Raw genomic sequence first — 47099 nt, 5'->3', positions numbered from 1 at the left:
TCTATAAGGGGTCACCTCCGTATGCATTAAACTTTGGTCGGTAAAATGTTTTGGGAGGCTTCTTATAGATGTATTTTATTACAATAAAAAGAATGTTGGAAGTATGTTTTTCAACACACCCCAACATTCAGTATAGAACCGATAAAAAAAGGAACGAAAGATGCGTCCAGCACACATCTTTCGCTCCTTCCAAGCTAGAGGGTTTGTTGCAGGCTTTTTTCATCGCCTTCATCATGTTCTTATTATAGGCACTTTTTCTCGATAACTGACACTCCAATGGCTAAAGCTCGTTGGGTTCTCATATACATGAACTTCCAAATATGCTCGAAAGTATATAAGACTAATTCGTTTCTATGAGACTTTCATTATCAATCACTCTGATGAATGAATTAACGATAACATACGGCTCGTGTCAAAACCGTTTTTTAATCTTTAATTTTCCATACATATATTATACTGCTATGTATATAAAAAATCAATCATTGCATACACATTTCTTGATTGTTTTGCGCTATCCATCCCACACCTAAAGGCGTGGGCTTTTCGCGCATTCATTGTAAAATATATGATTCCAATAGACCTATCAGTTTTTCTTAGAGTGTGATTGTATCATACAGAATTTTTATGATATACTTAGTTATATTTTCTTGTCAGAAGGAGTCGATTTCTTGGATACCAAACAGATTGAATATATTTTGAAAATTGCAGAAGAAAATAACATCACACGGGCGGCAGAAAAACTCTTCATCTCCCAGTCTGCCTTAAACCAGCAGCTCTTAAAGCTGGAGCAGGAGCTCGGAACCCCGCTTTTCCACCGTTCCCGCACAAACTGGGGACTGACAGAGGCCGGAAAAATCTACGTGGAAGGTGCAAAAGCCATGCTGAGCATCAAGAAAGAGACGTACAACCGGATTTACGATGTCTCAAACATTCAGAAAGGAAAACTCACGATCGGACTGACTCCGGGCCGCGGACTCCGCATGTTCACGAGCATTTACCCGGAACTCCACAAGAACTGCCCTCACCTTCAGGTCGTTCCGATCGAGATGCGCGTCTATCTCCAGCAGCAGGCCGTTGCGCGCGGAGAGATCGACCTCGGCTTCATCACACTGCCGATGAGTGAACGGACCAGCGACAATCACATTCTTCTCGGAACCGAGGAGATGAGTGTCATCATTCCGGCCGGTCATCCGCTCGCTGCCCGCGCAGCTGCCCCCGGCAAGCCGCTCACCATTCTCGACTTAAAAGAGCTCCAGTATGAGCCCTTCGTTCTCATGGACAAGAATTCCACGCTCCGCGCCATCTGCGACCAGATTTTCTCCCGGGCAGGATTCACGCCGAATGTCCTCTTTGAGACAAATAATACCGCAAGCATCGTGCCGATGGTGGAATCGACACTCTGCTGCGGTATTATCCCTCATTACTATGTGCGCAATCCTTCCTCACGCCTTGCCTGCTTCGCCCTCGAGGATCACCCGACCTGGGATATGACGATTCTCCACAAGAAAGGAAGCTATTTAAGCTCCGGCGCAAAGGAGTTCGTGCGCCTCGCCAAGGACTACTGGGCAAATGAGGAGTCCTGGTAAGAATCAGAAATCCTCTTATTTGAAATCCCGGCGCTCAAAATCTTATTCTTTCAGATAACGGTCAAAGAATGCAATCTGTAATTCCTTGACGGAATCCTGGAAGAACTCTCTTGAGCCGTGTCCGGCGCCCGGAAAAATGTAGAATTCTGCTCGATCCTCCATTCCGGCGTCCACGATCTTCTGGTAGAGCACCTCGCTGCTCTTCTCAACCGGGACGAGAGGATCGTTGTCCCCGTGCAGAATCTGGATCGGGCACATTTTCGGATTTACCATATTGACCGGGCTTGCGAGCTCTCCCCGCTCTTTCATCGTAGCCGAATCGCCGCCGATCAATGCGCCGCCGTGTGTATCCTCAAGGCGATGCCAGCGGAAATTCGGATCGGAGAAGCGGGCCTCCTCATCCTCCATCAATGCGCGGATGTCAACCGGACCAAACATATCACAGCTTGCCTGAACATCGGAAGAATATCCAGCCCACTCCTCAGAGTCAAAGCCCTCCTGGTTCATCGCTGCCGCTGCCGCGAGATGACCGCCTGCGGATCTTCCAAACACGCCGATCTTCTCCGGGTTGATCTCATACTTATCCGCATTTGCGCGAAGGAAGCGGACTGCACTCTTCACATCGATCAGCTGATCCGGATAATGTCCCTGTGCGCTGCTGCGGTAGTAGATCGACGCTACCACATACCCCGCATTTGCGTACTCGCTCATCTCCCCGAGCATCAGATTCTTATCGGTTCCTCTCCAGCCGCCTCCCGGAATCCACACAAGTGCCGGCTTCGGGCTGTGATCCTCCCTCGGATCATCTGCGCCTGCGGCTGCACGCATCTCACTGTTTCCATTCTGGAGCATAATCGACATCTTTAATTCCAGAGGATTTCCCTCAAGGTCTTTTACTTTTGAATATACGACATTATCGATCAATGTCAGGGTTTTCTTTTTAGTGCCGGGATCAAATACTTTTTTCACGGTATTGTCTCTCCTTTTTCTCTTCTTTTTTCCATTTTTCTAATCTCATCCATAAATCGGGAAGAAGATGTTGATTCCAATAATCAGTGCAATTAACGTAATCACAAGAAGCGGAAGGGTGAACTTTAACGTCTTGATCGGATTCTGGTTGCCGATACCAAATGCCATCATTGTTCCGGAACAACCGGTCGGCATTACGAATGCAAGCCATGCGGACACGCAGCAGCACAGGACAACTGCCTTTACGTTCATTCCGCCTGCAAGTGCCGTGGATGCTGCGATCGGGCTCATCAGTGCCATCGTTCCCATATTGGACATAAAGTTGGTCATCAGTGCACATGCCACACAGAAGACAATGCTGACGAAGAGTCCGCTCGGATTTCCTCCAAGAATATTCAGAACAGTCTGGCCGATCAGCTCACCAACACCAGTCTTGGAGAGTGCGGTGGAGACAACGCTCATTCCGGCTACCATCCACACCATATCGCAGGTCAGAGTCTTCATGACCTCCGGAATCGGAAGCACCTTAAACACAATCAGAACCAGAAGTCCGGCAGACGGAATCACGTTTGTGATATCACTTCCAAGCTGCTCTGTGAATGCGAATCCAAGCATGATTGCTGCAAACACAGCAAAAATCAAAAACTCGTCTCTCTTGGAGATCGGATCTGCATCCTTGACATCCTTAACCTGGGACTTATCAATCGATCCGTTCGGAATCAGTTTATAGAATAACACACAATAAATCGTTCCTGCAATCAGAGGAAGAATTCCTGCCTTACAGAAATCTGTGATTCCAAGGCAGTCCTCCGGTCCCACAAGTCCCTGATAATAAGAAGTGATTGTACCCGGCATCGTTGCTCCCATACCGATCGGGAACTTGGAAGTTGCCAGACAGTTGATCGTTGCTACAAGAAACAGAAGTCTTGACGGAGAGTACTCGCTGTCATCATCAAAGGTCTGAATAAAGAGCAGCATCACGGAAATGCAGGCAACCTGTCCCATCAGCTGAGACAGAACAATTGTCATTCCACACATTCCGAGAATCAAAAGCAGTCCGCTCTTGCCCTGAAGTTTTCCCATCACACCTCTCAATCGGTGAATCAGACTTGTCTTTCCAAGTGCACTCGCAACTACAATCATCGGCGCAATCATCAGTGTCGTGTTGCTCGACAGACCGGAAAACGCGGTCTTCAGATCCAGAACGCCCGTCAATACAAACAGGACGCAGCAGATCATGGCTGTCACACCATACGGCAGAATATGGGTCAGAAGCATGACCACCATAAACACCAAAATACACAATGCCATTATCATCTGTACATTCATCTCAAACGATCTCCCATTATCATAACATCATTACATTTTTGCATACAACAAGAATAGAGTTTCCCCTCTGCTCATGATTCACGGCCGCGCAGATTTTTCACGAAACCTTTTTCTTCCCACTTGTTATGTTAGTATTTTATCATTCTCTTTGCAAGGGTACAATCCATCTGCCGCTATATATATTATTACAAAATCCTATACTTCTGTCTTGACTTTTTCTCTCCCATTCGCTATTCTTTTCTTATATTCCCATATTGACGCTTCTGTGCTCTCACGCCGTTTTTATGCTGTGCTCAGGCTCTGTCCTATTTTTACACTTGCTGAAGGTCATCTTTATATATAAAAAGAAAGGATTTTCCATCCATGAATCTCAAAACCATGTCCTATCTTGTCGCCATAGCCGAGACCGGAACTCTGTCCGGGGCCGGAAGAAAACTTGGCATTTCTCAGCCGACACTCAGCGCCTTTCTCTCCGGCTTAGAGCTTGAACTCGGAATCGATCTCTTTGTCAGAAACAAGAAACAGCTGATTCCCACCCCCGCCGGACGCATCTACCTCGATGCTGCTAAAAAGATTCTTGCAATTCAGGAACAGACGCTCCAGTCCATCCACCAGCTCAGCGTGACCCCGACAGAGACCATCCAGATCGGTGTGACGCCTCTGCGAGGCTCTGCGATGGCTGCGCAGATTTTCTCAAAATTTTCCCAGAAATTCCCGATGGTCCGTCTGGAAATGCGGGAGGGCTATATGCGCGACCTGCGCGAGATGGTGAGAAACGGCAGTGTCTCCTGCTCTCTCGGAACGTGTTTTGATACCGAATCCACAGACTTCGACTATGTCACCCTTTTTCGCGAGGAGATTGTCCTCGGCGTTCCTGCCTTTCATCCCCTCGCCTCGCGCGCCGAAAATCGCGAACCCGGACAGCGTTTTGCCCAGGTTTCCATCGAGGAACTCGCAGACTCCCCGTTCATTCTGATGTCGCCCGGAAGCTCGGTGCGCTCCGTCTCCGACTATATTTTCAAACAGGCTGGCTTTCATCCGACTGTCGTCTTTGAGAGTGGAAATAATATTGTCATCCGAAATATGGTCGGCGGCGGAGCCGGTGCCGGTTTCCTTCCACTCTCATTTGCAATCGAGCATACCTCTGACATTGTCTACTTTTCGCTTTCCCCGCGAATCGCCCTCGATCTTTGCGTGATTCTCCGAAAAAACTATGTCCTTTCCGAGAGCGAACGATATTTCATCTACCTGATGATCTGCCACGATCTGCAAAATCCGATTTATACCACCGATTTCAATGCAATCGCGCGGTCAATCTGGGAGGAATTCAGTCCCGCCACGCCGATCGAGACATTTGCCCGGGATTCTGGCGAAAAAAGAACCCGTCTAATATAATGATGAGATTCTATCATGGTGAAATTATGCATTGATGGAATTGACAATGTTTTATAAACAAATAAACAATCGTACAGAAAGAGAGATCTCCCGATATGAACACCCAGACACTTGAATATATCATTGCAATCGCGGAAGAGAAATCGATCTCCCGCGCTGCCGACCGCCTCCTCGTCTCACAGCCCGCAATCAGCAGACAGCTCAAGCGGATTGAGGAACGTCTCGGCACAAAACTTTTCCTGCGTGAGCGGGGTGAGATGATTCTCACTGACGCCGGAAAAATCTATGTGAACGGGGCGCGCTCCGTCCAGAGTGTCTACGAGCACGCCCTCGAAGAGATCCGTAAGCTCGAACAGTCCGGAAAACGCCGAATCACCTTCATCTACAACAATGCGCTCCTGCCTGATTTCTCGGTCGACATCCTGCCCGGTTTTCGCAAGCTCCACCCAAACACACAGATCAGTACAATCGACGGAAATGCTTCCGTCGCCAAAGATTATCTCTCAAACGGTCTCGCTGATCTCGCGCTGATTGCAACGCGGGAAGCCAGCCACAGCATGCTCGAGTTCATGCCGCTCCGGGATGAAGAACTCATGCTCGCCCTGCCCTGTTCTCACCCCGCAATCCCCGCCTTTGAAAAAAACGGGGTTGACCTTACCCTGCTTCAGGATGAACCTTTTATCCTCAATCAGCAGAACAGTTACTTCCGAAGCCTTGAGAGCGAAATCCTCTCCCGCTGCCCCTTCACCCCGGATATTCTCTGTGAAATCCGCGATCTGAACGCATCCTCCAACATGGTTGCAAACGAAAAGGGAATTGCTTTTCTTCCGCGCTCTGTTTATGCAGATGCCGACGGATGCCGGCTGTTTTCCCTGCCGGAACCGGTCATCTTCCACGTCGTGATCGCCTACGCAAAGGGAATCGTCCTGACCGGCCCGATCCGGGATCTGATTATGCTCCTCCTCAAAAATGCCCCGCAGTAAAGGAATCACATCGGTGTATCGCCCCATATATTTTATTGGCACAAAAAACCTCCCCTGTGGCTGACCCAAAACCACAGAGGAGGTTCTTTTTGTAAATCTTATTTCCAGATTGCACTCAAAATCAAGAGTTCCACAATACCGACACCAACCATGATCAGGGACACCGCTGTCTTACATTTCACCTGATCTTTCAGCTCCGTCAGACCGAACATTCCGTTGAATACCCAGAATCCACTGTCGTTGAAGTAGCTGAATGCGATTGCGCCGATACAGCTTGCCTGTGCCATCAGAACCGGATTCAGTCCAAGCTGGCCGATAAGCGGAGCCGTAAGGGAAGCTGCGGTTGTGATCGATACGGTTGCAGATCCGAGTGCCAGACGCATCAGGGCACCGATGATAACCGGAATCAGGACTGCCGGGATCGGAAGCGCCATAACGGTTGCACCGAGAGCATCACCGATACCGCTGACCTTTACGATATTTCCAAGAGAACCGCCTGCACCGGTAATCAGCATGATCATACCGGTATCCTTGATGCTCTCGTTCATGATGCCGATTACCTGTTTCTGGTCCATATGCTTTCCAAGACCATACACAGCCATCGTGGTACCAATTCCCAGAGCTACGATCGGGGAACCAAGCAGGCTGATGACCTCATAAACAGCACCGCTGTCAAGAGAAGTCAGACCGGCAACGGTCTTGCAGAGAATCAGAACAATCGGAACCAGAATCGGGGAGAGGGAATCCCACAGACCCGGAAGCTCTTTTGCGTTCATGATCTCATCAAGCTGATCCATGGACTTGATGTACTCTTTCTTGAATTCCTTGCGGTCAAACGTACCGTCTGTATTCGGAACCTGATAGATTTTCGTTCCAATCCACTTGGAATACAGCATTGCTGCGATAAAGATCGGAACAGATAAAAGACTTCCTGCGATAATCATCTGGCCGACATCAACACCCATCATTCCGGCAGCGGTCAGAGGACCCGGAGTCGGCGGAACAAGTACATGTGTACACTGAAGACCACACGCCATTGCCAGTGCCAGACCTACAACGGACTTTCCGCTCACACGGGAAAGTGCCTTACAAAGAGGTGCGAAGATGACAACTGCGGAATCTGCAAATACCGGAATCGAAACCAGCCATCCGGTGACACCGAGTGCCCACTCTTCTTTTCCTTTTCCGATTGCCTTGATAAATGTATAAGCAAGACGCTCGGCAGCTCCGGTTTTCTCCAGAATACCGCCCATCATAACGCCAAGGCCGATGATAATACCTGTACTCTTTAATGTGTTTCCAAATCCGTCCTGAATCGCTGTGATCGCATCAGACGGAGCCATGCCTCCTACAAGACCACAAATCAATGCAGCAAGCAGAAGTGCAATGAACGTATGTGTCTTAGTCTTCATGACCAGAATAATCATGATTGCAATTCCGAGAACCAATCCCAGAAGCATCTGCGTTTCCTGTGACATACCCAACTCCTCTTTCTTTTGCTAAAATCTCTTAATCTGTTGCCTGAAAATCGTACCGGTTACGATCGCTTCATTCACGATTGTCATTTCGTTGACGATGTCATTATAGCGAGTTTTTCTCTCTAAGTAAAACGCGTACTTCTGATAGATCTATAAGTTTTTTGAATAGTATTTCTGCCGTTTTTTGTTCAACTTTGTCATTATATACAAAAAACAGCGTGTTAATCCAATGATTCTCGCGCTGTTTTTGTGCACTTTCCCATGTCTATTTTCTTAATCTTAACATAGCCTTTATGCTATGAGTCCTGACTTTCCATGCTCTCTACCCTCATTTTCCAGAACTTTTTTCTCAACTTTTTTGGGAACGCTTGTCCATCTTTGCCACCAGTTCCTGTTTCAGAACTTTTTATCTGGAAAAATTCATTCAGGAGGCGTTACTCAGCCCGGTCCACACTTCTTGTGAGAATCACATCACTCCCAAGACCAAGCACATTGGCAATCACGACAGCTCCCTCCTCAACCGGAGCAGTCAGATGAACCTTTCGGATCTCTGCCATCACATCAAAAATCCGGTCTTTCGGGATCGGCTTTATCAGCCGGACACTCGCAAGCGGAAGTTCTCCACCCGTCACAAGCACCGAAGTTGCAATGTTTCGCATCGGAGCGATAAGCTCCTGCGTCACATATGCCTTTCCTTTCGGACATTTATTTCCGCTGATGCTCAAAATCTCCGTTTTTCCCTGATTTTCTTCGAGTTCTGCCGTGATGTCACAGCCCTGCGGACACATGATACAAGTAAATGTTCTCAGCATACCACTCTCACCTCCAGATCATCCTTCTCAGTCAGCTGCTCTGCCTTCAGTCTCATCTGAATCATCTCCGCCGGAAGTGCCTTCGCAAACTTCTGCTTTTTTAAGACCTTATCACCCTGACAGATCTCCACGCTGCATCCTTTGAGCGGTTTTCTCACACGGAAGGAGACCGTCACATCGCTTGTTCCGCTGATTCTCGCCGGCACCAGCTGGCCAACAAGCGCATCGCCTTTCACAGCGAGTTTAGACTCTGGAAGATTTCCCTCTCTGACATAGCGCGCAGCACAGTCTGCAAGCGCCTCCGCCTCCATCGACACGAAATCGACGAGATCATGGACATGAAGGACATTTCCCGCGGCAAAGATTCCCGGCACGGTCGTCTGATAATTTTCGTCCACCGACGCTCCTTTTGTCCCGGGATCTTCCTCGGCTCCCGCTCCCCAGGTCAGCTCATTTTCCGGAATCAGACCGACTGAAAGAATCAAGGTGTCGCACGGATATTCCTTTTCTGTACCCGGGATCGGCTGCAAATGTTCATCCATCTCAGAGATCACCACCGATTCGAGACGATCCTTTCCGCGGATATCTGTCACGGAGTGGCTTAGATGCAGCGGAATGTGATAGTCATTCAGGCACTGCTCAATGTTTCTCGGAAGTCCGCTCGCATACGGCTGAAGCTCGAAAACTCCGATGACATGCGCTCCCTCGAGCGTCATTCTGCGTGCCATGATCATCCCGATGTCTCCGGAACCGAGAATCACAACTTCTTTTCCGACCATCTCATTTCTGAGGTTGATGTACGCCTGTGCGACACCCGCCGTGTAGACTCCTGCCGGACGGGTACCCGGAATGCTGATCGCTCCTCTTGTCCGCTCTCTGCATCCCATCGCGAGCACAACCGCCTTTGCCTGAATCTCGATAAATCCTTCTTTTGCGGAGGAGGCATAGACTTTCTTGTCCCTTGTCACTTCGAGAACCGTCGTATCTGTCAGGCACGAAATCCCGAGTTCTTCTGCCTGATGCACGAATCGGGACGCATATTCCGGTCCGCTGAGCGTCTCCCCGAAACGGGTCAATCCGAAACCATCGTGAATGCACTGTCTGAGGATTCCGCCCGGCTTTTTCTCCCTCTCTAAAATCAGGATGTCCGTTATTCCCTTTTTATAAAGTTCAATGGCACTTGCGAGTCCGGCAGGACCGCCGCCGATAATCACTACATCCACATTTCTCATTTCGCGTCCCTCACTCTCCCTGTAAACATGTAGGAATCCTTCTTGGAATACCGCACATCCTCCGGCTTCACTCCGAGCTCCTCCTCGATCAGATCCGTGATTCTCGTCTCACAGTAGCCGCCCTGACAGCGTCCCATCGTCGCGCGTGTCCGGTTCTTGATTCCGGTCACTGTATGAACCCCAAGCGGATTATGAATCGCGGAAAGAATCTCTGCTTTTGTCACCGTCTCACACCGGCAGACAATCTCGCCGTAGAGAGGATTTTTTCTGACTGCCTCCCTCTGCTCCTCGCGCGTCATGTCGTAGAAGCGCTTCGGCACTGGGCGAACCGGATCGAATGCCTCATTCTTCTGTGGATTCTCCTTTGCGACAAGTCTTGCAACCGCGCGCCGTGCAAGCGGAAGTGCACAGGTGATGCCCGGCGACTCAATGCCGACAAGATTGACTGTGTGAGGGTGAGCCTCGTCCGACTCAAGCAGAAAATCGAGAATCTCGCCGGTCTCCGGATTGTAGCGTTTCCACCGGATTCCCGCGAAATTGCGGATAAAGTACTCTCGCTTCATCTGCTTGAACATCCGGCTTCCGTCTGCAAACAGACCATCAAGATGTGGTTTCGTCACCTTGTAGTCCTCGCGATCCTCGGTCACATAGGAATCCGGTCCGACAAGCACGTTTCCGTCGACGGTCGGAGTGGCGTGGGTGGAAAATCCGCCCTTATCGTTCGGAGCCGGGTAAACCGGAATCGAGAGGAATTTTCCAGCTTTCTTATCGAGCACATAGTACTCGCCCTTAAAACCCTTCGTCGGATAATTCGGATAGCCAAGCATCTCGGAAATCTCCGGCGCATACATACCGGCACAGTTGATCACCCATTTTGCCGCATATTCATTCTCCTCGGTATGGATCCGGTAATCACCGTGTTCTGTGTCCGGACGTTCAATCTTCACAACTCTCTCACCGAAACAAAACTTCACGCCGTTCATGCACGCATTCTCCGCGAGCGCAATCGTGTATGCCATCGGATCAAGGATTCCAGAAGAAGGCACATACATCGCAAACTCTCCGCCGGCATTCGGGTCAATCTTCTCGATCTCCTCCTTGTCGATCATCCTAAGTCCCTCAACACCGTTCTTTTCGCCGATTGCCTTGTATTTAAGGATATTCTCGCGGTCGTGCTCCGTAAAGCCGACGACAAGTTTTCCGGTGCGCTTAAACGGCACCCCGAGTTCTTTCGCAACCTGATCAAATTCCTTGTTTCCCTCAACTGCACACTCTGCTTTCAGGGAACCCGGTTTGTAGGTAAATCCCGCATGAAGCATTCCCGTGTTTCTGCTGCTGTTCCCGCAGGCCACATCGAGTTCTTTTTCCAGTACACAGCTGCTCAAACGGTATCTTGCAAGTTCTCTCGCAACCGCTGATCCGACAACCCCCGCACCGATCACGATGACATCAAATCGTTCCATCCTCTCTCACTCCTCCTGTACTCCTGTAACTGTAACTCCGTAAAATCTTCTAAAAACCGTTCTGTTTTCACTCTTTTTGATTATTTTTCTCTTGAGATCTTCTGTGTTTTATTATATATATTGGAATATATGTTAGTCAAATTGATGTTTCTTACTTATATGTCAGTTTTACTAACATTAAAATCATTATCACGGAGGCAGCTATCATGGATTTGCGTCAGCTTGAACACATCATTGCAATCAGTGAAGAACACAGTATCACAAGAGCAGCGGAAAAACTCTTTATCACCCAGTCTGCGCTCAACCAGCAGCTTCAAAAGTTGGAAAAAGAGATGGACACCCCTCTTTTTATCCGCACGCGCTCCGACTGGCAGCTCACACCGGCGGGAAAAATCTACGTCGACTCCGCAAAGGAGATTCTGAATATCCGGAAGGACGCATACAGCCGGATCCACGACCTCGCCGAGCAGTCCCACCGTCAGTTCACAATCGGTCTGATCCCGGAGCGCGGGGTCGATATGTTCACCGCGGTTTATCCCACCTTTCACCGAGAGCTCCCCGATGTCATACTCGAACCGATCGAGCAGAATGTCCGCACGATGCAGAAGCAGATCGCAAAAGGAAACATCGATCTCGGACTGATCACGCTCACGCAGGACCAGAAAGATGACAACACCTACCTGCACATGGCGGACGAGGAAATCTTTCTCGCCGTTCCCTCCTCCCACCGCTTTGCAAAACTCGGAAGCCCCGACAGAAAGATGGCTCCTGAGATTTCACTGACGCAGTTTCAGGATGATCCCTTTGTTCTGATCGCCCAGACTTCCACGATGTACCCGCTTGTGGAGCGACTGTTCGCAGAATCCGGATTTGAGCCGAAAGTGCTCTTCTCGACCAGCAGCAACGTCAGCAAGTACCGGATGGTAAATGCCGGAGTCGGATGCGCACTTCTGCCTGCGACTTTTGCCGTCCCACTCGAGAATGTCGTCTACTTCCGCCTGACCCAGCACCCGCACTGGGAAGTCACAATCTGTTGCCGAAAGGATGCCTATTTGAGTTATGCGGAAAAACGATTTCTTGAATTGTGTCAGGAATATTGGATTGAGAAGCTGTCTTGATTGAGATTGAAAACCACAGAGTGGCAGAGTGAAACAAAATGCCAAAAGAAAACCTTAATAAAAAATGCTCAAGAAGAGCGACAAAAACGAAATGTTTAAAAGATACGCTTAATCTTAATAAGGAATGCCTAAAAAAATATATATAACACATAAAAATGCCAAAAAAGCAACACAAAAAAATACGCCCCGCAAAGGAACAGGCGCTCTGTTCAGACTCGCTTCCGCTCGGATCGGTGCGTAGCGGTACATAAGCCCGCAAACTACGCGGGCTAAGTACCGACGGACCTATACGGTCTTCACAGAGCGCCTGCCCCCGCGGGGCTGGTGTTTTCTTTATGGCATTGCTTCCAAAAGTCTTCTTCACGCACCTCCCCTTTCGGGGACGGTGCTTTCTTTCATATGCAGGTCAGTGAATAAATATGTTGATAATCAATAGTTCGACGACTCCGACTCCCGCCATGACCATCGAGACGGCGGTCTTACACTTCAACTGGTCTTTCATATCTGTCAAGCCAAACATTCCGTTGAATACCCAGAATCCACTGTCGTTGAAATATCCAAAGGAGATTGCACCAATACAGCAGGCCTGTGCAAGCAGAACCGGGGATACGTGAAGCATCGGAAGGATCGGTGCTGTCAGGGAAGCTGCTGTTGTGATTGCAACGGTTGCAGATCCAAGGGCAATTCTCATCAGCGCACCAATGATTACCGGAATCAGGATTGCCGGAATCGGCCAGCTGACTACCATAGAACCAAGGACATCGCCGACACCGCTGACTTTTACAACATTTCCCAGAGAACCGCCGGCACCGGTAATCAGCATGATGATACCGGTATCTTTGATGCTGTCATTCATAATGCTGATGATCTGCTTCTGATCCATCTTTGCACCGAGACCATAAACAGCAAGAGTTGTACCGATTGCAAGAGCCACGATCGGAGCACCAAACAGATTTACAAGGTTGTAAATCAGTCCGCTGTCGATAGAGGTCAGAATTAAAGCAGTCTTGCAGAAGATCAGGATAATCGGAACTACGATTGGGGAGAGGGAGTTCCAAAGACCCGGAAGCTCTTTTGCATTCATGATTGCATCAAGCTGATCCATCGTCTTGATGTACTCTTTCTTGAATTCTTTACGGTCATAAGTACCATCTGTGCGCGGAATCTGATAAATCTTTGTTCCAATCCACTTGGAATAAAGAATGGAGGCAATAAAAATCGGAATGGAGAGCACTGCACCGACAATAATCATCTGTCCAACATCGACTCCCATCATACCGGCAGCAGTCAGAGGACCCGGTGTCGGCGGAACCATTGCGTGCGTACACTGAAGTCCACAGGCAAGTGCCAGTGCCAGTCCAATCACAGATTTACCGGTTACACGAGAAAGTGCCTTACAAAGCGGTGCAAAAATAACAACTGCGGAATCTGCGAATACCGGGATGGAGACAATCCATCCGGTGATTCCAAGTGCCCACTCCTCGTTTCCTTTTCCAATTAACTTGATGAAGGTGTAGGCAAGACGTTCTGCTGCTCCCGTCTTTTCCAGAATACCGCCCATCATAACGCCAAGTCCAATAATAATACCCGTACTCTTTAATGTGTTTCCAAAACCATCCTGAATTGCAGTAATTACATCTGCCGGTGCCATCTTTCCTACCAAGCCACAGATTAAAGCAGCCAAAAGCAGTGCGATAAAGGTATGCGTCTTGGTCTTCATAACCAAGATGATCATAACTACAATTCCCAAAAACAGTCCCAGAAGCATTTGCATCTCATGTGACATACTCATTTCTCCTCATTCCATTTTTGTTTAATCTCTTAGGAGCTCCTGTTGATAGAAATAAAAAAATTTGCAAATTTTTACGGTTACTTTTCTTCCATCACCGCCTCATTTCTGCTACTATTGTATAAAAGCACATACAGGAAGTCAAATTAGTGGTTTTGAGAAATCGCTTAAAAAATGTAAGTGTTCAAATTCCGTAAATACAGAAGAAACTATATGGAGGAATGACATCATGGATTTAAAACAGATTGAATATATTTTGGCAATCGCGGAAGAACACAGTATTACAAAAGCAGCTGAGAAACTTTACATCACTCAGTCCGGACTGAATCAACAGCTCTTAAAACTTGAGACGGAACTTGGAATTCAGCTTTTTCACCGCTGTAAAAATGATATGCAGTTAACAGATGCCGGCAAGGTCTATGTGGAATACGGTCAGAGAATCTGTTTTCTCAAGCGCGTCGCCTATAACATCATCAATGATCTCGCTGAAAATAAGGCAGGCACGCTCTCAATCGGGCTGACTCCGGAGCGTGGAATCAATATGCTGATGAGTATTTATCCGGAATTTCACCAAAAGTTTCCGAACATCAAAATTGAACCTGCTGAAATTACCGTGCGCAAACAGCAGATCATGATTAACAAAGGGGATCTCGATATTGGCTTCGTAACGATTACAGAACCTGACAAAACAAACGACGCGTATGATCATATTCTATACGAAGATCTTCTTTTGGCCGTTCCTCGCTCTCATCCACTCGCAAAAAATGCATCCGCGCCCGGGGAACCATTCACCACGATCGATTTGAAAGAATTTCGGGATGAATACTTCGTGTTGATGTTCAAAGATTCCACAATGAGAACCTTGATCGATCCACTGTTTGAGGAAGCTGGATTTCAGCCGAAGATCTTGTTCGAGACAGCAAGCAATGTTACTACAAGAAACATGGTCAAAAACAATATGGCGTGCACGCTTCTCGTGGAAAGCTATGTACAGGATATTGAAGACATCGCCTACTTCTATCTGCCACAGCGTCCACGTTGGGAACTCTGCGCTCTTCACAAAAAGGGATATTATCTGACGAACGCGGCCCAGTGTTTCATCAGTCTTGCGATGCGTTATTTCAAAGAAAAAAGCCTGGAGACGCGGACTCAGAGTTTCTGAGTCCGTCCCCAGACTTTTTTAAATCAAATAAAAGATTCATTTATTCCGGAATCTTGTCCGTCAGGTTGCCATTTTCATCAAACACAAGCTCCTGTGGCTCGTCGAGAGCCTCCACGCCCGGATACCTGCCCGCTTTGACATCCTCGTAATAGGACTCGGAAAGCATGATCTCTCCGATATGCAAGCTGTTTGCAATTCGCACCATTCTCACATGGTCCTTGTCGATCTTGTTGCAGGTCTTGATGCAGATCTGGATTGCCTCCTTATCATTTACAACGACACATGGAATGCGCGCAGAAGCGAGAACGGTGCTCGTGATGCAGTTCGGATACATTTTTTCGACATCCATCTCATCAAAGATCTTCTTCGTGATTGCGGAGGCAAGACCACAGCCGAGCGCATTTCCGTGGGAAGCCTCACTCAAATTCAGGAAACATGTTCTCTGAACCTTGATTCCGCCGGTTGCATATGGGGTTGAAAATGTTCCGGTGATATTCGGGTCAACACCGGTTCCGCTATAATTCTTTCCGACCTCATCGACAACGAGGACATCGGTCTCCCCGACAATGAGTTTTGGCATGTTCGTGAATGCATATTTCAAAAGTTCCGGCTCTCTTGTCATAATATCCTTTGCGAGAATCGCCTCGATTTTACAGGTCTCATCGTAGGCATTTTCAATGCACGGGATTGCGAGAAGAATCTTTGCCTTCTCGAGAACAACTTTCGCCATCGTCGGGATGTTCTGGGCAATCACATCCATTCCATCGCTGTGCACAAGGGAGGCTCCTGCCTGCTTGCCAAGACCGACTGTCATCATCTTACACGGACCGCTCTCATACGGGCCGCGGAACGCATTGTGCGGTTTCAGACGGCAGGAAACGATAATTCCATCTGCCTCGTAGGCATTCTTATCCAGATAAACCGTTCTTCCACGCTCTGATACGCCAAGTTCCACGACTTCCATCGACGATTTGATCGGGCATCCCATCGTCTCCGGCGTGATGTTGTAGCTTGCAAGGATCTCAAGCTGTCCCTCTGCAGTCGCTCCGCCGTGGCTTCCCATCGCCGGAACAATAAATGGCTTTGCCCCTCTTGACTTCACAAAATCCACGATCGCTTTCGTGATGATGTCCACGTTTCGGATTCCACGGCTTCCCGCCGTGATTGCAATCTCCATTCCCGGCTGAATCAGAGATGCAAACTGCTCCTGGCCAAGCTCACGGTTTACAACTGCCGGAATCTCCTCAGCCGTGATCACTTCACGCGGAAATGTCTGCTTTGCGTGAAACATTTTCGGAATTTTCGTATCCTTCAAAAGTTTTGAAACCGTGCCTCCAACTGTTACTTTCATGACTGCCTCCTTTATTCGCCCCTCTATACACCTTCGATCAAGAATGCCTTTTCATCATTTTTGATCCAAATATATAGATCTCCTATTCACTCTGTTCTGAGCAAGTTTCATTCTGTCCTCATTATAAAAAATCCTCATAATAAAGTAAATTTAATAATTCTTCGAGATATGTTAGTAAAACTAAGATTACGCCAACAGTATGGCTGAAAATTAAGAGATAACTAAAAGATATCAAAAAAGATGACCAGAATCTCTGCCAAATCTCCTCACACATTGCCTCGAACTTGGTGGAAGCTATCTGAGGGGATGTGAGAACGTCGCTACAAGGGGCAATATGTTCTCGAAAAAACCGTATCGACCCGCCGGTACTTGGGCTGTGTCTTTGACAGCCCTATGTACCGCTGCGCGTCGATCCGAGCGGGAGCGCGTTTTTGAGAGAATTTATTGCCCCTACACAATATCCAGATAAACTTTTCTCTTCGGCGCCGGGAACTCCTTGTCGATCATTGCCAGTTCCTCTGCACTGAGCACAATCTCATCTGCCCCTGCATTCTCAAGTGTGTGCTCCGCATGACCGCTTCTCGGGATCGCAATCACATCTCCCCCGCGAATGACAAAGGCAAGCAGAATCTGGGAAACCGTCGCTTTATGTGCCTGTGCAATCTTATTTAAGACAGCACTGTCATAGAGACCGCGGCGCAGATCTCCGCCCTGAGCGAGCGGGCAATATGCCATAACCGGAACATGATGCTCTCTCATCCACGGCAGAAGGTCGTACTCAATTCCGCGGGATGCCACATGGTAGAGCACCTGGTTGACTGCACAGTTCTTTCCGCCCGGCACACTCCAGAGTTCCTCCATATCCGCCGTATCGAAGTTGGAAACGCCCCATCTGCGGATCTTGCCCTCTTTCTTGAGCTGCTCCATGCACGCAACCGTCTCCTCAAGCGGAATGGCACCGCGCCAGTGCAGCAGGTAAAGATCAAGATAATCGACGCCCATGCGCTTCATGCTCGCCATACAGCTCTTGAAAATGTTGCGTCGTCCCGCATTATGCGGATAAACCTTGGATACAAGAAATAGATCCTCTCGCTTGAGTCCCGGGAGCGTCTTTCCGATCAGCTCCTCCGCCTTTCCGCTTCCATACATCTCAGCGGTGTCAATCAGCGTCATTCCAGCTCCGACACCCGCACGAAGCGCTTCCTCCTCCTGCTTTAAACGGGTCGGATGCTCTCCAAGAAACCAGGTTCCCTGTCCGATTGCCGGAACCTTTGTGCCGTCCGGCAGTGTTACCATATTTTTCATTTTTCACACCTCATTCTTTCTTCAGTCTTTGTTCCAGCCAGTTTTCTCTCATTCTTTCCGCTGTCACTTATTATTTCTGTCATTCCGTGCAAGTTCAGCCCTGCGACAGCCCCGGATTCTCGGTCAAACCGAACTCCGAACCTGATCACAAGGCTGATCGATCCATCGCTTATTTATATTTTATTTCCGGTCAATACCCGCACAAACTCAACTCAGAGCGTCGTATGACCGTATTTCACTACATTTCAACTCAGGCTGATTGACCCAAAATCAGCTTTCACATCAACTTTTTTGCTTTCTCTGCCCGCCTCCCGGAGCCATTGCCACGGCTACATTGCCATGCACCAGAGCGGAATCGAGAGCATTGAGAGCAACGTAGAGACAACCACGCACTTTGTTCCAAATACATAATCACAGTTGTACTTCGATGCAAGAATCGGAGCGGTGCTTCCCGCCGGCATTCCGGAAATCAGGATGCAGACACCTGCAACAATTCCGCTGATGCCAAAAACACGACATCCCACGAGAACAAGGAACGGAACAAGCACCAGACGCACCACAGTGATTACCATCGCATCCTTGTTCAGCATATCTCTCGGTTTCACTTCCGCAAGCATCATACCGATCAGCATCATTGTGCTCGGCGTTGTGCAGGCTCCGGCGGAATTAATTCCTTTCTGAAGCGCTGCAAGCAGTACCTTCACAATCAGACCGATCGGACCGAGAGATGTCACCATCCACGAGTATACCAACCCGAGCGGCTGCTGAAACAGGAGCAGTCCAAGTCCGATGTAAACCGCAATGATACACGGATGAACTGCAATCTTCTTCATAACCGTCTTAAAATCCGGACTCTCCGTAAAGCAGGCAATTCCGGCAGACCACATCATAACACGCATCGGAATGATGAAAACAGAGGCATACATCATGCCCTCCGCTCCGAAGACTCCCTCCGCAATCGGGAGTCCTAAAAATCCGGAGTTTGAAACCAGTGTGCAGTAACGCATGACCCGGCGCACTCCATCAGGACGGTTTCGATAAAAGACCTTACTCATTCCATAGCAGACAGCCTGCACGACCAGGGAGATCGTCAGAACGATCGCAAATTTCTGCAAAATCGAAGTGTCGAACTGCATCTGAAAGGAATGAATGATGTTGCAGGGCAGGAAAAAGTACAGCACGAGATCCGTGAGCATTCCCTTTCCCTCTGCTTTTAAAATTCCGATTTTTTTGAGAATGGCGCCTGCAGCAACCATGAGAAACATCATGCACTGCAGAGTCCACAGCCCGGTAATGTCCATGGATTTACGCCTTCTTTCCGATCTCCATTCCCGCACGAATCATACGGAACGTGCGCTCTGCTGCACCGCGGTACAGCTCCTCAGCACGGTCTAACGCCTCCTCGATGTCCATTGCTCCATTGATCGTGGACATAATGCTCTCCACACCAAATTCATAAATCTTCTCAGCACCGTCACCCATGCCGCCGACGATCGCAACTGCCGGAACACCATGATTCTTGCAGCGCAGACCGATTCCGCTCGGAACTTTTCCGAATGCAGACTGCCAGTCAATTCTTCCCTCGCCGGTCACAACCAGATCCGTGCCCTCGAGCAGACCGTCAAAATCAATCAGATCGAGCACGGTCTCAATTCCGGACTTTAAGGAGGCGTGAAGATATCCGCACAGAGCGGCTCCGAGACCACCGGCTGCTCCTGCTCCTGCCATCTGCTCGACATCCATGCCATTCTCACGCATCAGAGCGGCGTAATGCTTCATACCTGCCTCAAGCTGGTCGAGAATCTCCGGGGTACCGCCCTTCTGCTTTCCGAACGTGTAGGTTGCACCGTCCGGTCCGGTCAGTGGATTGTTGACATCACACATAACAGTGATCTCGGCCTCTGCGACAGCCGGATGAAGACCGCTCATATCGATTTTTGCAACTTTTTCAAGATCTGCGCCGTAGCCGGAAAGCTCTGCGCCATCTGCATCAAGGAAGCGAACGCCGAGAGCACGCATTGCACCCATTCCGCCATCGTTCGTCGCACTTCCGCCGATCGCAATTGACAGCTTGCGGTATCCCTGGTCTAAGGCATCCTTGATCAGCTCACCGGTTCCGTATGTCGTGGTGTTGAGCGGGTTGCGCTTCTCAGCCGGGACCATCGGAAGTCCGGAAGCTGCTGCCATCTCAATGATTGCGCTGTCACCGTGGAACACGCCGTAGGAAGCTTCCGTCTCCTCCATCAGCGGTCCGTGAACCTTCACCTTGCGCAAGGATCCCTTCGTCACTGCAATGACTGCATCGACAGTTCCCTCTCCGCCGTCTGCGATCGGAACTCCGCTTGTCTCGCATCCCGGGAAAATTTTTTCAGCTGTCTCGGTCAAGAGACGAATAATCTGCTCTGAGGACAGGGTCCCCTTAAAAGAATCAGAAGCAAACAGTAACTTCATATTCACCCTCCTATTCAAATCGACGCCTGCAAAGATTTCGCTCATCTACGCAAAAAACCGGCACCGGACATTCGCCGGTGCCGGTTCACTCGCCGTTTTTCTCTATTTTCAATAAAAATTCAAGTTTCTCGAATTCGATCGATTTAGAAAGAACCCGGTCAGAACCAGAAATCCTTAGATCAGACCTGCAGTCTTCATCTCTTTCTTAATCTTCTCAAGAACCGGGCCTTCCGGAGTCGGCAGGTTCGGCTTGTACGGAACACCGATTTCTCTTCCGCGCAGGTTTGCCATATCCTTTGCTGCAACCGGGAAGCTTGCGCCGTCCATGGACAGACGTACCGGATTCAGCTTGAACTGAGCCTCAAGAGAGCCCTGAAGATCACCTGCAACGTACTTGTTGTAAACATCGGTGATCAGCTCCGGCATAAAGTTTGCTGCGGTACATACACCACCTACTGCGCCGTGGCACATGGAAGCGTACAGCAGAGTATCCTTTCCACCGAATACCTTGAAGTTTACGTCTCTGGTGCGGCGGATGAACTCAGAAGTCTGGGTGATATCACCGCTGGTATCCTTCATACCTACAATGTTCTTAACCTCGTGAGCCAGACGCTCTACAAGATTTCCGGACATCGTGTAACCAACACGTCCCGGGTTGTTGTACAGAAGCATCGGGGTATCCGGAACTGCCTCTGCGATTGTCTTGAAGTGCTCAAACAGCTCAGCCTCAGTTGGCTTTAAGAACATCGGCTGAAGAACAGAGATACCTGCTGCACCGTTTGCAACTGCCATCTTTGCGAGGCGGACACACTTCTTGGTGCTGATTGCGCCGATTCCGAAATATACCGGAACACGACCAGCTGCCTGATCTACCATGATCTTTAAGCCGCGCTCCATCTCGTCCTCTTCGATCACATAGAACTCACCGTTGCTGCCGAATGCCAGGATACCGCTCACACCGCCGTTGATTACGAAATCAACCTGCTCACGCATCTTTTTCTCATCGATCAGCTCGTTCTCATCAATCGGGGTCAGAATCGGAACTACTACACCCTTAATAAAATCTGTATTCATCGCCATTCTCCTTTAAAAAAGGGTGCCTCCAGATAACGATATCTGTTTTTCAGCCTGTTATCATTTGGCACCCTCTGCTCTGTTAGAAATTCACTATGCAATTCTGCATTTTTTTAATTGTAATTCTGAAATGATTCTAACGATTCTAATTACTTGTTCTCTTTTACTACGCTGGTACCGGAGATCTTCTCGTAGTACTTTACGATGCTGGAGTGATCTTCCTTGTCGCAGCCCTCTGCTCTCAGGAACTGCATAACTTCCATCATCTGAGCGGTCAGCGGAGCCGGGGAGCTGATTGCATGTGCTGCATTCAGAGCGTTGTTCAGATCCTTGATGTGAAGCTCGATACGGAAGCCCGGCTTGTAGTTGCCCTCGAGCATCATCGGTGCCTTTGCATCCATAACGGTAGATCCAGCCAGACCACCACGGATTGCCTTGTAAACCAGCTCCGGATCGGTGCCAGCCTTCTTAGCGAAGGTCAGAGCCTCTGCAACTGCTGCAATGTTGATTGCAACTACCATCTGGTTAGCCAGCTTTGCAACGTTACCGGAACCAAGGTCGCCAACGTATACAACAGAACCAGCCATTACCATCAGCATATCATAGTACTTGTCGAACAGATCCTTCTTACCGCCTACCATAACAGACAGGGTTCCGTCGATTGCCTTCGGCTCTCCACCAGATACCGGTGCATCCAGCATCTCGATGCCGTGCTTTGCGCACTCCTCACCGATCTTCTTGCTCTCGGTAGGATCGATGGAGCTCATGTCGATCAGAACCAGACCCGGCTTAGCACCCTCAGCAACACCGTCCTTGCCCAGAACTGCTGCTCTTACGTGCGGAGAGTTCGGAACCATGGTGATAACTACCTCAACCTGGGATGCAACTTCCTTGCCGCTCTCTGCTGCCTTTGCACCGCAGGATACCAGATCTGCTACTGCCTCTTTATTAAAATCGAAAACCACCAGCTCATGGCCTGCCTTTACCAGGTTCTTTGCCATCGGTCTTCCCATGATACCAAGTCCAATAAATCCAATCTTCATTTCAATTTCCTCACTTTCTTAAAATATATGATAAGTTTGGTTGTTACTTCTTTTTTGTCTGTCAAGGAATCTCTTTCCTCAACTCTGACCTGATTATAAAAAATTTTTTTGCGGTTCGCAATCGGCTGTTTTACTAAATTCCATTTAAAATTCTATACAAAAAAGACAAGGTTTCATTTTTATCACCTTATCTTTTTATTTTATTTCTTTTTATTTCATTTTGCTTGCAAAATATTTCATATTTTCTCGCAGTTCGCGGCAGATTCCTGTTTTTTCGGATTCCATCCATCCAATCCACCAAGTACCTTCTGAATCGTGTACTCCTCTGCCAAAGCCGCCGTCAGTCTGTGCGTCCAGTCCGGGCGGGCGCCTGTATCTGCCCCCTGCCCCTTGCAGCCGTACTCTGCAAAAAACGAAGTCTCGTGCGCAAGCTCTTTTCCCCAGTCGTTCCATCCCTCCGCACAGATGTGGGCGCCGATCTCGCAGTTTAAAAGAACAACCTTTGCCCACTCTCTCCACGGACGGCCGAGGTAGACACTTTTCTCCGGACAGTTGCTCTCAAAGCGGCAATGACTCATCACATAGCCAAACGGCTGATCCTCCGGTGTGGACGGAGCCGTCACATATCCCCTGATCTCGCGATCGACATCCTTGGAAAACAGCGTACATCCCTCAAACCATGCCGCTGCACCGCCAAAAATAAAATCGACCTCGCCTTCGATATAGCAGTCCTCATAATACTGGCGTCTCTTTTCTCTCGGTGCAAACTGCTTCGGCCCGATAAAACCATCTTTCTCAATCTCCTTTGGCGGGAGCGGCGCCGTAAAGAGCGTATCCTGCCATCCGAGCAGCCGGCAACCGCGCACACAGAGGCGGTCGCCGTCCGCATAGAGCGCAATCGCCTGACCGACCTTTGTCCCCGGACCGGCTCCATTTTCAATCGTCAGGTTCTCAAGCGTCACATCCGGCGCATCGACAAACATCGTGTATGTCCGGAACGTTCCTCTCTTCTTTCCATCCTCAAGAATCGTCCGCGCGCCGAGCGCACAGGTAATCACCGTCTGCTCAGCCATCTCTCGGCTCTCCCCGCAGATTGTGACTCCGGGAAGGCGCACAGTCACCTGCTCCCTGTAGATACCCGGGTGCACGAGAATCCGGCGCCCAAGATCCGGATGACGCTCCAGATCATCCAAAGCTTCCTGAACCGAAGAAAACTGTCCATTCTCCGTCTCCACACACAGACTTTTCTGCTCCCATCTCTCATTTTTGTCCATTTTCCTGCACCTCTCCTGTCTTTCCTCTTTCTCCACCACATCTGCCACTTTAATCTAGCATTTTATTTACCAGTTAATCTGATACTTTTTCATCAGTCTCCACAGCGTGCTCTTGCTGATCCCCAGTTCCTGTGCGGTCTTCTCCCGGTTTCCTCCATGTTTCTTCAGCGCATCGAGGATCACCTGTGCCCGCGCACAGAGAGCTGGCGGCTCTGGGATCTGCTCCTTCTGCACGTTCTGCTCCGGTTGTGCCATCCGCCCCGCAATTTTGGAGCCAGCAAAGCCTGCTGAGTCCTCATTTCCCCATACCCTGCGGTGTGTGTTCTCCGGATAAAGCTCATTTAAAAGCGCTCCCACCACATTTTCATCAAGACTTCTCCGGTCTGCCGTCAAAATCAGGCGCTCAAAGAAGCTCTCGACCTGGAACAGGTTTCCACGCCACGGATACTGTGTCAGAAGCTGTTTTGCTCCCGCTGTCAGCACATGATAGCGCGAATATCGCTCACAGCAGTCCTGAAGCGTCTCCTCGAGTTTCTCACTCAGATCTTCCGGCCGCTCTCTCAGAGGCGGAACCGCCAGTTCCAGACCGGAGAGCAGATAATACAGATCCTGACTGATTCTTCCCTGATCTGCCAGAAGCGCAAGCGGTTCTCCGACCGTTGCCATCACGCGCACACTGACTTTTCTTAGCGAGGCAATATCTGCGCCATAGCAGACGCGAAAACGGATCAGCTGGTAAAGGCGGTACTGGTTTGCCGAAGTCAGATATTCGAGATCGCGAAGAAGCAGCGTTCCGCCCTGTGCCTGAAGAGCAGCCCCCCGCTCTCCGAAAATCATATTTCTCTGTTCTTCCCCGGTCAGCCCCTCACACGGCACATCGAGAAAAGGGCCCCGGCTGCGGCTTCCGCTGTTGTGAATGCTCTCCGCAATCATGCGCTTCTCCGTTCCCGGTTCCCCGGACAAAACAACCGGGTGCTCTGAGAGTGCATAGAGTCCCGCCATCCGAATGCACTCCTGCATGGCAGGGGATTTCTGAAGGATATCATCAAAACGGACAAGCGGCGGCAGACCTTTCTGTCCCCGCTCTTTATCCCGGCTCTTTTGGGGAAGCTGGACACTTTTTCTCACCCGGTGACAGCTCAAAATCGCACCATCCACCCGGCTCTCATAGAGAACAGGTGCAAGGAGGACGTAGAGGGAAACGTGACCGATCTCCATCGTCAGGGAATAATCTTTTCCTTCCCCCAGCACTTTTCTGAGCGCCTCATCCCCGATCGCCGGAACGAGCGTCCGGATGTTCTGGCCACAGAGCTTGTCCTGCGTTTTCCCGAGGAGATCCTCCATCACCGGATTCACTGCCGTGACAATCCCGTCCGCATCCATCCGCATGATTCCGCTGAACGAGTAATCGGAAATCGTCTCGATCTGGGCGGCGGTCTTTTTCTCCACGCTCATCGCATAATCCATGCTCTCCGCCATCGAGAATGCCTGGCGCATCGAATCTTCCGTCATGGAGAGAAAGAGCGACGGCACTCCCGCCTGAGTCGCAAGCGAAACCGCCGTGTCACCTCCGATAATCAGATCCGCCTGATCCTCCATTGCCGCCTGCACAGTCCCCGGAAGCCCTGCTCCCTGTCTCGCAAAGTACGTTCTCAGCTCAATCCCGTAAAGCTCATCGAAATACGACATGTCACAGAACATATTCTGGAATCCCACAACCGCGATCACCGGTCTCGGCTTCTTTATAATCTGCTTCGCCTTCATGACTAACAGTGCCATTTCCTGCGCCGTCAGCACAATCTCTACAACCGGAATATCGGTGTACTGTTTGATCAGGGACGCCTGAAGTCCGCGGGCGATGATGATCGAGGCTCCGTCTGCAATCGAACGTCTCGCCTCCGTCACCGCATTCTCCGTCCGGATCACGCGCATTTCCTGAATCTGAAGCTTTTTCTCCTGCAAAATATTGTGTGCCTGATGAAGCATTTCCTCCCTCGACACTAAAAGTGCAATCTTCCCCATAAAATCCCCCTTTCACTCTTCTAATTTCCTGTGATATGAAATGATATGATTATGATAACGAAAAATAAACGAAAACAGGCTGCCGCAAACGCCGGAACTGTCTCTCAGTCCGCCTTGCGACAGCCTCCTTGCTCAAAGCATGTCCTGTCTAACTGTTCCGTATGTCAGCGCAGTAAGTGCGCAGATCTGCCGGACAGTCATCTCGTCTCTTCGTTTTCTCTATCTAATTAATCTTCTAAATTAATCCTCTAATTAATCCTGTACATCAAATGTCATGTAGGTATCTTTCGGGATTGTCGTCTCATACATCGGCTTTCCGTCCGGATACTGGGATTCCTGATAAATCTTCAGATTTACCTCATTGTCCTGATACAGGCCGCCGAAGGTGTCATCGTCCGATTCTCCGTAAGAGAAATCCTGCACAGCAACCTGATCGTTGATGCACTTGAGCGCATCGCTTGCGTACTCTGCCGCATCTGCTCCGCTCGTTCCATCCTTCACAACAACTTCCACGTCAATGTACTCTTTGTCGAGATGAAGGGCAAAATCCACCTTGGATGCCATCGGATAATCATCTTCCTCCAGAATCACATCATTCACATCATCGTGAAGCTGATCCTCATCGATCTCAATATTCATATACATGTTGAAATCCGGTGCTCCGTCAGAAGCCGCCTCGTCCTGACGGACAATGTTGCTCTTGGTACAGCCTCCCAGCAGAAGCACACAGGCAGTTGCCAGAAGAAGGGAAGTCAGTGTTCTTTTTTTCATCATTTTTCCTCCTGATTTTTCATTACTTTTCAGATTTTATCAACTTTTTACCCCCGCCGCCTGACCACTCTATCTTTTCATATCCAAGCATCCATCATCAAAAACGGTCATCACAAAATCTATTCTTATTTTTATGGTGAAGGCGACGCAATACGATGTATTATATACGATCCCTTTTCATTTGAACAGGTTTTTCAGGAAAAAGTAAAGAAATTTTCACAATTTCGTTACGCTTCACGCGCCCTGCAGACAGCAGTGGATCTTCCCCCACCATTTTTTGTCTGCACTGTTTTTAAAAACATGAAAATGGGAAAAAACAGGCAAAACTTTCGTTAAAACCATAGCAAAATCACTTGCACATTTCGGTGCTGCATTTTATAATATACTGTATACAAGAATACCATGACATGATGCAAAGTAACGTTCGGACAGGCTGAATGGAACTGTCTGCTCAGCCTTCTAAGGAGGAATTTATGGCCAGACATCTTGCTCTGAAAGCATATGGAAAAATCAATCTGGGACTTGACGTCCTGAAACGCCGGGAGGATGGATACCACGAGGTCCGCATGATTATGCAGACTGTCGGCATCTTTGACCGCCTTGATCTGGAGCCAAAACCCGAACCGGGTATTTCGGTGGAATGTAATCTCTACTATCTCCCCACAAATGAAAACAATCTGGTATATCGGGCTGCCAAGCTCCTTATGGATGAATTCAACATCAAAGAAGGACTCTCCATCCGCCTGAAAAAATTTATTCCTGTCGCAGCGGGAATGGCTGGCGGAAGCAGTGATGCCGCTGCCGTTTTATTTGGAGTCAACCGGATCTTCCGTCTTGGACTCTCAATGGAACAGCTGATGGAGCGCGGCGTAAAAATCGGGGCAGATGTCCCCTACTGCCTGATGCGCGGAACCGCACTTTCCGAGGGAATCGGAGAAATTCTCACCCCACTTCCTCCTGTTCCTCAATGCCCGGTCCTGATCGCGAAACCATCCATCAACGTATCCACAAAATTTGTCTACGAGAACCTGCACCTCGATCAGCTCTCCCCGGCTGATCACCCCAATATTGACGGCATCATCGCCGCAATCCGCGACGGCCAGATTTCCGGAATTGCCAAAAATCTTGGAAACGTGCTTGAGAGTGTCACAATCAAGGAATATCCGATTATTCAGGAAATCAAGGATACCATGCTCAAATACGGGGCCATCGGTTCTCTGATGAGTGGAAGCGGCCCAACCGTCTTTGGCCTCTTCCCGGATCAGGACACCGCAGCTGCCGCCTATGAGCACATGCGGTTCGGAGAAGCCTCCAATCTCGCAAAACAGGTTTATCTGACAAACTTTTATAATCTGAATCAGAAGGAGAGTGCATTATAATGAATCATGAACTGAAAGTCAATATGAATGAATATCTGCCACTTCGCGATGTAGTCTTCAATACTCTGCGTCAGGCAATTTTAAAAGGAGAATTAGAGCCTGGTGAGCGTCTGATGGAGATTCAGCTCGCAGACCGTCTCGGTGTGAGCCGCACGCCGATCCGTGAGGCAATCCGCAAACTTGAGCTGGAAGGTCTCGTCCTCATGATTCCGAGAAAGGGCGCAGAGGTTGCAAAAATCTCCGAGAAGAGCCTGCGTGACGTTCTTGAAGTCCGCCGCTCCCTTGAAGAGCTCGCGATCGAGCTCGCCTGCCAGCGTATGACCGAGGATGATATCCGCGAACTTCAGGAAGCGCAGAACGCCTTCCGCATTGCAATCAATTCCGGCGATGCCATGAGCATGGCAGAGACCGATGAGCGCTACCACGACATTATTTACAACGGAACCGGAAACAACCGCCTCGTCCAGATCCTCAACAACTTAAGAGAGCAGATGTACCGCTACCGCCTCGAGTACATCAAGGATGCCGACAAGCGTCAGGTTCTTGTCGTTGAGCATGACAACATTCTCAAGGCAATCCGCGGCCGCCACGTCGCAGAGGCAAAGACCGCAATCCGCGAGCATATCGACAATCAGGAGATCACTGTTTCCAGAAACTTAAAGGAACAGCAGTAATCACGAAAAAATTTTTACCACGAATGTTGGAAGCTATTAAAATATACTTCCAACATTCTTTTTTCAGTCTGAAATCTTCCTCTGCTTAAAACTCCATTCATTTAAATTCTTCTCTGAAAACAGAAATTCAGCGCTTTGTCCGGGTACCAGGTAACTTTCCTTGGGTGTACATTGCATTTTTATTCGCACTCCTGTATAATGAAAGTTAATATGTGCTTGCAAAAAACTGCGCAAAAAATCAACACCTGCAAGGATTGATTCATTGGGATTTATTGGATTTATTTGAATTCATTTGGATTCATTAAGATTCATTGCGATAATCAATTCAGATACCTGACAGAAAATCCAAGCACATGAATATGTATGGAGGAACAAGCTATGTTTTCGGGACTTTTTAACTACGATAACCCCGTATGGAGATTTATCGGCAAATTTTTTGATATTCTGATACTCAACATCCTGTGGATGGTGTGCAGTATTCCGGTTTTCACAATCGGAGCTTCCACAACTGCCGTCTATTATGTGACGCTGAAACTCGTCCGCGATGAGGAGGGTTCCACTGTAAAGGCCTTCTTCAAATCGTTCCGCGAGAACTTCAAGCAGGCAACTGCAATCTGGCTGATCCTCCTGACAACAGGAATCATCATTGCCGGAGATATTTACTTTTTTATCCGAATCCAGAATGTATCCGCTTCTGTGAGAATGGTCATGCTTGCCATTTTTTCCGGATTTGGCCTGATCTGGTGCGGAATCAGCCTGTTTGTTTTCCCACTCCAGTGCCGTTTCTATAATCCGGTAAAAAAGACTTTATTCAACGCATTTTTCATGTCCATTCGCCACTTTCTCCAGACAATCGGAATTCTGGTAATTGACCTCGCGATCCCGGCGCTCGCGTTTTTTGTTCTTCCGATGCTTCAGCCTCTGCTGTTCTTATTCGGATTTCCGCTGTTAGCTTTCATCAATTCCTTCATGTTTGTCGGAATTTTTGACAAGTATATGCCAAAACCGACGGAGGAAGATGTGTCTGAATCTGGGGTATAACGAATTGTTAAGATCAATGATTAAGACGAAAGATTCATTTAAAGAATTGAACAAACCGAAAAGGACTTAAAATTATTATGCGAATTACGGAAGAATCCATGAAACAGGCTTCCGGCGAACTTCCTGTTGAAAATCAGGATGCAAAAAAACCGGAAGAACCGCATCTGACGGAGCGTGAAAAGCTTCGCTCCATGAATTTGAAAGACAAACTGTGGTACATCTGGAACTACTATCGCTTTCACATGATTGCGGCTGTCCTCGCTGTCGTCGTCGCTGTCAATGTGGGGACTGTCGTCTATCACAGCACCTTCCATACAGCGCTGCACTGCATGATTATCAACAGCCGTGATGAAGAGGGATTTCAAGCCGAACCGCTTGAACAGGATTTTGCATCCTGGGCGGGTCTGGGAAAGAAAGACGAAATTATCTCCGAGACGACTTTTCTCTCATTTGGAGATGATGTCTCCGAGTATATTTATGCTTCGATGGCTAAGATCTCCGCTCTTGTTGCAGCAAAAGATCTCGATGTGATGATCTGTGACGAAGAGACTCTCGATCACTATTCCTCGATGGACGGCTATCTTGATCTCGAAACAGTGCTTCCGGAGGATATTTTAAGTGTGGTAAAGGATCGTCTGTATTATACGGAAAATGGGGATGGAACCCGCCATGCATACGCTGTTGACATCTCCGGCACCGCATTTGCAGAGAATTCCAATATCCAGCTTTCACCGGCACTATTTGGAATTGTAAGCAACAGCACGCGGACGGAGACAGCGTCGAATCTGCTGAAATATATTTTTGAGGTTGAGAAGTAATAAACATTTAAAATATTTTCTTGTTTTTTACTTTTACGGCTCCGCAAACGGGCAAAGCCATGCAAACTCGTTCTCACTCCGGGTTCAGTCAGCAGAAGCGTCACTGGCGCTTCCTAGACATGCAGAGCAGCGCAGCGGTGCATAAGGTTGCAAAATACGCAACCTAAACACCGGCGCTTCACACGGGTTTGCATTGACTTGCCCGCCTGCGGAGCCTGTTCTGCTTTTAATTCCAGAAACTCTATAAATATAAATCCTATCCATATAATTCAAGATTTTTCAGTCATCTTTGGATACCTTATAAAATTTAATTTCTTTAGAAGACTCTCAGATGCCAGATTCGAAGCTTTTGTCACTGCAAATAACTCATAGTCATCTCCATACCACTTCTCTACATAAGAGAGAATTAATTTGCACGCTTCCTCTGCATATCCCTTGCGTCGATATGGGGCGAATGTGCGGTATCCCAATTCTAATTGTAAAACAAAATCTTTCCCTGTTTCATTTTCTGCTTTATCCCGGTTATCACTATGCCCAGAACTTTGACTTTGGCAGATACCGTTTTTCAAATCTCTATTCTTCCATTTCCACACATTCTGTGGCTCATGAATTTTTACACGGTTGTTTCCCGTCCGTTTTTTCTCATAGTCCCAGACTCCTGCTGTCCCGACGAGGATTCCATCTGCCCGGCGTTCTATGCCCCAAAGCCCATACTCGTAAAAGCGATACTGGCTCTTTAAGTATGCGAGATATTGTTCCTCATTGGAAAAAGCGTCTTCTTCCTGACTGACTGACGCAAAGTCTTCTGGCGTAAGCTCTCGAATCAAAAGGCGATCTGACTCAATAATATGCCATGGCAAACCGAGATGACGACGGAGCACTCTCTCGAGATATTCTTCATCCACTGCCTCAAATGCCTCTGCTGCATATTCTACGCCGATTCCCGAAAACATCTCACCTCCAACTGCGACAAAGGCTCTCCCCGCCGCTTTCGCGGCAAGGAGAGCCTCTCTCTCATCAGATACGGTAATCTCGTATGTGTTTCCGTCAATCAGCAATTTTTGCTGACGAGTCATCACGCCTTCTCCGGCTCGTCGTAATCTACGCCAAAGGTATCTACGGTGATGCTCTTGATCTTCTGCTCTTTCAGCGGGCGATCACTGTAATCGGTGCGGGTCTCTGCGATCTTGTTGACAACATCCATACCCTCGACAACTTTTCCGAATGCTGCGTAAGCACCGTCAAGATGCGGAGCTGCCTTATGCATAATGAAGAACTGAGAACCTGCGGAGTTCGGCATCATGGAACGAGCCATAGAGAGAACACCCTCTGTGTGCTTTAAGTCGTTCTTGAAACCGTTCTGAGAAAACTCACCCTTGATGGAGTAGCCCGGGCCACCCATTCCATTTCCCTGTGGGCATCCACCCTGAATCATAAAGCCCTGAATAACGCGATGGAAAATCAGACCATCATAAAATCCCTTCTTTACCAGGCTGATAAAGTTCTTTACCGTGTTCGGTGCGATCTCCGGATACAGCTCTGCACGGATCTGATCGCCATTTTCCATTGTGATCGTAATCTCTGGATTCTTGTTCATGTTTGTTTCCTCCTGAATGGTTACTTAATTATTATTTAGTTTTCCCCACCTATAGAGGAGGGGACATCTACTCTGAGTTATAATACGTCTGAGAAATGCGGTCTGAGGCGTTTGAACACCTTCAGTCCAATCAGTCCAATCACAATCGTGAATGCCCAGAAATAAATCGTCAGGCGCGGACGCTCCCAGAAAAAGCTGCCTGTCAGCATGCTGTCACGGTAACCCGCAACAATGTAATAGAACGGATTGACTTTGAGAACAGAGACAATCCACGGATAATCTGCTGCAAACATGCTCTCATCATACATGATCGGCGTCAGCCACATGCCAAACTGGAGACAAATGCTCACAATCTGAGCCATATCCTTGAAAAATACATTTACTGCTGAAGTAAAGTATCCAATCGCCAGCGCCAGCATGGACGCCGCAAATGTGTAATAGACCACCTGAAGCCAGCTGATTGCCGGCATTCTTCCGTAACAGAGGCACATCACAAACATGATTGCCACGAAGAATGCATGCACCAGAAGGCAGGAAATCAATTTAATCACCGGAAGAATCTCTACCTGAAAGACCACTTTCTTTACCAGATAGCTGTACTCCTGAAGACATCCTGTCACACAGTTGAGTGCCTCACTGTAATAAAACCACGGCACAATACCCGGAACAAGCCAGAGTACATATGGAACTCCCGGTACCGGCGGAGCGCTCTTAAACCCAAGCTGGAAAATGAAGAAATAGATCGTCACCGTTACAATCGGCTGCACAATCATCCATACCACACCGAAATAAGAACCGACGAAACGTTTTCTAAAATCTGCCTTTGCCAGATCCCAGATAAGTCTCCGCTTCCGAATAATTTCTTTTAAAAGAGAAAGCACATAAATCATATAAATATGGCCCTCACTTAAAACTTAAACGTCTCTTTGAAACCGCCCCACTTCTGATCCTTCTCAGAAATGATCAGCTCCACGCCATCCTGAAGCGGCCATTCAATGCCGATCTCCGGATCGTTCCATGCCATTCCGCCTTCATCGCCCGGATGATAGAAATCGGTGCACTTGTAAACGAACTCAGCCTCGTCAGACAGAACAAGAAATCCGTGTGCAAATCCCTCCGGAATGTAGAACTGCTTCTTGTTCTCTGCACTCAGCTCAACACCAAACCACTTTCCATAAGTCTTAGAACCTGTGCGCAGATCAACTGCCACATCAAATACGGTTCCGCGAACGACACGAACCAGCTTTCCCTGCGGGAACTGCTTCTGATAGTGAAGGCCGCGCAGAACACCTCTCGTGGACATAGACTGGTTATCCTGAACAAATACCATATCCAGTCCGGCTTCCTTGAAATCATTCTGATTGTAAGTCTCCATAAAATAGCCGCGCTCATCCTTGAATACCGTCGGCTCAATGACACAAAGTCCCTCAATCTCACAGGTCGTCACTTTAATTTTTCCCATTGTGTTTTCCTCTTCTTTTTCTGACCGTTTCCGGTCATTTCATTCTACATTTCTCTATCTGGAATCCATATCCATTCACCACATTTGCATACGCTTTGTGAATATCTCTTTCCGCAATGGCGACGCAGCCGGAGCCATTTTACAATTTCTTATATACAAACAAGCATGTACGCTAATCAGCTAATCATAAGATATGAGCGAATCATTTATATTTTTATACCCTCATACTTACTACGCTGTACAGGCGGATCAAGGCATATGCATCCAGACAGCACATCAGATACAATATACTACGATTTGGATTCTTTGTCAAAACCACGGTATTATTTTTGAGTGCAAGGAGAAGCACCGGTAAAAATGGCAGGAAATAACGCCCCTGCACTCCATTGATCACCCGTGCGCTCAGCGGCGTCCACGCAACCAGCATCGAGAGCATCACAAGCCCGGCACAGCCTGCACAGACAACACCGATCCAGACCCTCTGTCCTCCCGAAAAATGCAGATTTTCTCCTGGTTTGCGGAAAGCAAGCCCTAAAAGGCACAGCGAGAGCGTCACAACAACCACATACGGCACATCAAGCACCGGATCAAGATTTCCAAGACTCGCTCCAATCATCGTCAAATGATACTGCTGTGCCTGCCAGAGAATCGTCTGGTAAAAAATTTTCACGAGTCTCTGCGGCTGGTGGATCAAAAGCGTCAGCGTGTAGCCCGGCTCTGCCGCCCACTCCACGAAGCTGTCCGCCTCCGTCGCAACCGCATAGGACGCAATGATCTGGCGGTTGACGAAAAACATCGCAAATGCAAATGCCAGTCCAACCGCAGCCGCCGAGATCAGCCAGCTCTTCCAGTTTCCAAACCGTGCAACCGGGATCAGCAGACAAAGCCCCATTAGCGGCGCATAGACCATCTTGCACGGTCCCGCAACCGTCATCAGAAGTGCCAAAAGCGCGACATCCCGTTTTCGCACTCTCTCCTGTGCACTTGCCAGATCAAGGCAGACTGCCGTGAGCAGAAAAAAGCAGCCCATAATCATCACATCATACGAGTATGATGCCGAGAGATGAATCGTCATCGGAAGAAGTGCCACACCAAACAGCACCTCTTTTCCAAATGGCAGCCGCCTCATCGCAAGCGTCGTCATCACGACAAAGAAAATGAGATTACAGATCCGCCCCAGATACAGAAGCGGAAGCGTCCCAAGCCCAAACAGACGGGCAGCTGCAATGCCGATCGCCTGCGGAAGATAAGCGAGCGGTGTCGTCGTCACCGGCGGAAACAGTGAATCCGCCTCCGTCGCCCCAAGTTCTGTGTGCCGGAGATTTTCCGGAACCCCATTTTCAAAAATTTCATGAATCTGGCGGTAAGATGCCTCCTCAAGCGGCTGGGCAATCACTCTGTTCTCGCCGGACACCGACACATCTGCCTTCCAGGTTCCATCCTCCCCCATCTCATACACATGACTTGCATCAAGATCTTCCACCCAGACATCCTCCGGTCGAAGAAGCACACGCCCATAGCGGTCCGTTGCCTGCGCTCCGATCAGACGGCTTGAAAGTTCATAGGCACTCACATAGTGGCTGATCTCATCCGGTGCCGAGAGCGGCGGAAGAATAAAAAGAGAGAGAAGTCCGAGTAAAAGTCCCGCAAACAGATAGATCTTTTCCAGAGAAAGTGTGAAATTTCCCTGCCACTTTCTTCCAATCAGTCCGCATCCCAGAACGAAAACTCCTGCTACAGATACAAGTGCAAGCACAAGATACCAGAACACGAGCCAGCTATCTCCCATCGCACCGGCACCGGCACGCACATCCTGAAGATGATAGAGCGCAAAAAAAGTGACAGCCGCAGTTCCTGCAAGGATTCCTCCCCAGTCTTTCACGGCAAATCTCTTTTTCTCCTGCCCGCTGCCCGCACAAGTCCCCTTCTTCGCCTCTTTCTCACTGCTCTTTATGCAATTTTTCTTCTTCATGGAATTTCTCCTCCAGTGCCATCTGCTGCACCAGCTCTTTGACTCTCGTCTCAAGCTGGGAGATGTGAATCGTCATATAAAAAACCTTCACAATCAGCACAAAGATCGCAAGCACAAACAAAAAATTCGTCGTCGCATAGATTCCGAGAAGCCGGGCACAAAAATCTGCGACCGGTGGAAAGACACTGTATACAACAAGAACCAGAGCGAGCACAATCCAGAAAATAGAGCTCTCAATCTGAACCTTTGAACGGCGGATCTTGTGCATCATCAGGGAAAAGGTTCCAAGTGATGCCAGAATCAGCAGCACCCTCAGGGTTGTTGTCATCATGATTTTTCCTCCTTCCATCTGCGCTCCCAGTATGCCGGACTCATGCTGCACCACAGAATCATCTTTCTCGGGAGACTGCGGTAGCGCTTTCCGAGACGATATCCCAGATATTTGCATCCGCTTGAGACGACAAGCGACGGAATCAGCCAGAAACGCCCTCTCTTCAGCAGTTTCCCTGCCGTCTGCTTGACGAGGCGAATCCCCTCTCCTTCTGACGGGAGACCCTCAAACACCTCTGGATGGTCTGCCTGGGACACCGCCATATCGAAATTCCGGTGGAACTGCTGCATCGGAGTCAGATTGTGCGAGTGAATCACCTTTGCCGACGGGACATAGGCGATCGCATATCCATCCTGAATGATGCCGCCCGCATAGATCATGTCCTCATTGAAGATCGTGCTCGTGATAAATCCCTCCCGCGCCTCAAAAACATCCTTCCGGTACGCACAGCAGACATTTGATGCAAAATACGTCTTGATTCCGAGACGCTCTAAATCCGCCTTCGTCTTGACCATCGGCTGATCCGGATAATTGAAATCTCTCGTGAGCCGCTCAATCAGATGGCAGTCCTTTGCCGGAAGCTGCCGTGCATATGCCTGTGCGACAACCTCTCCCTGCGGTCCTGTCTGATCAAAAGCTTTTAGAAGCTCCTCAATCAGGTGCTCATCCTGGGGAACGGCATCCTGCGTCATAAAGACCATGATGTCCGCCTCCGAATACCAGGCCGCCAGATTTCTCGTTCCACCGTGATCAAACTCCGCCTTCGTCACATGGTGGACCTCCAGTCCCCGGATTCCCTTGTATCCTTCCTCATTCCAGTACGACTCTTCCGTATTCATTACAATGATCCGGCGCGGTTTCACCGTCTGTCGCTCCAGCATCTGCAACAATCTTGCAAACCGCCGGTCCGGCCGATACGCCGGAATCAGCACATCTACCGTCATTCCTCATCCTCCTCCTGCGCCATGCGCTTTCCGCACCGCAGTCCATACCAGGCACACGCCGCAAATCCGGCCGCCATCATCACCATCAAAATCAGATAAGAGCGGGCAGCACCATTGATTCCGCTGCGCTTTACCATCGCAGGCGCCAGAATCGCCGCAGCTCCCGTCATCACCACATAGACTCCGAAGATCTCTCTCTGGCGTCTCATAATCACAAGCACGTAGTAGCAGAGATTCAAGAGTGCATAGAAACCTCCGCCCGCCACAATCATCAGAAATGCAAGGCTGTATTTCGTCAGCATTCCCTCATACGAGCTTCCAAGAAGCATCTCCATGACCATGAGCACCGGTTTTCCAAGAAGTGCCGTCGCCGCCGTCGCAAGCAGCGCAAGTCCGCTGATCACTCCGGTCAGCATGCGCAGTCTCGCAACAAAAGAATCAAACTGCTTTCCGGTCCAGTCATCCGTAAGACCGTTCAAAAACGGGCGGATCACAAATCCGGCTGCCAGATTGATCACAGAAGTCGGCATGAAGATAATATTGAAAAATCCGGAAGCCGCATCATTCATATTTGCATCTATCGCATATTTTGCGGCAGAAAATACATAGAAATCAAGGAAAACAGAGATACTGAGCAGCACCGTTGCAAAAAACAACTTTTTAATCCGCCGCCTCGACCACCGGTAGTCGATGTGATAGCGCCCAAGCACCGCAATGTCAAATACATACAGCCCGACAATCTGAGCCAGAAGTGCTGCCATGCAGGCAAGCAGAAGATTTCTTCCCGGCGTCATCATCAGCACTGCAAAAAACACGCTGACCGACAGAATCGTCCGGAAGGTGTTCGCCTTTCCGGTCAGATACAGTCTGCCAATTCTCTGAAATTCCGACTCGTACACATCTGCAAAACCGTCAATCACCTTGTACCCGATCAGCAGAAAAATCACGATGGTCTTCTCCGGATCATACCGGTTCACTAACACATAGAGACATCCGAGAAAAAGAGCTGCCGCACACGTGATGTAGCGCATATGGAGATAATCTCCGAAGAGATATTCCTGTCTGGAATCCGTAATCTGAAACGGACGGACTCCAAAATATGCCAGAAGAAACATCTGCTGTCCCACAGTGCTGTATCCGAATGCAAAAACACCGCCTTTCTGGCTTCCCGCCACACGCATGACAAGAAATGCCAGAACCATGCTGGCAAATGCATAGCAGAAACTTCCAAGCATATTCCAGTAAAGATTCATCTTCTGCCGGTCTTTTCCGGTATGAATCAGAAGATCTGTCACATAGTTCATCATAAGGGAAAATCCTTTCCTGACCCTTTTCTTTTTCAAGTAGCGATCTCCGATCCCTCTATCTCTTTCGGAAATTCTGGATAAACAGAATCGAGATCAGAATCCGCGACATGTAGCTGACTGCAACCATCGGCTTTAAGTAACTCTCTCCGCCTGCACGCGGCGCAATCTTCACCGGCACCTCCGCAATCTTTGCGCCCTGCTTGAGCAGATAAGACACCGTATCCGGCTCCGGGCCGTAATTTAAGTTCAATGCGAATTCACGGATCATTTTCTGGCTGAACATCCGCATTCCCGAGGTCGGATCTGCAACCCTCACCCCTGTTGTCAGGTAAATCGCACTCTCAATCAGCCTGCTTCCGATCATCCGGAAAGAGAAATCCTTCTTCTGATCCACAAAACGGCTTCCGATCACAATGTCGTATCCCTCTTTCATTTTCTGCATCATCGGCTCAATGTATTCCGGCCGATGCTGTCCATCCCCGTCAAACTGAATCGCATACTCGTATTTCCGATAGTAGGCATATTTCATTCCTGCCTGAAAACATCCGGCAAGTCCGAGATTGACCGGCAGATCGAGAAGATTGTATCCATGATCCCGGCAGATCTCCTCCGTCCGGTCCGTCGAACCGTCATTCACGACGAGATAGTCATACTGCGGATACTTCTCCTCGAGTTCTCCGACAACCATCTCAATATTTGCTTCCTCATTGTAGGCGGGAATGATCACCAGTACCTTATTTCTCATCACACTCTTCTCTCCTGTCACCCTTCTGTCCCCTGCCGAAAACCGAGAATCACATCACAGATCTCATCCACAACTTCCACCGGCAGATCTGCAAAAAGCGGCAGCGTCAGCACTTCCGAGGCAATTCGCTTTGCAACCGGCGTGTCATCCGCACAGAAGCGATCCCGATAGCATGCGTAATCATTGATGCACGGATAGAAATATTTTCTCGCAAAGATATTGTGCTCTTTCAGCGCCGAAAAAATCTCATCACGTTCCGCTTCGTATCCCTCAAATACCACCGGCATATATGCATAATTGTAGCGAACAAACGGATTTTGCGGGCAGAGACGGATTCCCGGCACACCGGAGAGTCTCTCGCGGTAGCGCTCTGCAAGCGCTTTTCTCTTTGCGATCTCCCCATCAATATGACGCAGATTGCAAAGTCCCATTGCCGCCTGAAATTCGTTCATCTTACCGTTCGCTCCGACATATTCCACACTCTCATATCCCGTGATTCCAAAATTCTTGAGCTGATAAAGGCGATCCTTGAGCCAGTCCTCGTGAAAGGCAACAGCACCGCCCTCAATCGTGTGATAGACCTTGGTCGCATGAAAACTCAGCATCGATGCATCTCCAAACCGGGCTGCCCCGCGCCCTTTCCACGTCTCGCCGAATGCATGCGCCGCATCATAGATCACGCGGAGATTGTGACGCTTTGCGATCTCTTCAATCCGCTCGACATCACAGAGGTTTCCATAGACATGAACCGGCACAATCGCACAGGTCTTCTCCGTGATCAGATCCTCAATCTTGTCCACATCCATCGTGTAGTCCGTCTCATTGATATCACAGAATACCGGAGTCAGACCATTTCGCACAATCGCGTGCGTCGTCGATGCAAAGCTGAACGGCGTTGTGATGACCTCTCCCTTTAAATCAAATGCCTGAATTGCAAGTTCGAGCGCTGTATGACCATTTACAAAAAGTTCCAGCTGGGGAACATCCAGATACTCCTTAAGCTTCTGCTTCAGTTCCTCGTGATAAGCTCCCATATTTGTCAGCCAGGCACTCTCCCAGATTGGCCTTAGCATCTCGACATACTCCTCGAGCGGCGGCATCGACGAGCGCGTCACCATCACGGGCTGTTCATGCTTCTCCATGCAAGTTTTCCTCCTTTTTTCGAGTCGATCGTTCGATTTTTATCTCTATCTTTTCTATGGATCTTTATCCCAATCTCTCGATCTGATCTCTATTTCATTCGATACTCGGTGTAGCGTCTGGCAATGTACTGATTCTCCACAACAACCGGCATTTCCGGTGTCTTTCCCATAAAACATGCCAGATGTGCCCGAATCATATCATATCCCGCCATGCAGGAAAACGCAACTCCTCCCGAGAAACGCGGGTTGCACTCGAGGAAACAGTAACGGTCCCGACTCGGTCCCGTTTCATCCCCGGCATTCTTCTCCCGATGCACTCCGTCACTCTGCGTATCAATAAACTCAAAATTCACACAGCCGCAGATATCAAGTGCCTCCGCGATCTCACGACATTCCCGCTCAAGCGCTTCATTGTGGTAGACGTACACCGATGTTCCCGCTCCATTTAACGTTCTTAAAAGTTCCCTCCGTGCAACCGCCGCAGTGATTCCACTCTTCGGATCCCTTACAACATCGACAGTCACAACACTTCCGTCAATCATCGGCTGGACAAGGAACCGGCCGCCATGTTCCACACACTCCTGAACCACATATGCCATCTGTCTGGCATTTTTCACGCGGGAGAGTCCCTGACTGCTTCGCCCGTCGACCGGCTTGATGATAAGCGGATAGGAAAGATTTTCATAAGCAGATCCCGACTCGGTCTTTACAACCTCGTCAAGCTCTCTTCCCGGAATTGTCCGGCAAAGTCCGCACTCTGACAGGAAATTCTGCATACTCTCCTTATCCCGGCAGAGACGGATCGTCTCAATTCCGGAGATGCAGAGCACGGCGTGAAGTGGAGCAAATTTTTCTGTTACCCCGGATTTTTCTATCTCATCCACCTTATTAGTCTCATCTGCACACTCAACTCTCCACTTCTGAAGAACATCGACCTCAACGTCCGTCAGCGGAAGCACAAAATCCACGTTTTCCTTTTCACAGACCTCCATGAGAAATGCGCGGTACGCCATCTCATCCGTCGCGTAGGGGGCCCGGTAGCACACGTCCACATCTGCAGAATCTGCCACCCACTCCGCCGGATAAATATCGCAGCCGATGACCCTCATTCCCTCTCTTCTGCACCCCGCAATCACCTCGCGCGCAGAAAAGGATCCGATCGCTGTCACAAGCGCGGTCTTTCTCTCATCCTCTCTCGCCATCTCCATTTTCTATCTGTCCTTCCTCATTTATGTCTATATGATTTCGCTTATTTTCATTTATAACTCAGAGCGGATGCGCAAGCATCGACTTGAATTTAGCCATCCCAGCCCAACTAGTAAATAACAAGTAACTCGAATCAATTTGAGTAAGCGCCATAAGGCGAAGAAGTCACTGCAAACCCGTGTGAGACGCCGGTGCTTAGGCTGTGTCTTTTACAGCCTTATGCACCGCTACGCTGCTCTGCATGTCTAGGAAGCGCCAGTGACGCTTCCGCTGACTGAACCCGGAGCGAGAGCGAGTTTGCAGGACTTACTTCTGCCGTTGGCGCCAAATCAATGCGCTTGCCACCGCTAAAATCAAACTAAACTCTCTTGCGTTTCTGAACCATTCCGCACAGATAGCGGAAACTCTCTAACTTAAATCCCCACGCAAGTGCCGCGTAGATCACAATTCCCGCCGCAATCTGAATCACAAGCCTGATCCACACGGACATTCCGCCCATCGCATCTCCAAGCACCATGACTCCCGCGCACATCACCGCTGAGAGCGCAACCGGCGGCATCACATCCATCCACTGGTGCCAGATGCTGTAACCGAGCAATTTCTTGTTCGGGGCCGCATTGATAAAAGTGCACAGAAAATCCTGAAACGCCTTCAGGCACACCATCACATAGACATCAAACTGCATGCCGATCACAAGCGCCAGCACACTTAAAAGTTTCTTCACAATCTCAAGTTTCAGGAAAATATCGCTTCGTCCGACCGCATTGATCGCCTGAAGATTCGCGATGTGGATCGGCCAGAAGCAATAAGAAATACACATAATCCGCAGAAACGGCACACAGATCATCCACTTTTCCCCGAGCAGTGCCAGAACCAGAGTGTCCGCGACCGCAAACATTCCGAGAAGCATCGGAATCACCGCAAAAGAGCTGAGCTGGATCGCCCGCCTCATCATCTGGTGAACCGCTTCCCTGTTCTCCTGTTTCTCCGCAAACGCCGGCAGAAGAACCGCCTGAATCGCCGCCCCGAGATTCGTCGCAATCAGTTTCGGAAACTGCTCTCCGCGGTTGTAGCTTCCCAGTAATTCTTCATTATATATCTTTCCAATCAAAAGTCCATACAGATTGTTGAAAACATTGTCGAGAAGGGACGCACACAGAAGTTTCCAGCCAAATGCGAACATCTCCCTGACGCGCGACGCTGCAAAACACAGCTTCGGTCTCCATGTCACCGTAAAAAACAGCGTGATCATCAGTGCCAGATAGTAGCTGATCTGCTGCCAGACCATCGCCCAGACGCCAAAGCCCAGATACGCCATCGCCACACTGATCGCTCCGGAGAGAATCGATGCCAGAAGCGTAGAAAGAAAAAGCCCGCGAAATTCCATATTCCGGGACACATAGGAAGTCTGCACCGAAATCACAGCGCCTGGAAACAACACCACCGCAAGCACTCTCACGATCTCAGTCAGATGGTCAATCTCATAAAATCCGGCAATCACCGGCGCCATCAGATACAGCAGCACATACATCACTGCCGACATTGCAAGCTCAAAATAGCAGACGGAGGAGAAATCCAACTCGTCCGCATGGCGTTTCTGAACCAGAACCGTGCTGAATCCGCTCTGGACAAACACATTTGCAATCACAATAAAAATGGAGATGATTCCGACTACTCCATATTCCGCCGGACTCAAAAGGCGTGCAAGGATTACCGCAATCACAAACTGTACGCCCTGCGCGCCTCCATTTTCAAGAACTTTCCAGAAAAGTCCCTTCACTACCTTTTGTTTCATTTCTGTCTCTGCCACACTAAAACTCCTTACTCTGCCCGGTGAAACCGCTTCTGCAACATCGCATAAAGCCCGGGTGCCATTGTCTCAAAGCGGATGAAAAAGCGCGTTCTCAGATTGAGCTCCCGGTAAAACCGGCGATATTTCCGGTCGAGCACCTTCTCATATCTGCGCGTATTGACCCACGTCAGGAAACGGATGCGGGCCGCTGCCCTCTCCACCGTCTGGTGAAAGCGCTCCCCGCTCTCCCGGTCAAATCCGCGGTACATCTCCTCCATCGCACGGGCATATTTTTTCTGTTTTTCCTCGTAATTTCCCTGCTTCATGAGCGTTGTCCACGATGCCGCACCGCCGAGCCGGTACACGCACATGCACCGGTCCATATAGTATGCCCATCCGCGCGCCGCACTCATCAGCTGAAGCGGAATATCCGCAATCGGAGCATTCACATAGAAATCCGGCAGATGCTCCACCATACTCCGGCGAAACATCAGAGAAGCCGTCGGATAACCCGAAGTCTTGTCAATGATCTCCTCCGGGCGAATCTTTCTGCTCCTGCGATACGGACGCATCCTGTGTTCCGTTATGGCCTTTCCCTGAACTTCAACCTTTGCGCTGTGCAGGCAGAGGGAACAGCCCGGATGTGCTTCCATGAAGTCGACCTGGCGCTGAAGCTTCGTCTCATCGGTCCAGTAATCATCGCCCTCACACATCGCGATATATTTTCCCCTCGCTCTCGGGAAATTAAAGGTTCCGCTGATGTTCGTGAGTCCCTGAGAGTATTGATTTTCTGTCTGGAGAATCGGGAAAATCCGGTCCGGATAACGCTTCGCATACTCCCGAATAATCTCAGCCGTGCGATCTGTCGATGCATCATCGTGAATCAAAAGTTCCCACTGAAAATCCGTTTTCTGCCTGATAAAACCTTCCAAGGCATCCCGAATGTACGCCTCCTGATTGTAAGTGATGCAGCAAATGCTGACCATGATCTCCCTTTTCTCTGAATCCATGATTTCTTTTCCGTCCTATTATCTTTCACGGGCTAACCGTTACAATATCCTTACATTTTTCTTGCCAATACCTTTTATTTTACAATATCCCCCATAAATTGTAAATCAAATATGGAATTTTCCTCTTGTTTGTGTTAGATTAGCAGTGTATAGATTTTATTTTTCAGGAGGATTTTCTCATGTATAAAAAACATATATGCAAAAAATCCGGCCTTGCACTGATGCTTTCCGGCATCCTTGCAGTCGGATCTGTTTTCCCTGCATTCGCAGATACCGTGACCTTCAATGCACCCGGTACGACGACAGAGAACACATCATCTGCACAGAGTACCGAGACAACTGCCACCGCAGAGACAAGCGGCACAATCCATGCAGGATCTACCCAGGTCGAGACCGGCGGTCCGGGCATGCCTTCCCAGTCTTCTTCCACCACAGAGGCGACTCCCGAGGGTGTGACCACCAATTCACCGGGTGGCACGGCGGATTCCTCAGCTACCACTTCCTCTCAGGAGAACGCCGATGTCTCTTCCGAAGGCAATGCACTGACGGATGCTCAGGGTGCCGAGCTTGAGGCTGAGCGCGCTGCTGCCGAAGCTGAAGCTCAGGAGGACTCTAACAACCCGTTGAAGGTTCCGCTGCGCGAACCGCACTTGCAGACAACCGTTCTTCTGATCGCAGACGGAATGACCTGGTCAACCCCTTATGTCAACGATCAGCAGATTGAGGGCGCTTCCGCAGGATTCAGCTCGATTTCCACCTTCCTTGAGAATATCCACGGAGATCTTCTCTACCGCACCTACAATTCCCAGACCGGATGGACCGGATGGGCAATGAATGGCCAGCAGACCGCAGGTGCCGCAAATCCGATCCCAGTTGAGGCGATCCAGTACCGCTTCGCAGGAATCGTCGGCGACCAGTTCGACCTCTACTACTCCACAATTCTGAGCGATGGCACCCACACCGGATGGGCAAAGAACGGCGAGAGCGCAGGTTCCATGAACAAGGGACTCTTCATCACCGGCTATCGTCTCGCATTCTTCCGCAAGGGAACAAACGGAGCGGAGGCTCTCGACACGACAAATACCCTTGTGTCCGACCACGCAGACGGCATCCAGCTCGTTGACGGCGCAATGAGATACATCCACGGCGACGGCTCGAACTACACCGGATGGGGATGGCAGGGAAGCGACCGCTACTACTTCAAGGATTCCGTTCCGGTAACCGGATGGCAGTACATTGACGGTCTCAAGTACTATTTCCAGGAGGACGGCAAGCTTGTGACCGATGTTGAGTCTCTTCTCGGAAGCGATGGACCGTACATTCTCAAAGTCAACAAAGAGATGAACTGCCTGACCGTATATGCTCAGGACGGCGGAAACGGCTACATCATCCCGGTCAAGTCCTTCCTGACCTCCGTCGGCGATGACACTCCGGTCGGCACCTTCAAGACTCCGGAGAAATACCGCTGGAGACTGATGATTCACGATGTCTACACCCAGTACGCAACCCGTCTTGGTGCCGGACTTCCGATTCTGCTCCACTCCATCATCTACGATGCACCAAACTCCTACACGGTTTGGGCAAGTACATACAACAACATGGGAATCGCCCGCTCTGCCGGATGTATCCGTCTTGTCAGCGGAGATGCTAAGTGGATTTACGACCACTGCCCGATCGGCACCAGTGTTACCGTGTACAACAGCGAGATTGCGGGACCGTTCGAGCGCCCGACGATCAAAGAAGAGATTCCGTTCGAGCAGACCTGGGATCCGACTGACCCGAATGTCACAGAAGAAGGTATCGCTCAGGCAACTCAGCAGATCCTCTCAAAGGCTGCTGCCCAGCAGTAATTCCATAATAAATCAATAAGAAACCAACACAAAAATGGCTACCGCAGATCTGTGCGATAGCCATTTTTTACCATATTAAGAAGATTTGCATCTATAAAACAGAACTGATCTCTTTTAACATCTTGTCGATCTGAATCGGCTTTGCCAGATATCCGGTCATTCCTGCTTCCTTCGCCAGCTCCCGGTCTTCCTCAAACGCGTTCGCTGTCATTGCAATGATCGGGATCGTCTTGCAGTGCTGTGCCTCCATCGCACGAATCTTTCTCGTCGCCTCATATCCATTCATGATCGGCATCTGAATGTCCATCATAATCAGATCATACTGTCCCGGTTTGGAAGCCGCCATTCTCTCCACGGCAACGGAACCATCCCCCGCAACCTCTACGGAAAGTCCGGCCTGTGTGAGAATCTCATAGGCAATCTCCTGATTCAGCTCATTATCCTCCACGAGAAGGACTTTCTTTCCGGCCGGAACATGAATCTCATCCTCCGGCTTCGGCTTATTGATCTCCATCGGCTTTGTCAGAATATCCATGAGCTCCGACATAAACAGAGGCTTCTCACAGAAGGCGGTCACGCCGGCCTCTCTCGCCTCTTCCTCCACATCTGACCAGTCGTAAGCCGTCAGAATGATGATTGGACTGCTGTCTCCGATGACTCTCCGGATGCGGCGGACAGTCTCAATGCCATTCATATCCGGCATCAGCCAGTCGATGATATAGGCATAAAACTCATCTCCCATATCCACGGCATGTTTCGCGCGGATCACAGCCTCCTTGCCGGAAACCGTCCACTCAGAACGCATTCCGATCTCCGTCAGCATCGAAGAAATGCTCAGGCAGGTGTCCGTATCATCATCCGCAACAAGTACGCGGAGTCCCTGCAGGGAATCAATTTTCTTGTAGACTTTTTTCTCCCCATTCAGCCGGAACGTCAGACAGACATCAAACACACTGCCGACACCCTCCTCACTCTCCAGCTGGATCGTTCCGCCCATCATCTCAACAATCTTTTTCGTGATCGCAAGACCAAGACCTGTACCCTGAATGCAGTTGACAGTTGCCGTCTCCTCACGCGAGAAATTGTGAACTGCCCATTGTCTAAAGCCAATGGGCTTCCTGCTTCACAGACCTCGTGACCTACTATCTCCACAGGCGTTAATTCGGGCAGTCCCCGCCCTATATATTTATTCTTCTTATGCTATTTGTCGTAATCCCTCTGC

The 47099-nt window shown here is 49.3% G+C and carries 41 protein-coding genes; 11 read left to right on the top strand and 30 right to left on the bottom strand.

From position 1 onward, the window contains the following. Positions 1 to 68: 68 nt before the first annotated feature. The gene (locus tag ACR0QE_RS07650) at positions 69 to 248 is read left to right on the top strand and encodes a hypothetical protein (protein WP_432627778.1); all 180 of its coding nucleotides are present in this window, start codon (positions 69 to 71) and stop codon (positions 246 to 248) included. Positions 249 to 668: 420 nt separating this feature from the next. Beyond that, complete coding sequence (locus tag ACR0QE_RS07645) at positions 669 to 1586, top strand: LysR family transcriptional regulator (protein ID WP_432627777.1); 918 nt, start codon at positions 669 to 671, stop codon at positions 1584 to 1586. A gap of 42 nt (positions 1587 to 1628) precedes the next feature. Here the strand turns inward: ACR0QE_RS07645 and ACR0QE_RS07640 are convergent, their stop codons facing one another. Both ACR0QE_RS07640 and ACR0QE_RS07635 read right to left on the bottom strand, forming a co-directional pair. Next, complete coding sequence (locus tag ACR0QE_RS07640) at positions 1629 to 2555, bottom strand: alpha/beta hydrolase fold domain-containing protein (protein WP_432627776.1); 927 nt, start codon at positions 2553 to 2555, stop codon at positions 1629 to 1631. 45 nt (positions 2556 to 2600) lie between these two features. Next, the gene (locus tag ACR0QE_RS07635) at positions 2601 to 3884 is read right to left on the bottom strand and encodes an SLC13 family permease (RefSeq protein ID WP_432627775.1); all 1284 of its coding nucleotides are present in this window, start codon (positions 3882 to 3884) and stop codon (positions 2601 to 2603) included. A 363-nt stretch (positions 3885 to 4247) separates the two neighbouring features. On the opposite strand from ACR0QE_RS07635, the gene ACR0QE_RS07630 reads away from it, so the two are divergent. Together ACR0QE_RS07630 and ACR0QE_RS07625 are read left to right on the top strand one after the other, a co-directional pair. After that, entirely contained in the window at positions 4248 to 5279 is a 1032-nt protein-coding gene (locus tag ACR0QE_RS07630; protein WP_432627774.1) for a LysR family transcriptional regulator, read from the top strand. Between the two features lie 95 nt (positions 5280 to 5374). Beyond that, positions 5375 to 6262, top strand: coding sequence for a LysR family transcriptional regulator (locus tag ACR0QE_RS07625; protein WP_432627773.1), 888 nt, complete (start codon positions 5375 to 5377; stop codon positions 6260 to 6262). A gap of 98 nt (positions 6263 to 6360) precedes the next feature. Here the strand turns inward: ACR0QE_RS07625 and ACR0QE_RS07620 are convergent, their stop codons facing one another. From ACR0QE_RS07620 to ACR0QE_RS07605, 4 genes are all read right to left on the bottom strand, one after another. Then, complete coding sequence (locus ACR0QE_RS07620; RefSeq protein ID WP_432627772.1) at positions 6361 to 7740, bottom strand: GntP family permease; 1380 nt, start codon at positions 7738 to 7740, stop codon at positions 6361 to 6363. A 434-nt stretch (positions 7741 to 8174) separates the two neighbouring features. Further along, entirely contained in the window at positions 8175 to 8552 is a 378-nt protein-coding gene (locus ACR0QE_RS07615) for a DUF1667 domain-containing protein (RefSeq protein ID WP_432627771.1), read from the bottom strand. After that, entirely contained in the window at positions 8546 to 9784 is a 1239-nt protein-coding gene (locus ACR0QE_RS07610) for an NAD(P)/FAD-dependent oxidoreductase (RefSeq protein WP_432627770.1), read from the bottom strand. Before ACR0QE_RS07610 ends, ACR0QE_RS07615 begins: the two co-directional genes overlap by 7 nt. Continuing rightward, positions 9781 to 11247 carry an NAD(P)/FAD-dependent oxidoreductase gene (locus ACR0QE_RS07605; RefSeq protein ID WP_432627769.1) on the bottom strand — a complete coding sequence of 489 codons (1467 nt, stop codon included), beginning with the start codon at positions 11245 to 11247 and terminating at the stop codon, positions 9781 to 9783. The genes ACR0QE_RS07610 and ACR0QE_RS07605 overlap by 4 nt, the downstream gene beginning before the upstream one ends. A 206-nt stretch (positions 11248 to 11453) precedes the next feature. Between ACR0QE_RS07605 and ACR0QE_RS07600 the strand changes: the two genes are divergently transcribed. Then, entirely contained in the window at positions 11454 to 12365 is a 912-nt protein-coding gene (locus ACR0QE_RS07600) for a LysR family transcriptional regulator (RefSeq protein WP_432627768.1), read from the top strand. Between the two features lie 406 nt (positions 12366 to 12771). Here the strand turns inward: ACR0QE_RS07600 and ACR0QE_RS07595 are convergent, their stop codons facing one another. Continuing rightward, the gene (locus tag ACR0QE_RS07595) at positions 12772 to 14151 is read right to left on the bottom strand and encodes a GntP family permease (protein ID WP_432627767.1); all 1380 of its coding nucleotides are present in this window, start codon (positions 14149 to 14151) and stop codon (positions 12772 to 12774) included. Positions 14152 to 14383: 232 nt separating this feature from the next. Here ACR0QE_RS07595 and ACR0QE_RS07590 point away from each other — a divergent pair, with 232 nt between their 5' ends. Further along, the gene (locus ACR0QE_RS07590) at positions 14384 to 15316 is read left to right on the top strand and encodes a LysR family transcriptional regulator (protein ID WP_432627766.1); all 933 of its coding nucleotides are present in this window, start codon (positions 14384 to 14386) and stop codon (positions 15314 to 15316) included. A gap of 40 nt (positions 15317 to 15356) precedes the next feature. Here ACR0QE_RS07590 and ACR0QE_RS07585 read toward each other — a convergent pair whose 3' ends face one another. The 9 genes from ACR0QE_RS07585 to ACR0QE_RS07545 all read right to left on the bottom strand — a co-directional run bounded on the left by ACR0QE_RS07585 (position 15357) and on the right by ACR0QE_RS07545 (position 26607). Then, positions 15357 to 16667 (bottom strand): lactate racemase domain-containing protein, encoded by a 1311-nt coding sequence (locus ACR0QE_RS07585; protein WP_432627765.1) that lies wholly within the window; start codon positions 16665 to 16667, stop codon positions 15357 to 15359. A gap of 450 nt (positions 16668 to 17117) precedes the next feature. Then, positions 17118 to 17972, bottom strand: a complete 855-nt coding sequence (locus ACR0QE_RS07580) for an aldo/keto reductase (RefSeq protein ID WP_432627764.1) — start codon at positions 17970 to 17972, stop codon at positions 17118 to 17120. A 329-nt stretch (positions 17973 to 18301) separates the two neighbouring features. Then, on the bottom strand, positions 18302 to 19273 hold the full coding sequence (locus tag ACR0QE_RS07575; protein WP_432627763.1) for an AEC family transporter: 972 nt from the start codon (positions 19271 to 19273) through the stop codon (positions 18302 to 18304). Positions 19274 to 19277: 4 nt separating this feature from the next. Next, positions 19278 to 20423 (bottom strand): glycerate kinase family protein, encoded by a 1146-nt coding sequence (locus tag ACR0QE_RS07570; protein ID WP_432627762.1) that lies wholly within the window; start codon positions 20421 to 20423, stop codon positions 19278 to 19280. Positions 20424 to 20597: 174 nt separating this feature from the next. Then, complete coding sequence (locus ACR0QE_RS07565; protein WP_432627761.1) at positions 20598 to 21497, bottom strand: dihydrodipicolinate synthase family protein; 900 nt, start codon at positions 21495 to 21497, stop codon at positions 20598 to 20600. Between the two features lie 149 nt (positions 21498 to 21646). Then, on the bottom strand, positions 21647 to 22540 hold the full coding sequence (garR, locus tag ACR0QE_RS07560) for a 2-hydroxy-3-oxopropionate reductase (protein ID WP_432627760.1): 894 nt from the start codon (positions 22538 to 22540) through the stop codon (positions 21647 to 21649). Positions 22541 to 22776: 236 nt separating this feature from the next. After that, a complete protein-coding gene (locus tag ACR0QE_RS07555; protein ID WP_432627759.1) occupies positions 22777 to 23814 on the bottom strand; it encodes a pectinesterase family protein in 1038 nt (345 codons plus the stop codon). A 66-nt stretch (positions 23815 to 23880) separates the two neighbouring features. Then, a complete protein-coding gene (locus ACR0QE_RS07550; RefSeq protein ID WP_432627758.1) occupies positions 23881 to 25836 on the bottom strand; it encodes a PrpR N-terminal domain-containing protein in 1956 nt (651 codons plus the stop codon). Between the two features lie 252 nt (positions 25837 to 26088). Further along, the gene (locus ACR0QE_RS07545) at positions 26089 to 26607 is read right to left on the bottom strand and encodes a hypothetical protein (protein WP_432627757.1); all 519 of its coding nucleotides are present in this window, start codon (positions 26605 to 26607) and stop codon (positions 26089 to 26091) included. A 473-nt stretch (positions 26608 to 27080) separates the two neighbouring features. Between ACR0QE_RS07545 and ispE the strand changes: the two genes are divergently transcribed. The 4 genes from ispE to ACR0QE_RS07525 all read left to right on the top strand — a co-directional run bounded on the left by ispE (position 27081) and on the right by ACR0QE_RS07525 (position 30519). Then, a complete protein-coding gene (ispE, locus tag ACR0QE_RS07540) occupies positions 27081 to 27986 on the top strand; it encodes a 4-(cytidine 5'-diphospho)-2-C-methyl-D-erythritol kinase (RefSeq protein ID WP_432627756.1) in 906 nt (301 codons plus the stop codon). Further along, entirely contained in the window at positions 27986 to 28660 is a 675-nt protein-coding gene (locus ACR0QE_RS07535) for a GntR family transcriptional regulator (RefSeq protein ID WP_432627755.1), read from the top strand. Before ispE ends, ACR0QE_RS07535 begins: the two co-directional genes overlap by 1 nt. A gap of 378 nt (positions 28661 to 29038) precedes the next feature. Next, positions 29039 to 29701, top strand: coding sequence for a YesL family protein (locus ACR0QE_RS07530; protein WP_432627754.1), 663 nt, complete (start codon positions 29039 to 29041; stop codon positions 29699 to 29701). A 77-nt stretch (positions 29702 to 29778) separates the two neighbouring features. Beyond that, positions 29779 to 30519, top strand: coding sequence for a hypothetical protein (locus ACR0QE_RS07525; protein ID WP_432627753.1), 741 nt, complete (start codon positions 29779 to 29781; stop codon positions 30517 to 30519). Between the two features lie 269 nt (positions 30520 to 30788). Here the strand turns inward: ACR0QE_RS07525 and ACR0QE_RS07520 are convergent, their stop codons facing one another. The 13 genes from ACR0QE_RS07520 to ACR0QE_RS07460 form a co-directional block, all read right to left on the bottom strand. Next, positions 30789 to 31595, bottom strand: a complete 807-nt coding sequence (locus ACR0QE_RS07520; RefSeq protein ID WP_432627752.1) for a GNAT family N-acetyltransferase — start codon at positions 31593 to 31595, stop codon at positions 30789 to 30791. Then, the gene (locus ACR0QE_RS07515; RefSeq protein WP_432627751.1) at positions 31595 to 32116 is read right to left on the bottom strand and encodes a peptidylprolyl isomerase; all 522 of its coding nucleotides are present in this window, start codon (positions 32114 to 32116) and stop codon (positions 31595 to 31597) included. The genes ACR0QE_RS07520 and ACR0QE_RS07515 overlap by 1 nt, the downstream gene beginning before the upstream one ends. A gap of 77 nt (positions 32117 to 32193) precedes the next feature. Beyond that, positions 32194 to 33006, bottom strand: a complete 813-nt coding sequence (locus ACR0QE_RS07510; protein ID WP_432627750.1) for an ABC transporter permease — start codon at positions 33004 to 33006, stop codon at positions 32194 to 32196. A gap of 17 nt (positions 33007 to 33023) precedes the next feature. Further along, positions 33024 to 33578 carry a dTDP-4-dehydrorhamnose 3,5-epimerase gene (gene rfbC, locus ACR0QE_RS07505; protein ID WP_432627749.1) on the bottom strand — a complete coding sequence of 185 codons (555 nt, stop codon included), beginning with the start codon at positions 33576 to 33578 and terminating at the stop codon, positions 33024 to 33026. Positions 33579 to 33792: 214 nt separating this feature from the next. Next, positions 33793 to 35550: a DUF2142 domain-containing protein gene (locus tag ACR0QE_RS07500; protein ID WP_432627748.1), complete on the bottom strand. Its 1758-nt coding sequence runs from the start codon at positions 35548 to 35550 to the stop codon at positions 33793 to 33795. Then, entirely contained in the window at positions 35519 to 35881 is a 363-nt protein-coding gene (locus ACR0QE_RS07495) for a DUF2304 domain-containing protein (RefSeq protein WP_432627747.1), read from the bottom strand. The genes ACR0QE_RS07500 and ACR0QE_RS07495 overlap by 32 nt, the downstream gene beginning before the upstream one ends. Beyond that, positions 35878 to 36825: a glycosyltransferase family 2 protein gene (locus tag ACR0QE_RS07490; RefSeq protein ID WP_432627746.1), complete on the bottom strand. Its 948-nt coding sequence runs from the start codon at positions 36823 to 36825 to the stop codon at positions 35878 to 35880. Before ACR0QE_RS07490 ends, ACR0QE_RS07495 begins: the two co-directional genes overlap by 4 nt. Then, the gene (locus ACR0QE_RS07485; protein WP_432627745.1) at positions 36822 to 38132 is read right to left on the bottom strand and encodes a lipopolysaccharide biosynthesis protein; all 1311 of its coding nucleotides are present in this window, start codon (positions 38130 to 38132) and stop codon (positions 36822 to 36824) included. Before ACR0QE_RS07485 ends, ACR0QE_RS07490 begins: the two co-directional genes overlap by 4 nt. 55 nt (positions 38133 to 38187) lie before the next feature. Next, positions 38188 to 38877 carry a glycosyltransferase family 2 protein gene (locus ACR0QE_RS07480; RefSeq protein ID WP_432627744.1) on the bottom strand — a complete coding sequence of 230 codons (690 nt, stop codon included), beginning with the start codon at positions 38875 to 38877 and terminating at the stop codon, positions 38188 to 38190. Positions 38878 to 38894: 17 nt separating this feature from the next. Continuing rightward, entirely contained in the window at positions 38895 to 40019 is a 1125-nt protein-coding gene (locus ACR0QE_RS07475; protein ID WP_432627743.1) for a DegT/DnrJ/EryC1/StrS family aminotransferase, read from the bottom strand. Between the two features lie 89 nt (positions 40020 to 40108). Next, complete coding sequence (locus ACR0QE_RS07470; RefSeq protein WP_432627742.1) at positions 40109 to 41227, bottom strand: ATP-grasp domain-containing protein; 1119 nt, start codon at positions 41225 to 41227, stop codon at positions 40109 to 40111. Positions 41228 to 41583: 356 nt separating this feature from the next. After that, positions 41584 to 43035 carry a lipopolysaccharide biosynthesis protein gene (locus tag ACR0QE_RS07465; protein WP_432627741.1) on the bottom strand — a complete coding sequence of 484 codons (1452 nt, stop codon included), beginning with the start codon at positions 43033 to 43035 and terminating at the stop codon, positions 41584 to 41586. 11 nt (positions 43036 to 43046) lie between these two features. Then, positions 43047 to 44027, bottom strand: coding sequence for a glycosyltransferase (locus tag ACR0QE_RS07460; RefSeq protein ID WP_432627740.1), 981 nt, complete (start codon positions 44025 to 44027; stop codon positions 43047 to 43049). Positions 44028 to 44206: 179 nt separating this feature from the next. Here ACR0QE_RS07460 and ACR0QE_RS07455 point away from each other — a divergent pair, with 179 nt between their 5' ends. After that, complete coding sequence (locus ACR0QE_RS07455) at positions 44207 to 45877, top strand: L,D-transpeptidase family protein (protein ID WP_432627739.1); 1671 nt, start codon at positions 44207 to 44209, stop codon at positions 45875 to 45877. Positions 45878 to 45968: 91 nt separating this feature from the next. On the opposite strand, the gene ACR0QE_RS07450 is transcribed toward ACR0QE_RS07455, so the two are convergent. Then, positions 45969 to 46988, bottom strand: coding sequence for a response regulator (locus ACR0QE_RS07450; protein ID WP_432627779.1), 1020 nt, complete (start codon positions 46986 to 46988; stop codon positions 45969 to 45971). Positions 46989 to 47099: the final 111 nt, after the last annotated feature.

The sequence above is a fragment of the Brotaphodocola sp. genome (genome assembly GCF_050873065.1).
In the GTDB taxonomy this organism is placed as follows: domain Bacteria; phylum Bacillota; class Clostridia; order Lachnospirales; family Lachnospiraceae; genus Brotaphodocola.
Note: the sequence above shows the minus strand (reverse complement) of the source record. Positions and strands in the feature narration are given on the sequence as shown.

Coding starts and splice junctions, on each gene's coding strand:
- ACR0QE_RS07650 (WP_432627778.1), top strand. CDS start 69: ATGTATTTTATTACAATAAAAAGAATGTTGGAAGTATGTTTTTCAACA.
- ACR0QE_RS07635 (WP_432627775.1), bottom strand. CDS start 3,884: ATGAATGTACAGATGATAATGGCATTGTGTATTTTGGTGTTTATGGTG.
- ACR0QE_RS07630 (WP_432627774.1), top strand. CDS start 4,248: ATGAATCTCAAAACCATGTCCTATCTTGTCGCCATAGCCGAGACCGGA.
- ACR0QE_RS07625 (WP_432627773.1), top strand. CDS start 5,375: ATGAACACCCAGACACTTGAATATATCATTGCAATCGCGGAAGAGAAA.
- ACR0QE_RS07620 (WP_432627772.1), bottom strand. CDS start 7,740: ATGTCACAGGAAACGCAGATGCTTCTGGGATTGGTTCTCGGAATTGCA.
- ACR0QE_RS07615 (WP_432627771.1), bottom strand. CDS start 8,552: ATGCTGAGAACATTTACTTGTATCATGTGTCCGCAGGGCTGTGACATC.
- ACR0QE_RS07610 (WP_432627770.1), bottom strand. CDS start 9,784: ATGAGAAATGTGGATGTAGTGATTATCGGCGGCGGTCCTGCCGGACTC.
- ACR0QE_RS07605 (WP_432627769.1), bottom strand. CDS start 11,247: ATGGAACGATTTGATGTCATCGTGATCGGTGCGGGGGTTGTCGGATCA.
- ACR0QE_RS07600 (WP_432627768.1), top strand. CDS start 11,454: ATGGATTTGCGTCAGCTTGAACACATCATTGCAATCAGTGAAGAACAC.
- ACR0QE_RS07595 (WP_432627767.1), bottom strand. CDS start 14,151: ATGTCACATGAGATGCAAATGCTTCTGGGACTGTTTTTGGGAATTGTA.
- ACR0QE_RS07590 (WP_432627766.1), top strand. CDS start 14,384: ATGGATTTAAAACAGATTGAATATATTTTGGCAATCGCGGAAGAACAC.
- ACR0QE_RS07585 (WP_432627765.1), bottom strand. CDS start 16,667: ATGAAAGTAACAGTTGGAGGCACGGTTTCAAAACTTTTGAAGGATACG.
- ACR0QE_RS07580 (WP_432627764.1), bottom strand. CDS start 17,972: ATGAAAAATATGGTAACACTGCCGGACGGCACAAAGGTTCCGGCAATC.
- ACR0QE_RS07575 (WP_432627763.1), bottom strand. CDS start 19,273: ATGGACATTACCGGGCTGTGGACTCTGCAGTGCATGATGTTTCTCATG.
- ACR0QE_RS07570 (WP_432627762.1), bottom strand. CDS start 20,423: ATGAAGTTACTGTTTGCTTCTGATTCTTTTAAGGGGACCCTGTCCTCA.
- ACR0QE_RS07565 (WP_432627761.1), bottom strand. CDS start 21,497: ATGAATACAGATTTTATTAAGGGTGTAGTAGTTCCGATTCTGACCCCG.
- garR (WP_432627760.1), bottom strand. CDS start 22,540: ATGAAGATTGGATTTATTGGACTTGGTATCATGGGAAGACCGATGGCA.
- ACR0QE_RS07555 (WP_432627759.1), bottom strand. CDS start 23,814: ATGGACAAAAATGAGAGATGGGAGCAGAAAAGTCTGTGTGTGGAGACG.
- ACR0QE_RS07550 (WP_432627758.1), bottom strand. CDS start 25,836: ATGGGGAAGATTGCACTTTTAGTGTCGAGGGAGGAAATGCTTCATCAG.
- ACR0QE_RS07545 (WP_432627757.1), bottom strand. CDS start 26,607: ATGAAAAAAAGAACACTGACTTCCCTTCTTCTGGCAACTGCCTGTGTG.
- ispE (WP_432627756.1), top strand. CDS start 27,081: ATGGCCAGACATCTTGCTCTGAAAGCATATGGAAAAATCAATCTGGGA.
- ACR0QE_RS07535 (WP_432627755.1), top strand. CDS start 27,986: ATGAATCATGAACTGAAAGTCAATATGAATGAATATCTGCCACTTCGC.
- ACR0QE_RS07530 (WP_432627754.1), top strand. CDS start 29,039: ATGTTTTCGGGACTTTTTAACTACGATAACCCCGTATGGAGATTTATC.
- ACR0QE_RS07525 (WP_432627753.1), top strand. CDS start 29,779: ATGCGAATTACGGAAGAATCCATGAAACAGGCTTCCGGCGAACTTCCT.
- ACR0QE_RS07520 (WP_432627752.1), bottom strand. CDS start 31,595: ATGACTCGTCAGCAAAAATTGCTGATTGACGGAAACACATACGAGATT.
- ACR0QE_RS07515 (WP_432627751.1), bottom strand. CDS start 32,116: ATGAACAAGAATCCAGAGATTACGATCACAATGGAAAATGGCGATCAG.
- ACR0QE_RS07510 (WP_432627750.1), bottom strand. CDS start 33,006: ATGATTTATGTGCTTTCTCTTTTAAAAGAAATTATTCGGAAGCGGAGA.
- rfbC (WP_432627749.1), bottom strand. CDS start 33,578: ATGGGAAAAATTAAAGTGACGACCTGTGAGATTGAGGGACTTTGTGTC.
- ACR0QE_RS07500 (WP_432627748.1), bottom strand. CDS start 35,550: ATGAAGAAGAAAAATTGCATAAAGAGCAGTGAGAAAGAGGCGAAGAAG.
- ACR0QE_RS07495 (WP_432627747.1), bottom strand. CDS start 35,881: ATGATGACAACAACCCTGAGGGTGCTGCTGATTCTGGCATCACTTGGA.
- ACR0QE_RS07490 (WP_432627746.1), bottom strand. CDS start 36,825: ATGACGGTAGATGTGCTGATTCCGGCGTATCGGCCGGACCGGCGGTTT.
- ACR0QE_RS07485 (WP_432627745.1), bottom strand. CDS start 38,132: ATGATGAACTATGTGACAGATCTTCTGATTCATACCGGAAAAGACCGG.
- ACR0QE_RS07480 (WP_432627744.1), bottom strand. CDS start 38,877: ATGAGAAATAAGGTACTGGTGATCATTCCCGCCTACAATGAGGAAGCA.
- ACR0QE_RS07475 (WP_432627743.1), bottom strand. CDS start 40,019: ATGGAGAAGCATGAACAGCCCGTGATGGTGACGCGCTCGTCGATGCCG.
- ACR0QE_RS07470 (WP_432627742.1), bottom strand. CDS start 41,227: ATGGAGATGGCGAGAGAGGATGAGAGAAAGACCGCGCTTGTGACAGCG.
- ACR0QE_RS07460 (WP_432627740.1), bottom strand. CDS start 44,027: ATGGATTCAGAGAAAAGGGAGATCATGGTCAGCATTTGCTGCATCACT.
- ACR0QE_RS07455 (WP_432627739.1), top strand. CDS start 44,207: ATGTATAAAAAACATATATGCAAAAAATCCGGCCTTGCACTGATGCTT.